General features: G+C 68.0%; 42 protein-coding genes and 1 pseudogene. 27 read left to right on the forward strand and 16 right to left on the reverse strand.

The annotated features are described in order from the left end of the window. Positions 1-1,171, forward strand: a 1,171-nt coding sequence (locus G3N92_RS04020; protein ID WP_206126160.1) for a PLP-dependent aminotransferase family protein, incomplete at its 5' end; no start/stop codon positions are given. 21 nt (positions 1,172-1,192) lie between these two features. Here G3N92_RS04020 and G3N92_RS04025 read toward each other — a convergent pair. The 3 genes from G3N92_RS04025 to G3N92_RS04035 form a co-directional block, all read right to left on the reverse strand. Continuing rightward, positions 1,193-1,477, reverse strand: a complete 285-nt coding sequence (locus G3N92_RS04025) for an addiction module antidote protein (protein WP_206126161.1) — start codon at positions 1,475-1,477, stop codon at positions 1,193-1,195. A gap of 3 nt (positions 1,478-1,480) precedes the next feature. Further along, entirely contained in the window at positions 1,481-1,777 is a 297-nt protein-coding gene (locus G3N92_RS04030; protein ID WP_206126162.1) for a type II toxin-antitoxin system RelE/ParE family toxin, read from the reverse strand. 72 nt (positions 1,778-1,849) lie between these two features. Further along, positions 1,850-2,686, reverse strand: coding sequence for a DMT family transporter (locus G3N92_RS04035; protein ID WP_206126163.1), 837 nt, complete (start codon positions 2,684-2,686; stop codon positions 1,850-1,852). 230 nt (positions 2,687-2,916) lie between these two features. On the opposite strand from G3N92_RS04035, the gene selD reads away from it, so the two are divergent. Beyond that, complete coding sequence (gene selD / locus G3N92_RS04040; protein ID WP_206126164.1) at positions 2,917-3,978, forward strand: selenide, water dikinase SelD; 1,062 nt, start codon at positions 2,917-2,919, stop codon at positions 3,976-3,978. Between the two features lie 33 nt (positions 3,979-4,011). Here selD and G3N92_RS04045 read toward each other — a convergent pair whose 3' ends face one another. Continuing rightward, a complete protein-coding gene (locus G3N92_RS04045) occupies positions 4,012-4,956 on the reverse strand; it encodes a GlxA family transcriptional regulator (protein WP_206126165.1) in 945 nt (314 codons plus the stop codon). A 133-nt stretch (positions 4,957-5,089) separates the two neighbouring features. On the opposite strand from G3N92_RS04045, the gene G3N92_RS04050 reads away from it, so the two are divergent. Beyond that, a complete protein-coding gene (locus G3N92_RS04050) occupies positions 5,090-5,887 on the forward strand; it encodes an SDR family oxidoreductase (RefSeq protein ID WP_206126166.1) in 798 nt (265 codons plus the stop codon). Between the two features lie 62 nt (positions 5,888-5,949). Here G3N92_RS04050 and G3N92_RS04055 read toward each other — a convergent pair whose 3' ends face one another. Together G3N92_RS04055 and G3N92_RS04060 are read right to left on the reverse strand one after the other, a co-directional pair. Then, positions 5,950-6,393 (reverse strand): DUF6130 family protein, encoded by a 444-nt coding sequence (locus G3N92_RS04055; protein ID WP_206126167.1) that lies wholly within the window; start codon positions 6,391-6,393, stop codon positions 5,950-5,952. Between the two features lie 110 nt (positions 6,394-6,503). Next, on the reverse strand, positions 6,504-6,824 hold the full coding sequence (locus G3N92_RS04060) for a pyrimidine/purine nucleoside phosphorylase (protein ID WP_206126168.1): 321 nt from the start codon (positions 6,822-6,824) through the stop codon (positions 6,504-6,506). Between the two features lie 354 nt (positions 6,825-7,178). Here G3N92_RS04060 and G3N92_RS04065 point away from each other — a divergent pair, with 354 nt between their 5' ends. After that, entirely contained in the window at positions 7,179-8,264 is a 1,086-nt protein-coding gene (locus tag G3N92_RS04065; protein ID WP_206126169.1) for a purine nucleoside permease, read from the forward strand. Between the two features lie 120 nt (positions 8,265-8,384). Here the strand turns inward: G3N92_RS04065 and G3N92_RS04070 are convergent, their stop codons facing one another. From G3N92_RS04070 to G3N92_RS04090, 5 genes are all read right to left on the reverse strand, one after another. Continuing rightward, positions 8,385-9,044 (reverse strand): HAD family hydrolase, encoded by a 660-nt coding sequence (locus G3N92_RS04070; protein WP_206126170.1) that lies wholly within the window; start codon positions 9,042-9,044, stop codon positions 8,385-8,387. 74 nt (positions 9,045-9,118) lie between these two features. Then, the gene (locus G3N92_RS04075; RefSeq protein ID WP_206126171.1) at positions 9,119-9,652 is read right to left on the reverse strand and encodes a GNAT family N-acetyltransferase; all 534 of its coding nucleotides are present in this window, start codon (positions 9,650-9,652) and stop codon (positions 9,119-9,121) included. 160 nt (positions 9,653-9,812) lie between these two features. Beyond that, on the reverse strand, positions 9,813-10,007 hold the full coding sequence (locus tag G3N92_RS04080) for a helix-turn-helix transcriptional regulator (RefSeq protein WP_206126172.1): 195 nt from the start codon (positions 10,005-10,007) through the stop codon (positions 9,813-9,815). Between the two features lie 8 nt (positions 10,008-10,015). Next, positions 10,016-10,369, reverse strand: coding sequence for a hypothetical protein (locus G3N92_RS04085; RefSeq protein WP_206126173.1), 354 nt, complete (start codon positions 10,367-10,369; stop codon positions 10,016-10,018). Between the two features lie 336 nt (positions 10,370-10,705). Then, positions 10,706-10,999 (reverse strand): DUF4148 domain-containing protein, encoded by a 294-nt coding sequence (locus G3N92_RS04090; RefSeq protein WP_206126174.1) that lies wholly within the window; start codon positions 10,997-10,999, stop codon positions 10,706-10,708. Between the two features lie 314 nt (positions 11,000-11,313). On the opposite strand from G3N92_RS04090, the gene G3N92_RS04095 reads away from it, so the two are divergent. From G3N92_RS04095 to G3N92_RS04165, 15 genes are all read left to right on the forward strand, one after another. Beyond that, complete coding sequence (locus tag G3N92_RS04095; RefSeq protein WP_206126175.1) at positions 11,314-11,550, forward strand: hypothetical protein; 237 nt, start codon at positions 11,314-11,316, stop codon at positions 11,548-11,550. A gap of 269 nt (positions 11,551-11,819) precedes the next feature. Then, complete coding sequence (locus G3N92_RS04100) at positions 11,820-13,385, forward strand: APC family permease (protein WP_206126176.1); 1,566 nt, start codon at positions 11,820-11,822, stop codon at positions 13,383-13,385. Between the two features lie 94 nt (positions 13,386-13,479). Then, positions 13,480-14,502, forward strand: coding sequence for an Ldh family oxidoreductase (locus G3N92_RS04105; RefSeq protein ID WP_206126177.1), 1,023 nt, complete (start codon positions 13,480-13,482; stop codon positions 14,500-14,502). Between the two features lie 205 nt (positions 14,503-14,707). Next, positions 14,708-16,408: an FAD-dependent oxidoreductase gene (locus tag G3N92_RS04110; RefSeq protein WP_206126178.1), complete on the forward strand. Its 1,701-nt coding sequence runs from the start codon at positions 14,708-14,710 to the stop codon at positions 16,406-16,408. 146 nt (positions 16,409-16,554) lie between these two features. Further along, the gene (locus G3N92_RS04115; protein ID WP_206126179.1) at positions 16,555-17,787 is read left to right on the forward strand and encodes an ABC transporter substrate-binding protein; all 1,233 of its coding nucleotides are present in this window, start codon (positions 16,555-16,557) and stop codon (positions 17,785-17,787) included. 17 nt (positions 17,788-17,804) lie between these two features. Next, positions 17,805-19,241, forward strand: coding sequence for an aldehyde dehydrogenase family protein (locus tag G3N92_RS04120; RefSeq protein WP_206126180.1), 1,437 nt, complete (start codon positions 17,805-17,807; stop codon positions 19,239-19,241). A 13-nt stretch (positions 19,242-19,254) separates the two neighbouring features. Next, on the forward strand, positions 19,255-21,033 hold the full coding sequence (locus tag G3N92_RS04125) for a thiamine pyrophosphate-binding protein (RefSeq protein ID WP_206126181.1): 1,779 nt from the start codon (positions 19,255-19,257) through the stop codon (positions 21,031-21,033). Positions 21,034-21,218: 185 nt separating this feature from the next. Further along, positions 21,219-22,088 (forward strand): branched-chain amino acid ABC transporter permease, encoded by an 870-nt coding sequence (locus tag G3N92_RS04130; RefSeq protein ID WP_206126182.1) that lies wholly within the window; start codon positions 21,219-21,221, stop codon positions 22,086-22,088. After that, on the forward strand, positions 22,085-24,700 hold the full coding sequence (locus G3N92_RS04135) for a branched-chain amino acid ABC transporter ATP-binding protein/permease (protein WP_206126183.1): 2,616 nt from the start codon (positions 22,085-22,087) through the stop codon (positions 24,698-24,700). The genes G3N92_RS04130 and G3N92_RS04135 overlap by 4 nt, the downstream gene beginning before the upstream one ends. Then, positions 24,697-25,548 carry a sugar phosphate isomerase/epimerase family protein gene (locus G3N92_RS04140; protein WP_206126184.1) on the forward strand — a complete coding sequence of 284 codons (852 nt, stop codon included), beginning with the start codon at positions 24,697-24,699 and terminating at the stop codon, positions 25,546-25,548. The genes G3N92_RS04135 and G3N92_RS04140 overlap by 4 nt, the downstream gene beginning before the upstream one ends. Next, on the forward strand, positions 25,545-26,462 hold the full coding sequence (locus G3N92_RS04145) for an NAD(P)-dependent oxidoreductase (protein ID WP_206126185.1): 918 nt from the start codon (positions 25,545-25,547) through the stop codon (positions 26,460-26,462). Before G3N92_RS04140 ends, G3N92_RS04145 begins: the two co-directional genes overlap by 4 nt. A gap of 1 nt (position 26,463) precedes the next feature. After that, on the forward strand, positions 26,464-26,886 hold the full coding sequence (locus G3N92_RS04150; protein ID WP_206126186.1) for a cupin domain-containing protein: 423 nt from the start codon (positions 26,464-26,466) through the stop codon (positions 26,884-26,886). Positions 26,887-26,907: 21 nt separating this feature from the next. Next, positions 26,908-27,870 carry an NAD(P)-dependent oxidoreductase gene (locus G3N92_RS04155; protein WP_206126187.1) on the forward strand — a complete coding sequence of 321 codons (963 nt, stop codon included), beginning with the start codon at positions 26,908-26,910 and terminating at the stop codon, positions 27,868-27,870. After that, positions 27,867-28,574 (forward strand): SDR family oxidoreductase, encoded by a 708-nt coding sequence (locus G3N92_RS04160; protein ID WP_206126188.1) that lies wholly within the window; start codon positions 27,867-27,869, stop codon positions 28,572-28,574. The genes G3N92_RS04155 and G3N92_RS04160 overlap by 4 nt, the downstream gene beginning before the upstream one ends. Positions 28,575-28,581: 7 nt before the next feature. Then, a complete protein-coding gene (locus tag G3N92_RS04165; protein ID WP_206126189.1) occupies positions 28,582-30,123 on the forward strand; it encodes an FAD-dependent oxidoreductase in 1,542 nt (513 codons plus the stop codon). 11 nt (positions 30,124-30,134) lie between these two features. Here the strand turns inward: G3N92_RS04165 and G3N92_RS04170 are convergent, their stop codons facing one another. After that, positions 30,135-31,145 carry a LysR substrate-binding domain-containing protein gene (locus G3N92_RS04170; protein ID WP_206126190.1) on the reverse strand — a complete coding sequence of 337 codons (1,011 nt, stop codon included), beginning with the start codon at positions 31,143-31,145 and terminating at the stop codon, positions 30,135-30,137. Between the two features lie 109 nt (positions 31,146-31,254). On the opposite strand from G3N92_RS04170, the gene G3N92_RS04175 reads away from it, so the two are divergent. Genes G3N92_RS04175 through tcuB form a run of 3 tightly spaced genes read left to right on the forward strand, consistent with a single transcriptional unit; the run spans position 31,255 to position 34,764 of the window. After that, positions 31,255-32,202: a LysR family transcriptional regulator gene (locus tag G3N92_RS04175; RefSeq protein ID WP_206126202.1), complete on the forward strand. Its 948-nt coding sequence runs from the start codon at positions 31,255-31,257 to the stop codon at positions 32,200-32,202. Further along, positions 32,199-33,602 (forward strand): FAD-dependent tricarballylate dehydrogenase TcuA, encoded by a 1,404-nt coding sequence (gene tcuA, locus G3N92_RS04180; RefSeq protein WP_206126191.1) that lies wholly within the window; start codon positions 32,199-32,201, stop codon positions 33,600-33,602. Before G3N92_RS04175 ends, tcuA begins: the two co-directional genes overlap by 4 nt. Beyond that, positions 33,589-34,764 carry a tricarballylate utilization 4Fe-4S protein TcuB gene (gene tcuB / locus G3N92_RS04185; protein WP_206126192.1) on the forward strand — a complete coding sequence of 392 codons (1,176 nt, stop codon included), beginning with the start codon at positions 33,589-33,591 and terminating at the stop codon, positions 34,762-34,764. Before tcuA ends, tcuB begins: the two co-directional genes overlap by 14 nt. A gap of 186 nt (positions 34,765-34,950) precedes the next feature. Here the strand turns inward: tcuB and G3N92_RS04190 are convergent, their stop codons facing one another. After that, positions 34,951-35,961, reverse strand: coding sequence for a LysR family transcriptional regulator (locus G3N92_RS04190; RefSeq protein WP_206126193.1), 1,011 nt, complete (start codon positions 35,959-35,961; stop codon positions 34,951-34,953). A gap of 182 nt (positions 35,962-36,143) precedes the next feature. Here G3N92_RS04190 and G3N92_RS04195 point away from each other — a divergent pair, with 182 nt between their 5' ends. From G3N92_RS04195 to G3N92_RS04210, 4 genes are read left to right on the forward strand one after another with little or no spacing between them, the layout of a single operon-like run. Next, entirely contained in the window at positions 36,144-36,995 is an 852-nt protein-coding gene (locus G3N92_RS04195) for an alpha/beta hydrolase (RefSeq protein WP_206126194.1), read from the forward strand. A 32-nt stretch (positions 36,996-37,027) separates the two neighbouring features. Then, positions 37,028-38,248 carry an efflux RND transporter periplasmic adaptor subunit gene (locus G3N92_RS04200; protein WP_206126195.1) on the forward strand — a complete coding sequence of 407 codons (1,221 nt, stop codon included), beginning with the start codon at positions 37,028-37,030 and terminating at the stop codon, positions 38,246-38,248. Positions 38,249-38,300: 52 nt separating this feature from the next. Further along, the gene (locus tag G3N92_RS04205; RefSeq protein WP_206126196.1) at positions 38,301-41,486 is read left to right on the forward strand and encodes an efflux RND transporter permease subunit; all 3,186 of its coding nucleotides are present in this window, start codon (positions 38,301-38,303) and stop codon (positions 41,484-41,486) included. Positions 41,487-41,496: 10 nt separating this feature from the next. Continuing rightward, on the forward strand, positions 41,497-43,029 hold the full coding sequence (locus G3N92_RS04210) for an efflux transporter outer membrane subunit (RefSeq protein WP_206126197.1): 1,533 nt from the start codon (positions 41,497-41,499) through the stop codon (positions 43,027-43,029). Between the two features lie 32 nt (positions 43,030-43,061). On the opposite strand, the gene G3N92_RS04215 is transcribed toward G3N92_RS04210, so the two are convergent. The 3 genes and pseudogenes from G3N92_RS04215 to G3N92_RS04225 form a co-directional block, all read right to left on the reverse strand. After that, a complete protein-coding gene (locus tag G3N92_RS04215; RefSeq protein WP_206126198.1) occupies positions 43,062-44,393 on the reverse strand; it encodes a type II toxin-antitoxin system HipA family toxin in 1,332 nt (443 codons plus the stop codon). Positions 44,394-44,462: 69 nt separating this feature from the next. Next, positions 44,463-44,669: pseudogene (locus tag G3N92_RS04220) on the reverse strand (helix-turn-helix transcriptional regulator); the annotation flags it as partial. 125 nt (positions 44,670-44,794) lie between these two features. Beyond that, complete coding sequence (locus tag G3N92_RS04225; RefSeq protein WP_206126200.1) at positions 44,795-45,727, reverse strand: spherulation-specific family 4 protein; 933 nt, start codon at positions 45,725-45,727, stop codon at positions 44,795-44,797. Positions 45,728-46,233: 506 nt separating this feature from the next. Between G3N92_RS04225 and G3N92_RS04230 the strand changes: the two genes are divergently transcribed. After that, positions 46,234-47,103 (forward strand): acyl-CoA dehydrogenase family protein (locus G3N92_RS04230; RefSeq protein WP_206126201.1); only part of this gene is annotated, 870 nt, incomplete at its 3' end.

The raw sequence follows: 47,103 nt of genomic DNA on the forward strand, positions 1-47,103 counted from the left end.
GCCGCTCGCGCGGGCGCTGTCGGCGCGCGGCGCGCGGCTGCTCGAAGGCGCGGGCGTGTCGAAGCGCCAGGGCGGCGCGTTCATGCCCGGGGTGCCCGATGTGTCGCGCTTTCCGTCGCGCGTCTGGACGCGGCTGCACAACAAATACTGGCGCCGCCTGCGCCCCGACCTGCTGACCTACGCGCCGGGCGGCGGGCTGGCCTCGATGCGCGAGGCGCTGGCCGACTATCTGCGCACCTCGCGCTCGGTGCGCTGCTCGCCCGAGCAGATCGTGATCACCACCGGCATCCACCAGTCGATCGACCTGGCCGTGCGGCTGCTGACCGATCCGGGCGACGTGATCTGGACCGAGGATCCGTGCTACTGGGGCGTGCGCAGCGTGCTGCATGTGTCGGGGCTGACCACGCGGCCGATTCCCGTCGACGACGAAGGCATCGCGCCGAGCGCCGACGATCTCGCCACGCCGCCGAAGCTGATGCTCGTCACGCCGTCGCACCAGTATCCGCTCGGCATGGTGATGAGCCTCGCGCGGCGGCGCATGCTGCTCGAATACGCGCGGCAGCAGGGCGCGTGGATCATCGAGGACGATTACGACAGCGAATTCCGCTACGGCAGCCGGCCGCTCGCGTCGCTGCAGGGGCTCGACACGAGCGGGCAGGTGATCTACGTGGGGAGCTTCGGCAAGACGCTGTTTCCGGGGCTGCGCGTCGGTTATCTGGTGGCGCCCGAGCCGCTGGCCGAGAGCTTCGCGACCGCCAGCGCCGAGCTGTATCGCGAGGGGCAACTGCTGCAGCAGGCCGTGCTCGCCGAGTTCATCGCCGAGGGGCATTTCGTCTCGCACATCCGCAAGATGCGCGCGCTGTACGGCCTGCGGCGGCAGACCTTGCTCGACGAGCTGGCGCGGCGCTACGGCAGCGCGCTGCCGGTGCTCGGCGGCGATGCCGGGCTGCATCTCGTGATGCAGTTGCCCGACGGTGCCGACGATCGCGCCGTGGCGCAGGCCGCGCTCGAACGCAACATCGTGGTGCGGGCGCTGTCGGGCTACTACGCGGATCGCTCGCGCGCCGCGCCGGGGCTGTTGCTCGGCTATGCGTGCGTGCCCGAGGACGAGATCGGCACGGCGTTCGGCACGCTGGCCGAGGCGATCGATGCGGTGGGGGCGGGCGGGTAGGGCAGCCCTGGAAGACGCGGATCACTCCACAACCGTGAACGTCATCCTCAGGCCCAACGAGCGAAGAATCTTTTGCACCGTTTCATAGCGAGGGTGGGCGCCGGGGCTCAGCGCTTTATGCAGCGTCACACGCCCGACGCCCGCCCCAGCCGCCACCTTTGTCATGCCCCGGGCGCGCGCGACAGCCGCTACCGCTGCGAGAAATACGGCGGGATCGGGGTCTTCCGCCGCCACGGCGAGAAATTCCGCAACGACCTCGTCGTTGTTCAGGTAGTCGGCCGCATCGAATTCGGCGTAATGGGCCATCGCTTACTCCTTCAGTTCGCGCGCCAGGCGAATTGCGCGTTTTATATCTTTGTCTTGTGTTGATTTGTCGCCGCCGCACAAGAGCACGTAGACGACGTTGCCGCGACGGACATAGTAGACGCGATAACCAGGCCCAAAGTCGATTTTCATTTCGCAGACGCCTTCTGCGAGCACACGATATTCGCCGAAATTGCCGAGCTGCGCGCTGATCAGGCGTGCGGCGATGCGTGCCTTGCCACGTTGATCACGCAGGCCTGAGAGCCAGTCGGCAAATTCGTTGGAACGCAGCAAGGTAATCATACCGTAGTGTACCCAATTGGGTACACTGCGACGCGGCACCTGCCTGGCACCAATCGTCGCACGGGGCTTGCTTCAAAGCCGGATCAACACCGCCCCCGCCACCACCATCCCGCACGCCACGATCCGCCGCGCCGTGGGCTGCTCGCGCATCGCGAACCAGCCGATGCCGATCGCGAAGATCGAGCTGGTTTCGCGCAGCGCCGAGACGGTCGCCACCGGCAGGTGCCGGTAGGCCAGCGTGACGATCGCATAGGCGGCCAGCGCGCAGGTGCCGGCGCCCACGCCGCGCCACAGCGTGGGCGATGGCGTGAGAAGCGGGCGCGGCCCGCCGCGCAGCGCGCACACCAGCACGAACTGCGGCACGTTCCACAGCAGGTAGACCCAGCAGATGTACGACAGCGAATTGCCCGCGAGCCGCACGCCGATGCCGTCCACCACCGAGTAGGCGGCGATGAACACGCCCGTCAGCACCGCGTACGGCACGCTCTCGCCTGACAGCCGCAGCCCACGCCGCAGCGCCAGCGACACGATGCCGAGCGACACCAGCGCGATGCCGGCCAGCGCGAACGCCGACGGCCGCTCGCCGAGCGCGACGAACGCGAACAGCGCAACCAGCAGCGGCGAGCTGCCGCGCGCGATCGGGTAGATCTGGCCGAATTCGCCGCTGCGGTAGGCGCGCAGCAACGCGAGGCAATAGCCCACTTCGAGCAGCGCCGACGCCGCGATATACGGCCACGCGCCCGGCGCCGGCGCGGGCAGCCACAGCGCGCCGGCCACCCCGGCCACGATATAGGGCACCGCCATCGTCCCCAGTTGGATCACGCGATCCTCGCTGACATGCAGGAACGCGTTCCAGACCGCATGCAGCAAGGCGGAAAACAGCACGAGGGCAACGAGCAGGTGATCCATGGACGGCTTCGGCGGGCTCGCGGCGCGAGCGGTGGCGGCAAGGGCGCGCCACATCCGCAAAAATGCGGGATGTGGCATTTATAGGCAAAATGCGGCAAGACGCCGATTATCTCAGCAGTGAGCCGGTTTCGCCAAGTGTCCGTTTCGTGACGCTCCGCATGCATGCCGCACGCGCAGCCCGCGTGGATTGCCGATAATGGGCGCTTCCTCACCCGACCGTCGCCATCGCCATGAACGAAACCCCGCAAACGAATGCGCCGCCGCGCCTGACGAGCCTGTCGCATGGCGGCGGCTGCGGCTGCAAGATCGCCCCCGGCGTGCTGGCCGAGCTGCTCAAGCGCAACGCGCCGCCCGCGCTGTTCCCCGATCTGCTGGTCGGCACCGAAACCGCCGACGACGCCGCCGTCTACCGGCTCAACGACGAGCAGGCGATCGTCGCCACCACCGATTTCTTCATGCCGATCGTCGACGATCCGTTCGACTTCGGCCGGATCGCCGCCACCAACGCGCTGTCGGACGTCTACGCGATGGGCGGCAAGCCGATCTTCGCGCTGGCGCTGGTCGGCATGCCGATCAACGTGCTGCCGCGCGAGACGATCGCCGCCGTGCTGAAGGGCGGCGAATCGGTGTGCGCCGAGGCCGGCATTCCGGTGGCGGGCGGGCATTCGATCGATTCGGTCGAGCCGATCTACGGGCTGGCGGCGATCGGCGTGGTGCATCCGTCGCGCGTGAAGCGCAACGCGGGCGCGCGCGCCGGCGACGTGCTGGTGCTCGGCAAGCCGCTCGGCGTGGGTGTGCTGTCGGCCGCGTTGAAGAAGGGGCAACTCGATGCGGCGGGCTACGCGGCGATGATCGCGGCCACCACCCAGCTGAACCGCCCCGGCGCGCAACTGGCCGCGCTGTCGGGCGTGCACGCGATCACCGACGTGACCGGCTTCGGCCTGCTTGGCCACGGGCTGGAGATGGCGCGCGGCGCGAGCCTGAGCGTGCGCGTGCGGTATGCGTCGCTGCCGTGGCTGGCCGGCGCGGTGGCGTTCGCCGAGGCCGGCGTGATCACCGGCGCGTCGGGCCGCAATTGGGCCGCGTACGGCGCGGACGTGCGGCTCGGCGAGCACCTCTCGCCGGCCGCGCAGGCGCTGCTGACCGATCCGCAAACCTCGGGCGGCCTGCTGGTGGCCTGCGCGCCCGATGCGGTGGACGACGTGCTGGCCTGCTTCCACGCCGACGGTTTCGCGCAGGCGGCCGTGATCGGCGAACTGGTGGACGGCCCGGCGCGGATCGAGGTGGCCTGAGGCTGGCGGCTCGCGCCGAGTTTGTAAAAAGCGTCAGGGCGCGCGGGCGTCGCGCCGGATCGCCTGGGGCGACACGCCGAAGCCGCGCACGAACGCTTCCCGCATGTGCCGGCGGTCGCGAAACCCGGTTTCCCGCGCGACCGCATCGAGCGTATGACGGCTGCGCTCGATCATGAGCCGGGCCGCTTCGAGCCGCAGCGCCTCCACCGCCTTCGCCGGCGACTTGCCGGTTTCCTGCGTGAACAGCCGATGAAACTGCCGGGGGCTCAGATGCGCCGCCTCGGCCAGTTCCTCCACCGACAGCGCGCGGTTCAGGTTCTGCCGCGCATAGTTCAGGGCGTTCTGGATCCGGTCGGTTTTCGGCGCGAGTTCGAGCATTTCCGCATGCTGCGTCTGGCCGCCCGAGCGGCGCTGCGGCATCACGAGCAAATGCGCGACCGAACGCGCGACGTCGATCCCGAGATCCTTCTCGACCATCGCGAGCGCGAGATCCAGCCCCGCCGTCATGCCGGCCGACGTCCAGATCCGGCCGTCGACGATGTAGATGCGATCGCTTTCGATCTGCACGTCCGGGAACTGCGCCTGCATCTGCTCGGCGATCGCCCAGTGCGTGGTGGCGCGCCGCCCCGACAGCAGGCCCGCCTCCGCCAGGACGAAGCCGCCCGTGCAGATGCCCGCGATGCGTTGCGCGCGCGGGCCGCGGCGGCGCAGCAGCGCCACCGTGGCGGCCGGCGTGGGCGCCGCGAACGGATCGGCGACGCCCGCCACCAGCCACGTATCGACCTTCGACGCGCCGCTCGCGGCGCGCGTGCCGATCGGAAAGCCGACCGACGACCGCACCTCCCCGCCTTCCGCCGAGAACAGCGCGAAGCGATAGAACGCCTCGCCGACCACGGCGTTCGCGTGCTCGAACACGGATTGGGTGGCCAGCGCCATCATCTGAAAGCCGTCGCTCAACAGAAAACCGATTCGATGCATCGACGACTCCAGGGCGGAAAAGGGCAGGAAAGGGTATGGCAGGAAAAATGACTATATACGTCATTTGAGACATGCGCCAACGCGCCCAGAATACGTTTCGGCAAGTCACCCGAACCTTTTCCTGGAGCACGTCATGACGCAATCTCATCTTGGTACCGCCCTGATCACCGGCGCGTCGTCCGGCATCGGCGCCGTGTATGCCGACCGTCTCGCGCGGCGCGGTTACGACCTCATCCTGGTGGCGCGCAATCGCGACCGCCTGAACGCACTGGCGAAGCGCATCACCGACGACACCCGCCGCAATGTAGAGGTGCTGGTGGCCGACCTCGGCGATCGCGCGGACGTGCAGCGCGTGGAAGCGACGCTGCGCGACGACGCCAGCATCACGCTGCTCGTGAACAACGCGGGGGTGGGCACGCACAGCCCGCTGCTGGAAAGCCGCGTCGAGGCGATGACCGCGATGATCGAGCTGAACGTGACCGCGCTGACGCGGCTAACGTACGCCGCCGCGCCGGCCTTCGTCTCACGCGGCAAGGGCGCGATCGTCAACATTTCGTCGATCGTCAGCATCGCGCCCGAGCTGCTGAACGGCGTGTACGGCGGCAGCAAGGCGTTCGTGCTGGCGTTCAGCCAGTCGCTGCATCACGAGCTGGCCGCGAAGGGCGTGCAGGTGCAGGCCGTGCTGCCCGGCGCCACCGCCACCGAGTTCTGGGAAATCGGCGGCCTGCCGCTCGAGCACCTGCCGAAGAACATCGTGATGACGGCGGACGAGATGGTCGACGCCGCGCTGGTGGGCTTCGATCGCCAGGAACTGGTCACGATCCCGTCGCTGCATCCCGTCGAGGCCTGGCAGGCGTACGACGCCGCCCGCCAGGCGATGGCGCCGCATCTGTCGAACAACGTGCCGGCGCCGCGTTACACGCAGGCCTGAGCGAGGCGCGTGCGATGCCGCCGAGGCGGTTTCGCACGCGCTGTCGCGTTGGCGGCAACCGCTCAAGGCACCACGAAGTGCACCGTCTTCGTTTCGATCGTGGCGTGCGACGCGTCGACCAGATCGACGCGCACGCGGTGCGGGCCGGGCGGCAGCGCGCCGAAGTAGATCGCGTCGTTCTGCGCATGGATCCAGCTCCACTTGCTGTCGTCGACGAACACGTGGAGATGGCCGATCCGCGGCGTCAGCGAGGTGGCTGCCTTGCCGTGGATGTCGGTGTACAGCGGCAGGATGCGCAGGTTGTCGACGCGAAACGCCAGGTACACGTAGCCGTCCTTCAGGACATCGGCGCGCGGTTTGTACAGCGTCAGGTGCGGTTGGGCGGGGGGCGGGACATCGGCGATGACGCCGGGCGGCGGGCTGGCCGGATCGGCGGCGCGGGCAGGGGAGGCGCCGATCAGGGCGGCAAGCAGCGCGGCGGCGAGATAGCGGGTGGGGATCATCATCCTGTTCGAGCAACGGAGTGGAAAAGCTTTCAGTTGCTTGACAGGATAATTTTTACTGCAGCCCCGCGGCATCGGTCATTCGACCGATGCGGCCGGGTCGAAACCGTCGCTTACAGGTAGCTGCAGACGTAGTCGAGCGTTTCGATCACTTCGATGTCGAAGCGCGACTTGCCGGGCACCGAGAACGAATCGCCTTCGGCGTACGTCTGCCATTCGTCGCTGCCTTCGAGGCGGATGCGGCACTTGCCGGCCTGCACTTCCATCAGTTCCGGCTCGGCCGTGCCGAAGTTCAGCGTGGCAGGCAGAATCACGCCGAGCGTCTTGCGGCTGCCATCCGGGAAGATGACCGTATGCGAGACGCACTTGCCGTCGAAGTAAACGTTCGCCTTCTTGACCACTCGAACCTGATCGAATTCTGCTGCCGATGCCATGCGTAGCACTCCAAAGTCTTGATTGGGCTGGATAAGGGGCCGCGGGCGGCGATGCCGCCGGGACGCGGGCCGGGAAGCGGGAATCTTACCGGAATCGCCGCGCGGGCCGCCCCGTAAATTTGGCGGCCCGCGCCCGGCCGCTAGAATCGCAGGTCTGGCGCAGGAAAACCGGCAGCGGCACGCCGGTTTTCGCAACCCGATCGCCAGGCAAACGGCGGCGCAGACCGCCTTCACCCTCGTCGTGCCTCCGCGTCACGACGAAACCGATGCGCGCGCCGCGCCGGAGGGCCGGCCAGGCTCGCGCATCCGCAGTGTCCGTAGCCGTTCTCATCACTCCATTTACAAGGAACGACGATGCTGACTCGCTCGATGCTTTCCGCGGCCGTGTTCTCGCTGGCCGCGTGCGCCACGGTGCCGTCCGTCGCGCAGGATTCCACCGAAGCTCAGACCCTGCAGGACGCGCAGGGCCACGACGATCACGGGCCCGGCGTACGCGCGCCGAAGGTCATGATCGTCACGATGTTCGGGCCGGAAGGGCAGGCCTGGACCGATCGCCTCGGCCCCTGGACCCAGGTGAAGGTGCCGGGCCTCTCGCCCGACTATCCGACGGTGCAGTGCAATCGCCAGGAGGTTTGCGTGGTGACCACCGGCATGGGTTACGCGAACGCGGCGGCCACCATCATGGCGCTGAGCTTCTCGCCGCAGTTCGACCTGCGCCGCACGTACTTCCTCGTGTCGGGCATCGCCGGCGTGGATCCGGCGCAGGGCACGGTGGGTTCGGCCGCGTGGTCGCATTATCTGGTCGACTTCAGCCTGCAGTGGGAACTCGACGCGCGCGAGATCCCGGCCGGCTGGCACACCGGCTATCTCGGCATCAACACCAAGAACCCGAACCAGAAGCCGCCGCTCGACTACAAGAGCGAGGTGTTCGAGCTGAACCCGAAGCTGACCGCCGCGGCCTACGCGCTGTCGCGCAACGTCGTGCTGGCCGACAACGCGCAGGCGCAGGCCGCGCGCGCGAAGTTCGACACCGCGCCGGCCAACCGGCCGCCGGCGGTGGTGCAATGCGATACCTCGTCGGGCAATACGTGGTTCTCGGGCACCAAGCTCGGCGAGCGCGCGCGCCAGTGGACCCGGATCCTGACCGACGGCAAGGGCACCTACTGCATGACGGCGCAGGAAGACAACGCCACCTATGAGGCGCTGACGCGCGCGGCGGCCACCCGGCGCGTCGATCTCTCGCGCGTGGCGGTGCTGCGCACCGGCTCCGATTTCGACCGGCCGTATCCGGGCCAGACGAGTGTCGACAACTTGCTGAACTACGCCGACCAGGGCGGCTTCGCGATCGCCACGGAGAACCTGTATCGCGCGGGCAATCCGCTCGTGCAGGACATCGTCGGGCATTGGAGCGAATGGCGCGACGGGGTGCCGTCGCGCTGACGCGTGGCGCGGCGGCGTGCGCAAGGCGGCCGCGCCGGGATCGTTCGGCGTGCAGGCAATCGCGACAAAGGGCTGGCGCGAAGCATCAACGCATCAACGCAACGAACAGGCAGGCACGGCCTACGCGATGCGAAACACCAGCTCCTTGTCGTCCATGACGGCGCTCACATTGCGCCAGTCGTTCAGAAACGGATGGCGGTCGAGCCGGCCCGCCATCAATCTCGAGGCGATTGCGACGACGCGCGCGCCCGCGTCGAGGCCGGCGGCGATGCCGGCGGGGGCATCCTCGAACACGATGCAGCGGTGCGCGTCGACGCCCAGCCGCTCGGCGGCCAAGAGATAGCCTTCGGGCGACGGCTTACCCTTGGCCACGTCATCCGCCGTCACCAGAATCGGCGGCGTCGGCAATCCGGCTGCCCGGATGCGATTGCTCGCCAGTATGCGGTCGGCCGACGTGACGATTGCCCACCGGTTCGGCGGCAAGGCGCTCAACAGCGCGCGAGCACCTGGGATCTCGACGACGCCCTCGGTGTCTTCCCGCTCCTGGTTGGTGACTGCCGCGATGTCGGCGTCGATGTCGAGGCCCGCCGGCGCCAGGGCGCGGAGCGCGTCGCGCGTGCGCCTGCCTTGCGATTCACGCAGGACGAAGTCGGGGTCGAGGCCGCGCCGCTCGGCCCAAGCGGAATACGCTCGAACGGTGGCGGCATGCGAATCCAACAGGGTGCCATCCATATCGAACAGCAATGCGCAAGCGCGGTACTCGGTATTCGAAAGCAGCATGGGTCGCGATAAAGGCGGATTCGGGAATCCATAGTAGACCGTGCAACTGCGTCATCGTGATGGCATCGAATCGGTCAGTCGATTGTCGAAGGCGTGCCGGTTGCGACGAACGCGTAAATATTCTGGTCGTGAAACACGCCGTTCAACGGCTCGGCGTGTTCGACGGTGTGCTCGAAACGGAAGCCGCAGCGGCGCGCGACGTTGTTGCTCGCCTCATTGAATACGGCGCACTGGATGACGAAGCGTCGGATCCGTCGTTGCCGATAGACGTCCACGAGCTTCCGTACCGATTGCGAGACGAGTCCCTGCCCCCGATACGACGGGGCGAGCCAGTATCCGAGGGTGGCTGTCGCGTTCGGCCAATCGATGGTGTTGAATGAAATCACGCCGCAGGGATGGCCGTTTTTAAGCGCCACGTAAGTCTTCGATTCGCCACGTTCGTGCGCGGCGAGGCGGGCGCTCAGGAAGTGGGCCGTGTCGAGTTCGCTGGTCACGAAGCGCGGCCACGGCATGTATTCGGCAAGCCATTCCCGGTTCGCGTCGATGATCGAATAGAGTGCGCTCGCATACCGTGTGCTCGGGATGGAAAGCACCAGGTCGTGCGTCACGTCGATCGCGTCGGTTTCTTGGGTGTCGTGCATCGGTCGTGTGCCGGAATCGCGTGAGAAATGCGCGGTGTCGAAGGGGCGCGGCGGCTCGATGAAGGCGTGCGCGGGCTCGGTGACGCTGTCCCGGCCAATGCCGGTGCCTTGACCGTGCCGCCGGCGCTCACGCCTCGTCGTCGAAAATATCTTCGATCCGCAGGCCGAAGGCGCGGGCGATCGCGAATGCCAGCGGCAAGCTCGGATCGTACCGCCCGTTCTCGATCGCATTGACGGTTTGTCGCGACACCCCGAGCGCCTCCGCGAGCCCGGATTGCGACATGCCGTGCGTCGAGCGCAGCTCCCGGATGCAGTTCTTCATGGCGGGCGCTACCGGTAACGGCGAGCGCACAGGATGCTGCTGACGATCCACAGCGCGCCCATCACCGGCCAAACGACGAACAGCGACAGCTTCGGGAAGCCGACGTTTTCAAGGAAGCCGTAGCTGAACGTGAGCAGCGCGGTGCCCGCGAACGCGATGGCGAGCGCTTCCAACTGAATTCTGCGAACCAGCTCGTCGACGTTGCGCAGGTTGCGCACGACCACCCAGCAAATGCCGAGGCCGGCGAGCATCGGGCTCAGCGCGACCAGAATTCGGGCGTAGCCGCTTTCCACGATGCCCGCTTGCAGGCAATACACCGAGAGCGCCAACAGGACGACGTACGCGAGAATGGCTGCCGTCATTTCCTTCCGATACGAGCCCACCTGTCACCTCCTGTATGTAAAGTTCGCTTTACAGGATAATGTGACGTTCGATTCGTGTAAAGCTTCCTTTACATCGATGCGCGGCGTCGCGACATGAAAAAGGCGGCCACGCCGAAAGCGGGCCGCCTTGTTCACTGCCGGGATGACCGGTCAGTTCTTGCCGTTCGAGCGCGGCTGCGCGCGGAACGGAATCCACACCGGCGCGGTGCGATCCCACTGATCGAGCTGGGACGGTTTCGGTTCGTTCGGATTCATGATTCGCTCTCCTTACGGTTGACGATGCCGGCGCGGCCGGCGTGCGGATGCCAGGCGGGTTTAACGGTTCGCGAGTTCGCTCGACGGGCCGCCCGATTCCGAGCTGCCCTGGCGTTGTTGCGCCAGTTCGATGCCTTGCGGGTACGACGTGCTCTTGCGCAGCAGCGCCAGCGAGCCGTCGCGTTGCGCCTGGGCCAGCTCGGCGCGCACCTGGGCGCGGGTCAGCGTGCTGGTGGTCTTGGCGGCGGGCAGGTCGCCGTAGCTGCCGGCGTGGCCGATGCCGCCATCGGCAAAAGCGGACACGGCGGTGGTGGACAGGACGAGTGCGGCGGCGGCGATGGTGAGGGTTTTCATGTTCAGCTCCTTTGAATCCTTGAATTCGGATGCGCAACGCATTCGGTTACGCGACGGAGTGAAATTTAGGTGCAGCCGCAGCATCAATAAATGGGATGGGCGCGAATTGAATTGTCGCCATGTTGGAACAATCGAATTCCGTACTGTCGATAGGGTCAGGATAAAGCCTTTGCTGGCAAGGGTTTTGGCGATTCGCGCACGGGCGTGCGAAACGGCCGTTTTCACATTGATGCGTCGAATGCAATAGTGTGATTCTGTGGCGTTCATGATCCGCGCTGGACATGCTGCGGTGCGGAAAAATGAGGGGCGGGACGATGCAAGCCGGCTCGGCGGCGCACCGGCCGAGCCGGCGGCTGGCATTCGGTGCGCATGACGCGCTGCAACGATTCCACGCCGAATGCGTTGCCGGCTATGCCGATGGGCCGGTTTTCACGATTGGATCCTGTGCCGATTTCATCATCGTCGCCGTGCATTGGTCACAAGCCGGGCTGCCGGATCGCGACGGATACTTGTCGCCGACGATCCATTTCTTACCCATCGAGGCGACATGACCGAGCATTTCGGCCGGTAACCCCGGCGCCCCTCGCGGCGCGGCCCGACAGGCCGCCCGCCGCGTTCCACTTCCCGCAGCCGGATCGCTGCGACCGCGGGCCGTCCGGCCCCGGTGATTCCTGCCCCGCGCCGTGTTCGGCGTCATCGGTTCCGTGCGCCTTGCGGCGCGCGGGGTGGGCGTTCGTCCCTGCGTTCCGGTTGCGCGTATCGCCGTTCGGCGGCGCGCCCCGCGCGCGGCCGAACGCTCACATGGCAGGAGACACGATTCATGGCACCACAAGGAAAATTCCACCGGCGGCTCTCGCTGACCGACCTGACGTTCATCGGCCTCGGCGCGATCTTCGGCTCGGGCTGGCTGTTCGCGGCGAGCCACGTCGCCACCATCGCCGGCCCGGCCGGCATCTTCTCGTGGGTGCTCGGCGGCTTCGCGGTGCTGCTGCTCGGCATCGTCTATTGCGAACTGGGCGCGGCGCTGCCGCGCGCGGGCGGCGTGGTGCGCTACCCGGTGTTCTCGCACGGCCCGCTGCTCGGTTACCTGATGGGGCTGATCACGCTGATCGCGTTCTCGAGCCTGATCGCGATCGAGGTGGTGGCCGCGCGCCAGTACGCCGCCGCGTGGTTCCCGGGCCTGACAGTGGCCGGCTCGAACGCGCCCACCGCGATCGGCTGGCTGCTGCAGTTCGCGCTGCTGTGCCTGTTCTTCCGGCTCAACTATTCGAGCGTGAAGACCTTCGCCACCGCGAACAACATCATCAGCCTGTTCAAGTTCATCGTGCCGCTGTCGGTGATCGTCGTGCTGTTCGTGTTCTTCCGGCCGCACAACCTCAGCGTGGCCGGCTTCGCGCCGTTCGGCATGTCGGGCGTGGAGATGGCGGTGTCGGCGGGCGGCGTGATCTTCGCGTACCTCGGGCTCACGCCGATCATCTCGGTGGCCAGCGAGGTGCGCGATCCGCAGCGCACGATCCCGATCGCGCTGATCCTCTCGGTGCTGCTCTCGACGCTGATCTACGTGCTGCTGCAACTGGCGTTTCTCGGCGGGATTCCCACCGACATGCTCGCGCACGGCTGGGGCGGCATCGATCGCGCGTTCTCGCTGCCGTACCGCGACATCGCGGCGGTGCTCGGCGTGGGCTGGCTGGCCTACATGGTGGTGGCCGACGCGATGATCTCGCCGAGCGGTTGCGGCAACATCTACATGAACGCCACGCCGCGCGTGATCTACGGCTGGGCCAAGACGGGCACGTTCTTCCGCGTGTTCACGCGCATCGACGAAGCCACCGGCATTCCGCGCGCGGGGCTGTGGCTGACGCTCGCGCTGTCGGTGTTCTGGACGCTGCCGTTCCCGTCGTGGGACGTGCTGATCAACGTGGTGTCGGCCGCGCTGGTGCTGAGCTACTGCGTCGCGCCGGTGTCGGTGGCCGCGCTGCGCCGCTCCGCGCCCGACATGCCGCGGCCGTTCCGCGCGGGCGGGTTCGCGGTGCTCGGGCCGCTGTCGTTCATCGTCGCGGCGCTGATCGTCTACTGGTCGGGCTGGGGCACCGTGTCGTGGCTGCTGGGTTTGCAGATCGTGCTGTTCGTCGTCTATCTGGCCTGCGGGCGCTTCGTGCCGAAGGATCAGCTGAGCCTGGCCGAGCAGGTGCGCTCGTCGGCCTGGCTGATCGCGTTCTATGCGCTGATGATCGGCGCGTCGTACCTGGGCAGCTTCGGCGGGATCGGCGTGCTGAAGCATCCGGCCGATACCGTCGTGGTGGCCGCGATCGCGCTTGTGATCTACTACTGGGGCGCGGCCACCGGCGTGCCGGCCGCGAAGCTGCGGCTCGACGACGACGAGTGAGCCGCGCGATCTTCCCGGCGCGCCGGCCCGCAACGCGGGCAGGCCGCCGATCCGGACGCATTCGCATGGGCCGTCGAAGGCCCGGAGGAAACCGATGAGTATTGCAGAGGATGTGACGCTGTCGCTGGACGAGGTGGACGCGCTCGCGCGCCGCGTGTTGATCGCCAACGGCGTGAGCGAGGACAACGCGCGTTCGCTGGCCGGCGTGATCGTGCAGGGGCAGCGCGACGAATGCCATTCGCATGGCGTCTACCGGCTGATTACCTGCGTGCGGACGCTGCGCAACGGCAAGGTCGATCCGCGCGCCGTGCCGACGCTGCGCACGCTCGCGGGCAGCGTGATCGAGGCCGATGCGCACGGCGGCTATTCGCTTCCGGCGTTCGACCTGGGCCTGCCGGCGCTGGTCGAGGCCGCGCGCCGGCAGGGGCTGGCGGCGCTGACGATCCGTCATTGCTACCACTTCTCGGCGCTGTGGCCCGAGGTCGAGGCGATCGCCGCGCACGGCCTGGTCGGGCTCGCGATGTGCCCGAGCCACGCCTGGGTGGCGCCGGCCGGCGGCACGCGGCCGGTGTTCGGCACCAATCCGATCGCGTTCGCGTGGCCGCGCCCGGACGGGCGGCTGCCCTACGTGTTCGACTTCGCGACCAGCGCGATCGCGCGCGGCGACATCGAACTGCACGCGCGCCAGGACAAGCCGATTCCCGACGACTGGGCGATCGACGAGCACGGCCGGCCCACCACCGATCCGCACGCGGCGATGCGCGGCGCGATGCGCACGTTCGGCGGCCACAAGGGCTCGGCGCTGGCCACGATGGTGGAGTTGATGGCGGGGGCGTTGATGGGCGACCTGACCAGCGCCGAATCGCTCGACTACGACGGCGGCGCGGGTGCGGCGCCGTATCACGGCGAATTGCTGCTGGCCTTCGATCCGGCGGTGTTCGCGGGCGAGGGGCTCGACGCGGGCCGCGCGAGCGGCGAACGCCTGCTGGGCGAAATCGAGGCGCAGGGCGCGCGATTGCCGTCGCAACGACGCTTCGAGGCGCGGGCGCGCAGCGCGGCGCACGGCGTGCGGGTGCCGCGAGCCCTGTACGACGATATTCTCAAGCTGCTCGATTGAGCGTGCACGGCAGCGCGGAAGGGGCGGCCTCGGCCGCCCCTTTTTGCTGGGCGCCGCACGCGACGGCGTCTGCACCAAGGCGGTGCGATTGCGCCGCTCGCCCTTGTCGCAGCGGGCCGAGCCGGTCGTCCATATGAAAAAAAGATAGCGCCAATCGCGAAACGCTATTTCGTGCCGCACGGGCGGCGCCGATACACTCGTCGGCATGACTGATCAACATTACGACCTCGTCGTGGTCGGCGCCGGCGCGGCCGGGCTTGCGGCGGCATCGACGGCCGCTTCGTTCGGACTCCGTGTGTTGCTGGCGGAAGGCGCCGGAAGAATCGGCGGCACGACGGCCATTTCGGGCGGCATGGTCTGGATCCCGGCCAACGCGAAGATGCGCGAGGCGGGATTCGACGACAGCCAGGCGGCGGCGCAGCGCTATCTCGACGCGACGGTGCCCGGCGCGGCCGACGACGCCCGCCTGCGCGCGTTTCTTCGCCACGGCGATGCCGCCATTCGCCATCTCGAAGCGCATACGCTGCTGAAGCTTCGGCCGGTCAAACGCTATCCGGATTACTACCCCGATCTGCCCGGCGCGACGGCGGGCGGCCGGGTGCTCGAACCGGTCGCGTTCGACGGGCGCGAACTGGGCGCCGATTTCGCCTTGCTGCGCGACCCCTTGCCGGAGTTCATGCTGTTCGGCGGGATGATGATCAGCCGCGAGGACATCCCCAAGCTGCGCCGCATGAGCCGTTCCCCCGCCGCCGCGTGGGCCGTGGCGAAACTCGTGTGCCGGTATGCGATGCAGCGCCTCACCCGGCATCGGGGCACCACGCTCGTGCTCGGCAATGCGCTGGCGGCGCGGCTGTTCGCGTCGGCGCGCAGGGCCGGCGTGGACATCGCGCTGAACGCGAGCGTGGAGGGCGTGGTCGTCGCCGATGGCCGTGCGACGGGCGTGCGCCTGCTCGAGCAGGGCGCGAGCCGGACCGTGCACGCGCGCTCGGTGATCCTCGCCACCGGCGGCATCTCGCACGACGCCGCGCTGCGCGCGTCGTTCGTGCCGCAAGCGGCCGGCGATCGTTCGGCCACGGCGAAGCCGAACGCGCCGCGCGGCGGGGTGCGCATGGCCCGCGACGCGGGCGCCTTGCTCTCGCCGCCCTGCCGAAGCGTGGACGACGCGCTCGCGTTCTGGGTGCCGGTGTCGAGCTGGCAGCGTGCCGACGGCTCGATCGCGCATTTCCCGCATACGGTCACCGATCGCGCCAAACCGGGCCTGATCGCCGTGAATGCGCACGGCAAGCGGTTCGTCAACGAGGCGGTGTCGTACCACGAGTTCGTGCGCGCGCAACTGCGTCAGGCCGATGCCGCGATTCCCGCCTGGCTGATCTGCGACAAGCGCTTCCTCTGGAAATACGGCCTCGGCCGTGTACGTCCGTTCGCCTGGAGCACGCGGCGCGACGTCGCGAGCGGCTATCTCAAACGCGGGGCGACGCTCGATGCGCTCGCCGACGGCATCGGCGTGCCGCGCGAGGCGTTGCGGGCCACCGTCGGCCGCTTCAATGCCGATGCCCGCGAAGGCAAGGACACCGAATTTTCGCGCGGCGGCGATATCTACCAGCGTCATCTGGGCGACGGCGATCACGGGCCCAACCCGTGCGTCGCGCCGATCGAGCAGGGCCCGTTCTACGCCGTCGCCGTCCATCCCGCCGATCTCGGCATGGCGGCCGGCATCGCGACCGACGAGAACGCCCGCGTGCTGCGCGAGGACGGCAGCGCGATCGACGGCCTCTACGCCTGCGGCAACGACATGCATTCGGTGATGAACGGCGCCTACCCCGGGCCGGGCATCACGCTGGGCCCGGCACTCGTGTTCGGCGTGCTGGCGGCGCATCACGCGGCCGGCCATAAGCTCGGCATATAGCCGCTCTCGGAAAACAGTAGTTTGACGCGAGGGGGGGCGGCCCTACACTGATTTCGTTGCCCGAAGCATGCATCGACAGGCTGCTCGCGCAATCGCAGACCAAAAAACGGGAGCGCGTAGCGACGCTCACCTATCAGGAGACAGACATGGCTTTTCGCATTCCTCTCGGGCAGGCAGGGTATCGCACGCTCCTCGCATTCGCGGCAGGCTTGAGCTTCAGCGCGGCGGCACTCGCACAGGGCAACGATCCGGTGCATATCGGTCTCATTTATGCGAAGCAGGGGCCGGGCGCCTCGATCGGCCAGTTCCTGCAACGCGGCAGCGAGATCGCACTCGAAGAGGCCGGCAACAAGGTGCTGGGCCGTCCCATCGAAGTGACCTGGCTCGACGAGCCGAATCCGCAGGTCGCGCAACAGAACATGCAGAAGCTCGTCGACGAGAACAAGGTGGTGGCGGTGGTCGGCGGCAACTACAGCTCGTCCGCGCTCGCGATGATGAGCGTCGCCAACCGCGCGAAGATTCCGCTCATTCTGCCCGGCGCGGCCGCGAGCGAAATCACCGGCAAGGATTGCAGCCGCTACACGTTCCGCACGCAGGCCACCGTGCCCGTGCAGATCGCCGGCGTGATGCCCTATCTCTCCCAGATCGGCAAGAAGGTGTATTTCCTGACGCCGTCATACGCATTCGGACAGGACATCCTGCGCGCCGCGCGCGGCCGGCTGAAGGAAAACGGCATGACCGAAGTGGGCGTCGACGAAGTGCCGGTCAATACCGCCGATTACAGCTCGTACATCCTCAAGATCCGCCAGGCGAAGCCGGATGCGGTGCTGGGCGGCCTGGTCGGCGGCGATTTCTCGAACTTCCTCAAGCAGTGGAACGAGATGGGGATGAAGGACAAGATCCCGTATGTCGCGGTCGCGGTGACGGATACCGATTTCTGGGATGTCGGCCCGCAGGCGTCGGCGGGCATCTACGTGAAGCCCTGGTACTACAGGAATCCGAAGAATCCGGCGGCGGAGCAGAAATTCGCGGCCGACTTCGAGAAGAAATACGGGCGTCCGCCGTCGGACAAGGCCTGGTCGGGCTGGATCGCGATGCGTGCGCTGCTCGAATCGATCAATGCGGCGAAGTCGACGGATTCGAAGGCGATCGTCACCGCGCTCGAAAAATGGAAGAACACGGACAGCCCGCTGCCGTACTACTTCCGCTCGTGGGATCACCAACTGGTGCGGCCGTCGGTCGTCGTCAAGGTGAAGTCGAGCATCACCGACAAGTACGATTACTTCGACGTGGTGAAGGAAACCTCCTCGACGCCCGCCGACACCGAGAAAGCCTTCGGCGACAAGCAGCAGATCGGCTGCAACATGCCGCCGCTGTAAGCAAGGAGCCTCTTCCCATGACCGAATCAGACCGCGCGCTGCCCGATGTCCGATTGCTGATCGACGGCCGCTGGGCCGACGGCGGCGACCGCATGGCCGTGCTGGACAAGTACCGGCTCGCGCCGTCGGCAACCCTGCACACGGCCTCGCACGAGCAGGTGCGCGACGCCGTGAAGGCCGCGCAGCGCGCCTACCTCGCCGCGTCGCTGACGCCGCATGAGCGCGGCGCCGTGCTCGAGCGGGCCGCCGCGCTGCTCGAACGCGAGACGCCGCAACTCGTCGTCGCCCTGCAGACCGAGGGCGGCTTCACGCAGACGGATGCGCAGGGCGAGATCAAGCGCTGCCTGCAAACCTTCCGGCTGTCGGCGGAGGAGGCGCGGCGGCTGGCCGGCGAGATGATTCCGCTCGACGGCGCGCCGCAGCAGAAGGGGCGCCTGGGCTTCACGCTGCGCGTGCCGCTGGGCGTGGTGTGCGCGATCACGCCGTTCAATGCGCCGCTCAACACGGTCGCGCACAAGGTCGCGCCGGCCATCGCGGCCGGCAACGCCGTCGTGCTCAAGCCGTCGACGCACACGCCGACGCCCGCCAACATCATGGCCGCGTGCCTGATCGAGGCGGGGCTGCCGGCGGGGCTGATCAGCGTGGTGCATGGCGGCGCGGACGTGGCGAACTGGCTGATCGACGAGCCCGACGTGCGCTTCTTCGCCTTCACGGGCAGCACCGAAGTGGGCCGCTCGATCCAGCAGCGCGCGGGCTTGCGGCGCACGCAGATGGAGCTCGGCAGCATCGCGTTCACGATCGTCGACGACGACGCCAATCTCGATTCGGCGTTGCCGAAGATCGTCGGCGCCGGGTTCCGCAAGGCCGGGCAGGTCTGCACCTCGATCCAGATGCTGCTCGTGCATCGCACGCGCATGGCGGAGGTCGAGACGCGGCTCGCGCGGCAGGTGGGCGAACTGCGCTTCGGCGATCCGCGCGATCCGGCCACGCTGGTCGGGCCGGTGATCAGCGCGGCGTCGGCGGAGCGCATCGAACGCTGGATCGACGAGGCCGTGTCGCGCGGTGCGCGCCGGCTCGCGGGCGGCGCGCGCGACGGCGCGGTGATTCCGCCCACGCTGCTCGCGGATGTCGATGCGAGCGCGCAGGTGAGCTGTTGCGAGGTGTTCGGGCCGGTGATGTCGCTGGTGCCGTTCGACACGCTGGACGAGGCCATCGATCGCGTCAACGCCACGCCGTTCGGGCTGGCGACGGGCCTGTTCACCAACCGCCTGGATCGCGCGCTCGAGGCGGCGCGGCGGCTGCACGTGGGCGGCGTGCACATCAACGAAACATCGAGTTCTCGCGTGGATCTGATGCCGTACGGCGGCAGCAAGGATTCCGGCTTCGGCCGCGAGGGTCCGCATTACGCGGTGCGCGAAATGAGCGAAGAACGCCTGATTACGCTGAGTACATAAAGGGGACGATGCAATGCCGATGATGAAGGGCGGTCAGCTGATCGCCGAGACGCTGGTGAAGGAGAAGGTGCCGTACGTGTTCGGAATTTGCGGGCACGGCAACGTCGGCATTCTCGACGCCCTCTACGACGTGCGCGACAAGCTGCAACTGGTGTCGCCGCGCCACGAGCAGTGCGCGGGCCACATGGCCGACGCGTACTACCGCGTGAAGCACCGGCCGGTCGCGACGCTCACGTCCACCGGCCCCGGCTCCGCGAACATGGTGATGTCGCTCGCGACCGCGCTGTCGGATTCGTCGGCGTTCATGGCGATCACCGCGAACGTGCCGACCTCGCAGCACAATCGCGGGCCGTTCCAGGAACTGTACAAGCACAACCAGGCCGATTTCGCGCAGGTGATGCGTCCGGTCGTGAAGCGCGCGTTCCAGCCGACGCGCGTGGACATGCTGCCGCTCGCGATGCGTCAGGCCATGGACACGATGGTCACGGGCCGTCCCGGCCCGGTGAATCTCGACATTCCCTACAACGTGTTCCAGGAAGAGGCCGATGTCGAGCTGCCGCCCGCCTCGCTGCTCGATCGTCCGGTGCGGCCCGGCGCGAGCGACGTCGATCTCGCCGCGGTGGTCGAACTGCTGGCGGCGGCCCGCAAGCCGGTGCTGTTCATCGGCCACGGCGCCACGCTGGCCGAGGCCGGCCCGGAGATCACCGAGTTGCAGCAGCGGCTGCGCATCCCGGTCATCACCTCGCCGAACGGCATGGGCGCGGTGCCCGCCGACGATGTGCTCACGCTCGGCTTCATCGGCCGCAACGGCGCGTTTCCGGCCAACGAGGCCGGCCGGCACGCGGATCTCGTGCTGACCATCGGCACGCGCTTCGACGATCGCTCGTCGTCGACCTGGCATCCGGGCTATTCGTGGAATTTCCCGAAGACGAAGCTCGTGCACGTGGATATCGATCCGCAGGAGCTCGGCCGCAACTACGCGACGGACGTCGGCATCGTGGCCGACGCGAAGGTCTTCACGCGGCAATTGCTCAACGCGCTGGCCGCGCGCCGCGACATCGACGCCGCGCGCTACGCCGCGTGGTCGGACGAGGTGCAGGGCTGGGTGCGCCAGTGGGAGACCTTCGTGCAGCCGCATTTCGGCGATTCGACGAGCCCGCTGCGGCCCGAATTCGTGGTCGGCACCTTGCAGAAGACGCTGCCCGACGATCTGATCCTGTCGCTCGATTCCGGCGTGCACCACAACTGGTTCATGCAGTTCTGGAAGCCGAAGCGCCCGCAAAGCATGCTCAACAGCTGGGGCTATTCGTCGATGGGCTTCGGCGTGTGCGGCATTCTCGGCGCGCAGCTGGCCGCGCCGGATCGCCCCTGCGTGGCCGTGGTCGGCGATGGCGGCTTCACCATGACGCCCTACGTGCTGTGCACGGCCGTCGAATACAACCTGCCGTGCGTCTGGGTCATCTGGAACAACTTCGCGTGGGGCGCGATCCGCGATCTGCAATACGGCCTGTTCGACGGCCGCGAGATCGGCACCGCGTTCTACAAGGGGCAAACCGGCGAGCGCTACAACCCGGATTTCGCCGCCTGGGCGCGCGCGTGCGGCGCGGACGGCACGACCGTGACGCGGCCGCAGGATCTCGGCGGCGCGATCGAACAGGCGATCGCGAACCGGCGCCCGTGCGTGATCGACGTGCACGTGGACGCCGAGGTGCGGCCGCCGTCGACCGGCACCTGGCAATTGCCGCCGATTCCGTACAAGGAGCCGATCTACGGCAAGCCGTTCCTCGCATGACGCACGAATAAAAGAGAGCCTGCGCCAACAGGCTCCGCAGCGCCGCGCGGGCACCTGACCAGGCGCGCGGCGCCGGTCCTCATACAGGAGACACATCATGACTTTCCGCCATCCGGGCGGGCGGGCAGGGCGTCGCTCGCTTGCCGTTCGCCACGCGTTCCACGCTTTTTCGGGCTGAGGACATCATGTTCGAATCGCTCGTTTCCCAATCCGCCAACGGCCTCGTGCTGGGCTTCGTCTACGTGCTGATCGCCGTGGGCCTGTCCATCACGTTCGGGCTGCTCGGCGTGATCAATTTCGCGCACGGCGCGTTCTTCGCACTCGGCGCCTACGTCGCCTATCAGCTGTTCCAGATGTTCGGCTGGCCCGCGGTGGTGCTCGCGCCGATCGTCGTCGGCGTGATCGGGATGGGGGTCGAGGTGGTCATCATCCGGCGGCTGTACGGGAAGGAGCCGCTGTCGAGCCTGATCGTCACGTTCGCGCTCGCCCTGCTGATCGAAGCCGTGATCCGCTTCTTCTGGGGCGCCGACGGCAAGCCGTTCAATCCCCCCGAATTCCTGTCGGGCATCGTCGAGGCCGGGCCGCTGCTGATCACCAAGTACCGCGTCGCGGTGCTGCTGGTGACGGTGGGCACGCTCGTCGCGCTGGCCGCGTTTCTCGCCTTCACGCCATACGGCCGGATCCTGCGCGCGGGCAGCCGCGATCCGGAGATGGTCGAGCTGCTCGGCATCAACCTGCCGCGCGTGCTGACCGGCGTGTTCGGCCTCGGCTGCGCGCTCGCCGCGATCGCCGGCGTGCTGGCCGCGCCGCTGTGGGCCGTCTCGCCGTCGATGTCGGCCAACGCGATCATGCCGGCCTTCGTGGTGGTCGCCATCGGCGGGCTCGGGTCGTTCCTGGGCGCGGTGGTGGCGGGGCTGGCGGTGGGCGTGGTCACCTCGGTCACGATCCAGTTTCAACCCGATGCGGCCGCCGCATCCATGTATGCGCTGATGTTCCTCGTGATGCTGCTGCGTCCGCGCGGGCTGTTCGGCGAAAAATGGGAGCGCTTCGAATGAGCCTGCGTACACAGACTGTTGCCGCGGACGGCGACGCGCCGGCGGCGCGCGGTATCGGGCTGCGCCCGATGCGCCATCCGATCGCCGTGATGGCGATCGTGCTGATCGCGATCTCGGGCGTCTCGCTGGCGCTCGGCATGCCGATCGACCGCATCACGCAGATCGCCATCTACACGCTGTATGCGATGGGGACCAACTTCCTGATCGGCTATCTCGGGCTGGTGCCGTTCGGCGCGTCGTTCTTCTTCGGCTGCTCGAGCTATGCGCTCGCGATCGGCTTCGGCGCCTACGGCGGCAACGAGATCGGCGGCGTGCTGGTGGCCGGCGCGTTTTCGGTCGTGCTGGCGCTCGTGGTGGGCGCGCTGATCCTGCGCCGCAAGGGGCTGTACTTCTCGCTGCTGACGCTGGCCTGCTCGCAGATCGCTTTCGAGATCGCCTACAAGTGGACGACCGTCACCGGCGGCGAAAACGGCCTGCAGAACATCGCGCGTCCGCTGTTCCGCTCGGCGCTGTCGTTCCACGTCTTCACGGTGGTGGTGGTGGTGGCGCTCTCGTGGCTGCTCTGGCGCGTCGCGCACGCGCCGTTCGGCCGCCTGATGCAGGCGCTGCGCGACAACGAGCAGCGCGTGACGAGCCTCGGCTACAACGTGTATTCCACGCGCCTGATCGCGCTGGTCATGGCCGGCGGCACGATCGGCGTGGCGGGCGGCCTGATGGCGCTGCTGCTGCAAGGGGTGTACGCGAACAACCTCAACTGGTCGCATGCGGGCGATCCGGTGCTGATGGCCGTGCTCGGCGGCGTGCACCAGTTTCTCGGGCCGCTGTGGGGCGCGATCGCCTTCATCGTGCTCGAGGACCGCCTGAGCGCGATCACGGAGAACTGGTGGCTGTTCTTCGCGCCGGTCATCATCCTGATGGCGCTGCTGTCGCCGGAAGGCATCCAGGGCTTCCTGCGCCGCTTCGGCAAGCGCTCGCCGTGGACGCTCACGCGCGACACCATTCCGGCGCGGCCCGCGCGCATCGCGCCGTATCGCCCGGCCGACGCCGGCGGCGATCCCGACCGCGCCGTGCTGTCGGTCGAAGGGCTGTCGAAGCGCTTCGGCTCGATCGTCACGCAGGACGGTATCTCGCTCGAGGTGAAGCGCAACCAGCTGCACAGCTTCATCGGGCCGAACGGGGCCGGCAAGACGACGTTCTTCAACATCCTCACCGGCTTCATCCTGCCCGACGGCGGCCGGATCGTGTTCGAGGGCGCGGACATCACGCAGATGCGTCCGCACCGCCGCGCGCGGCTCGGGCTGGCCCGCTCGTTCCAGATCCTCAGCGTGTTTCCGAACCTGTCGGCCTTCGAGAACGTGCGGATCGCGGTGCAGGCCTCGCGCGGGCAATATCGCGGCTTCTGGCGCGACGCCTATGCGAACGACGCCGACAACGCGCGCGTCTGGTCGCTGCTCGACGCGGTGGGGCTGGCCGATCGCGCGGCGGATCTGTGCGCGAATCTTTCGCACGGCGAAAAGCGCCTGCTCGAGATCGCGATGACGCTCGCCACCAGCGCGAAGCTGCTGCTGCTCGATGAGCCGCTCGCCGGCCTCGCGGAGTCGGACCGCAAGGTCGTCGCCGCGCTGATCCGCCGGCTGGCGGCCTCGCATGCGGTGCTGCTGATCGAGCACGACATCGATCGCGTGCTGGCGATGTCGGATCGCATCACCGTGCTGCATCAGGGCCGCCTGATCGCGGACGGCGCGCCCGCCGACGTCGCGCGCAATCCGCAGGTGATCAGCGCCTACCTCGGCGACGCGAGCGCCCACGCGCCGCAGCCGGTCGCGGGTGCCGCAGCCGGCGCCGCCAACGATGCGCCGCCGCGCGCGAAGCCGGCCGGCAAACCGCTGCTGCAACTGGAAGCCGTCAGCTCGGGCTACGGCGGCGGCATCGTGCTGGACGGCATCGACGTGACGGTGAACACGGGCGAAGTGGTTGCGCTGCTGGGCCGCAACGGCGTCGGCAAGACGACGCTACTGCGCACCATCACCGGCACGGTGCGCGCCAGTGCGGGCCGCGTGATGTTCGACGGCGCGGAGATCGGCGCGATGCGCCCGGATCTCATCAACCGCGCGGGCATTTCGCTCGTGCCGGAAGGCCGCCGGCTGTTCCCGAACCTCACTGTCCAGGAAAACCTCAAGCTCGCCGCGCGCTCGGGCGGCGCGCCGCTCGAGGAAATCTGCGAGCTGTTTCCGAAGCTGCGCATCCTGATGCGTTCGCGCGCCGCGAACCTGTCGGGCGGCGAGCGCCAGATGGTCGCCATCGCCCGCGCGCTGATGGTGCCGAGCAGCCTGATCCTGCTCGACGAGCCGTTCGAGGGGCTCGCACCGGCCGTCGTGCAGGAGGTGCGCGAGGCGGTGCGCAAGATCACGTCGCGGGCGAGCCTGGTGATCGTCGAGCATCACGCCGAATCGGTGCTGAGCATGGCCGATCGCGCCTACGTGCTGGTCAACGGCCGCGTCGCCTTCGGCGGCGACGCCCGGGTGCTCGAGGCCGACACCGCGCTGCAGGAGCGCCTGCTCGGCGTGAGCGCCGGCGATACCGACGAACTGCTTGCGAAGAGGACGGCATGACGGCGCGCCTGCTCAACCCCATCGGCGTGAACACCTACAGCTATCTGTGGACGACGCCCGCGCTCGACTGCGTGACGCGGCTCGCGGCGCTCGGCTACCGCGAATTCGAGCTGCTGGTGTCGCCGCCGCATCTGCTGCTCGACGAATTCACGGCGAGCGAGCGCCGGCGGTTCGCGGCGCAGGTGGCGCGCGACGGCATCGCGATCCGCTCGCTGAACGTGCCGAGCCTCGACCACAACCTCGCCAGTTCGATGCGGCGCATGCGCGAGTACTCGGTGCGGCTGTTCGTCGATGCGATCGATCTCGCCGCCGACCTGAACGCGACCTACCTCGTCGTCGTGCCGGGCCGCATGAGCCCGCTGTTCGCGCCGACGCAGGCGCTGCGCGAAACCTGGATGCGCGAGAGCCTCGATCCGCTGGTGGCGCATGCGGACAAGCGCGGCGTGAAGCTGGTGCTCGAGAACGTGCCGTTCGCCGCGTTCCCGGACGCGGCCACGATGGGCGCGTTCGTGCGCAGCTACGCCACGCCGACGCTGTCCGTCTGCTACGACGCGGCGAACGCCCATTTCATCGGCGAATCGCCGGCTCACGGATTGCGCGCGCTGGGCGACCTGGTCAGCCTCGTGCATCTGTCCGACACCACCCGGACGCATTGGAAGCACGACGAGATCGGCCTGGGCGATGTGCCGTTCGCCGAGATCCGCGCCGCGCTCGACGACATTCACTACAAGGGAACCTGCATGCTGGAAATCATTTCACCGGAGCCGGAAGGCGCAATCGCGCGCAGCCATCGCGCGATCGAAGGGCTCGGCTTCGCCGCGCCAGGCCAGCAGGGAGCGCAGGCATGAGCCGCGTTCTCGTGACCGGCGCGGGGGGGCTGCTGGGCCGCTTCGTGGTCGACGAACTGCTGAAGCACGGCCATCGCGTGCGCGGCTTCGACCGCCGCGCGGGCGCGGCGGACATCGAATGGATCGTCGCGGACGTGACCGACGCCGATGCCGTGCGCGGCGCGGTGGCCGGCGTGGATGCGGTGCTGCACATCGCGGCGGTGCCGAACATCTGGTCGGGCGACGGGGCCACGATCATGCGCGTGAACGTGCAGGGCACCTACAACCTGTTCGACGCCGCCGAAGCCGAAGGCATCCGGCGCGTGGTGTTCTGCTCGAGCGATTCGGTCGCCGGCTACACGGTGCGCGAAGGCCGGATGCTGCCGCCGCGCTACGCGCCGCTCGATCTCGCGCATCCGCTGCTGGCGACCGATCCGTATGCGATCAGCAAGGTGCTCGGCGAGGACATCGCGCAGGCCTATGCCCTGCGCGGCATGTCGGTGCTCGCGCTGCGCACGGTGTTCGTCGCGTATCCGGAAATGGAGGGCGAAATCGTGGCCCGCGCGAAGGATCCCGCGAACTACACGGCGCCCGTGGCCGGCGGCCCCTCGACGGCCGGCGGCGGGCCCCTCCATCACCACATCGATGCCCGCGATCTCGCCCGCGCGTTCCGCCTCGCGCTCGAATTGCCGATGCAGCCCGGCGAATTCGATCGCTTCTATCTGGCGTCGGGCGTGACGCTGTCGCCCGAGCCGACCGTCGAGCGCCTCAAGCGCCTGCACGGCGACGCGGTGGAAATTCGCGATCCCGATTATTACCGGAGCAATCCGTACGCCCCGCTCTACGACCTGACGCACGCGAAGGAACGCCTGGGCTTCGTGCCCGAATTCGACCTGCGCCATCTGCTTGCCGGCTTGCCCGGCTTCGAGAACTGACATGCCCACGATCATTCCCAACGAAACGCACTACCGGAACGCGGCGAAAGAGAAGCAGGCCGTGACGCGCAATCTCGCCGAGCTTCGCTGGATTCAATATCCGGGGCACTTCGAGCAGGCGCTGTCGAAAGCGATCGTCACGCCGGAAACCACCGGCAGCCGCTTCTTCGATCACCGCATTTCCTGCTACGAGCCGGGCGCGTACGTGCAGAACCACGTGCACAAGGTGCAGGAGCAGATCTACCACGTGCTGTCCGGCGAGGGCGTGTTGACCGTCGACGGCGAACGCCGTCTCGTGCGCGCCAACGACGTCACCTACATTCCGCCCGGCGTCGAGCACGAGTTTCATTGCACGGGCACCGACACGCTGGTGTTTCTCGTCATCACCAGCCCGCCGACGGACGAAGAACCGCAGCCGCTCTGACATCGACAAGGAACCCGAACGATGAAGAAGATTCTGGTCACCGGCGCGAGCGGATGGCTCGGCGCCGAAATCGTGACGACGCTGCTGGCGCGCGGCGATGCCGTGGTCGCGACCGACATCGGTGTGGGGCCGGCGTTGCAGGCGCTGGCCTCGCGCCACAAGGAACAGCTCGTCACCGCCACCGCCGATCTGTGCGAATGGCCGGAGGTGCTGCGCTTGTTCACCGCGCACCAGCCCGACGCGGTGATTCACGCGGCGGCGATCGTCGGCGTGATCCAGTGCGCCGACATTCCGCTGAAGGCCAACCGCGTGAATGTGGAAGGCTCGATCAACCTGTTCGAGGCGATGCGCCTGTCCGGCGTGAAGCGCGTCGTGCATGTCAGCACGGAAGAGACGTACGGCGATTTCCTGTCGCCGCTGATCGACGAGGAGCATCCGCAGAAGCCGGTCAGCGTCTATGGCGCGACCAAGCTCGCAGTCGAGCATTTCGGCCGCATGTATTCGCGCGATCACGGCCTCGAATGCATCAACGTGCGCACCTGCTGGGTGTACGGGCCGCATCTGCCGCGGCTGCGCGTGCCGCGCACGTTCGTCGAAGCCGCGCTGCGCGGCGAGGCGCTGCATGCCGAGGACGGCGCGGAGCTGGCCGTCGATCAGGTGTATATCGCCGACACGGTGGCCGGCATCCTGCTGGCGCTCGACAAGCAAACGCATCGTTACGAGAGCTACAACGTGGCGACCGGCGTGGCGCCGACCATCGCGGACGTGGCGCAGGCCGTCAACAACGCGATTCCGGGTGCGCGGATCACCGTAGGCAGCCGCGGGCCGTACCGGCATGGCGGCGTCGTGCTGAGCGCGACGAAGGGCGCACTCGATATCTCGCGTGCGCGCACCGAACTCGGCTATGAGCCGCAATACGACCTGCAGCGCGGCATCGAGGCGACCATCGAAGCCACGCGCAAGGTAATGGGAGAACAACGATGAAACCTCTGGCACTCGTTTTTGGCGGCTCGCGCGGGATCGGCGCGGCCTGTGTCGACGCACTTGTCGAGAGCGGCTCGGATGTGGCCTTCACGTACACGCGCGAAGCCCCCTCGGACGCGAACGCGAATGCGCGCGGCTACGCGGTCGATATCCGCGACGCCGCGGCCGTCGATGCCGTGTTCGCCCGCGTGAAGGAAGATTTCGGCCGCGGCGTGACCGCCGTGGTGGCCAATGCCGGCATCAACGTGCCGCCCGCGCCGCTCGCGCAGTTCCCGGACGACGCGTTCCGCAAGCTCGTCGAGGTGAACATCGTCGGCGCGTTCAACGTGCTGCGCGCGGCGGCGCGCGAGGTCGCCGACGACGGCGCGATCGTCGCGCTGACGACCTCGCTCGTGCGTCATGCGGTGCCCGGCGTCGGCCCATACAGCGCGACGAAGGCCGCCGTCGAATGCCTCGTGCGCTCGATGGCGAAGGAGCTCGCCGCGCGGCGCGTGCGCGTGAACGCGGTCGCGCCCGGCCCCATCGACACGGACCTGTTCCGCGCCGGCAAGACCGACGAGGCGAAAGCGCGCTCGGCGGCGATGAGCCCGCTGAACCGCATCGGCTCGCCGGCCGAGGTGGCCGAGGTGGTCGCGTTCCTGCTGTCGGGCAAGGCGTCGTGGGTCGACGGGCAGATCGTGCAGACCAACGGCGGCATGGTCTGAGGCCGGCATGCTGACCCGTCATCGCCATACGCCTCCCGCCGCGGAAACCGTCGACGTGCTCGTGGTCGGCGGCGGCGGGGCCGGACTCGCGGCGGCCATCGAGGCCGCCGAGGCCGGGGCGCGCGTCGTGCTGCTCGAGAAGAACGACGCGCCGGGCGGATCGACGTCCTGGTCGATCGGCTCGGTGAGCGCGTCGCAGACGCCGCATCAGCGCGCGCACGGCATCGACGACACGCCGCTCGCGCACTGGGAAGACATGCCGGGCTTCGCCGGCGATCTCGCGCCGCGCGACAACGCCGCGCTGCGCCGGGTGCTCTGCGATGCGATGCCCGACACGTTCCAGTGGCTGCTCGACAGCGGCGTGCGCTTCATGGGGCCGATGCCGGAGCCGCCGCATCGCGTGCCGCGCATGCACAACGTGCTGCCGAATTCGCGCTCGTTCATCTATCACCTGACGCGCCGCGCGAAGCGCGCCGGCGTGGATCTCCGCGTGCACGCCCGGGTGACCGAGCTCGTGTTCGAGGACGACGCCGTGCGCGGCGTGATGGTCGAGCAGCACGCCGCGACGCGCCGGATCGATGCGCGCGGCGGCGTGATTCTCGCAGCCGGCGATTTCACCAACAGCCCGGCGTTGAAGGCGCGCTTCATGGGCGCGCAGGAAGCCAAGGTCGCCGCGGTCAACGCCACCGCCACGGGCGACGGCCAGCGCATGGCCGAGCCGCTCGGCGCGCGCATCGTCAACGGCGATCTGGCGCTCGGCCCGGAAATCCGCTTCATCGCGCCGGCGAAGGAGAACTTCGTTCGGCGCCTGCCGCCATGGCGTTCGCTCGCCGCCGTCATGCAGTGGTCGATGCAGCACGTGCCCGACGCGATCCTGCGCCCGTTCCTGATGAAGTTCCTGACCACCGCGCTCGCACCGTCGCTGGCGCTGTTCGAGGACGGCGCGATTCTCGTCAACGCGCGCGGCGAACGCTTCGGCGCGGAAACCGATCGGCCCGCGTTCCGCCTGCCCGATCAGCCGGACGGCATCGGCTACATCGTGATCGATGCGCGCATCGCCGAGCGTTACACGGCGTGGCCGCATTTCATCTCGACCGCGCCGGGCGTGGCCTATGCGTATCTCGACGATTACCGGCGCAATCGGCCCGATGTCTATCGCGAGGCGGAGACGGTCGACGGTCTGGCCGCCGCGACCGGCATGGACGCGCGGCGGCTGGCCGAGAGCATCGCGCATCTCGGCGGCCCGGGTGGTGCGTCACGGGCGCCGTTCGTGGCGCTCGGCCCGGTGCGCGCGGTGTTCGTGCATGCGGAAGGCGGCTTGATGGTCGATACGGAACATCGCGTGACGGATGCCGCCAACGCGCCGATCCCGGGCCTGCTGGCGGCCGGCTCGACGGGGCAGGGCGGCTTGCTGCTGAAGGGCCATGGCCATCATCTCGCGTGGGCGTTCGCCTCGGGGCGCCGCGCGGGACGGCTGGCGGCGCGCAGCGCGCGCGACGGCGCTGGCGCTGGCGTGGCGGCGCCCGAGCCTGCGAAGGCCGGCGCATGAAACGGCAATCGTCAGGCTTCGTCGCGATGCGGCGGCACGGCGTCGAACTCGGGTTCGAGGTCGCCCAGTTCGGGCACTTCGCCCGGCGCGATCAGGCGCACGCCCTGCCACGCCTCGCTGTCGATCAGCGTGCGCGCGACGTGTTTCAGCTCGTCGCGCACGATGGCTGCCGCATGCGAGAGCTTTTCGGGCGCCAGCGCGTAAAGGTAGTTGCGCCGCAGCATCTGCGCGTCCGAAATGCGCACGCAGCGCCAACGCTCGGGCGCGTTCTCGAGCGCATGGACGGCGGCCATCGGCTTGATCGTCGCGCCGATGCCGTCGGCCACGCAATGCATCAGCAGCGGCAGCGAATCGATTTCCGCGACCGGATCGACGGTCAGGTTCACGCGATCGAATTCCAGCACGATGCGGCGACGCAAGCCGTGCCCGGGGCTCGGCAGGATCAGCGGCAGCTTCGCCAGTTCGGCCAGCGAGATGTCGCGTCGATCCGCGGGATGCAGCGTGCTGTCGCGCGGCACGATCATGAACAGCTCTTCCTCGAGCAGGGCCTCGACGGTCAGATCGAGGGCGGCCGTGGTGCTGAAGAGAATGGCGAGATCGAGTTCGCCGAGGCGCGTCATGTGTTCGAGATGGCCGGACAGCGCCTCGACCACGTTGAGCATGATGCCGGGGTATTTCGCGTTCAGGTGCTTGATGAGCGGCAGGCCGATCGCGCAGACGGTGGTGGGCGCCATGCCGAGGTTCACGCGCCCGCTGACGTTGGAATGCTCGCGCCGCGCGACGGAAACCGCCTGATCGAGCTGGCGCAGGATGAAGCGCGCGTGGTGATACAGCGCCTCGCCGTTGTCGGTCGGCGTCACGCCACGCGACGAGCGCACCAGCAGCGGCTTGCCGACTTCGTCCTCGAGCCGCGTCATTTGCTGACTGAGCGCGGGCTGCGCGATGAACAGTTGCCGGGAGGCTTTCGACAAGCTGCCGCTCTCGACGATCTGCACGAAGTACTTCAACTGACGCATGTCCATGTATGACCCCAAGGCGGCGCGCACGCGCACCGCATGTCTCCTTTATTGGACGTAACCCATGTCGACTGCAAGCGAGGCTTTTGCAAGTGAGGATGAGGCGGCGTTGCCGATCGAGCTGCGGCAACTGCGCTATTTCGTCCGGGCGGTGGAACTAGGCAGTATAAGGCGGGCGGCCGCGGAATTGGGAATCGCGGCGAGTGCGTTCGCGCACGATCTGGATCGCCTCGAAGCGCAGCTCGCCACGCAACTCGTTCGCCGTACCCGCAACGGGCTGATTCCGACCGATGCCGGTTTCGCGTTCCTGCGCCACGCGCAATTGACGTTGCAGCACGCGATGGATGCCGTGGAAGCCGCGCGCCGCCAGCGTCTGGTCGGACACGTGAGCGTCGGGCTGCCGCCGAGCACGGCGGCGATTCTCGGCGTGCCGTTTCTGGCCGCGATGCGCGAGCGGCACCCGGACCTGCGCGTGCATCTGGTCGAGGCGCTGTCCGGCCATCTGGCGGCCATGCTCGACGCGCGCCAGCTCGATCTCGCGCTCGTCGCGCGCGGCGGCGCGACGCGGCGCTGGCGGCTCTCGCCGCTGATCGACGAACGCGTCTATCTGATCGGACGCGAGGACATGCCCGGCTTTCCGCAACAGGACGTCGTGAGCCTGGCCGATCTCGGGCCGTTGCCGCTCGTGATGCCGAGCGGTTCGCACGGCCTGCGTTCGCTGCTCGATCTCGCGTTCGCACGCGTGGGCGTGCAGCCGACCATCGCCTACGAAATCGACGGGCTCGCGTTGCTGATGGATGCCGTCTGCGCGGGGCTCGGCGCGACGCTGCAGCCCGGTTGCGTCGCCAGCCGCGAGCCGGGCCGCAGCCTGCGCGCGTGCCTGATCGCGGATTCCGATGCGCGCCGCCAGACCATGATCGCGAGCCAGGGCATCGACGAGCTGTCGCCGGCGGCGCTGGCCGCGCGCGTCGTGATCCACGATGTCGCGCGCGAACTCACGCAGGCCGGGCGCTGGCTCGGCACGACGTACCACGAACTCAATACGGAATACGAAGAAACATGATCGATGTGCTCGTGATCGGCGGCGGCAACGCCGCGCTGTGCGCCGCCCTGATGGCGCTGGAGGCAGGCGCGAGCGTCCTGATCCTCGAAGCCGCGCCGCGCGAATGGCGCGGCGGCAATTCAATGCACACGCGCAATCTGCGCTGCATGCACGATGCGCCGCAGGACGTCCTCGTCGAAGCCTATCCGGAGGAGGAGTTCTGGCAGGATCTGCTGAAGGTGACCGGCGGCGCGACCAACGAAGTGCTCGCGCGGCTGGTGATTCGCGCCTCGTCCACCTGCCGTCCGTGGATGCGCAAGCATGGCGTGCGGTTTCAGCCGTCGCTGTCGGGCGCGCTGCATACGGCGCGCACCAACGCGTTCTTCATGGGCGGCGGCAAGGCGCTCGTCAACGCCTATTACCGCAGTGCCGAGGCGCTCGGCGCACGCGTGCGCTACGACGCGCCGGTCGACCGCCTCGAATTGCGCGACGGCCGCTTCGTCGCGGCCCAGGTGGGCGGCGAACGGATCGAGGCGCGGTCGTGCGTGCTCGCGGCGGGCGGCTTCGAGTCGAATCGCGAATGGCTGCGCGAAGCGTGGGGGCAAAACGCGGCGGGCGAATGGACGGCCGACAACTTTCTGATCCGCGGCACGCGCTTCAATCGGGGCACGTTGCTGCGCTTCATGATCGACGCCGGCGCCGACACGATCGGCGATCCGACCCAGGCCCACATGGTCGCGATCGATGCGCGCGCACCGTTGTACGACGGCGGCATCTGCACGCGGATCGATTGCGTGTCGCTCGGCGTGGTCGTGAATCGCGACGCGCGGCGCTTCTACGACGAAGGCGAGGATTTCTGGCCGAAGCGCTATGCGATCTGGGGGCGTCTCGTCGCGCAGCAGCCGCAACAGGTGGCGTATTCGATCATCGACGCCAAGGCCGTGGGCCGCTTCATGCCGCCGGTGTTTCCGGGCACCCGGGCGAACACGTTGCCGGAGCTGGCGCGCGCGCTGAAGCTCGACGAAGCCCGTTTCATGGAGACGCTGAACGCCTACAACGCGGCCTGCCGCGTCGGCAGCTTCAATCACACGACGCTGGACGATTGCATCACCGAAGGGCTGACGCCGCCGAAAACACACTGGGCGCGCCCGATCGATACCGCGCCGTTCTACGGCTACGCGTTGCGCCCCGGCGTGACGTTCACCTATCTCGGCCTGAAGGTCGACGACACCGCGGCCGTTCGCTTCAACGACGAGCCGAGCCCGAACCTGTTCGTCGCGGGGGAAATGATGGCGGGCAACGTGCTGGGCAAGGGCTATACGGCGGGTGTCGGCATGAGCATCGGCACCGCGTTCGGGCGGATCGCGGGCGAGCGCGCGGCGCTGGCCGCATTGAAGGAGCGTGAACATGCAGCAGCTTGAGGCTTTGACGCGGGAAGCGAGCGCGCTGGCACGCGGCGAATCGCGTGTCATCCCGATCCATAGTTTGTCCGATTCGGAAGGCGAGGTGGCGCGCGTGCTGCAGATCTGCAATGCGTGCCGCTACTGCGAGGGCTTTTGCGCCGTGTTTCCGGCGATGACGCGGCGCATCGAATTCGGCAAGGCCGACATCCACTACCTGGCGAATCTGTGCCACAACTGCGGCGCGTGCCTGCATGCGTGCCAATATGCGCCGCCGCACGAATTCGCGGTGAACGTGCCGCGCGCGATGGCCAAGGTGCGTCTGATGACCTACACGGATTACGCATGGCCGCCGGCATTCGGTGCGCTGTACCGGCGTAATGGCCTGACCTTGTGTCTCGCGCTCGTGCTCGGGCTGTCGCTGTTCCTGATGCTCGGCGTCGCCGCGAACGGCTCGCTGTGGGGCGCGGTGCCGGGCGGGTTTTACGGCATCTTCCCGCACAACCTGCTGGCCGGCATCTTCGGCCCGGTGTTCCTGTTCGCGATGCTCGCGCTGGGCATCGGCGTGCGGCGGTTCTGGCGCGAGGAGGCGCCAGGCCCGGCGTCGAAGGCGGCGGTCGGCGAGTCCGTGCACAACGTGCTGAAGCTGAAATACCTCGACGGCGGCCACGGCGAGGGATGCAACAACGCGGACGATGCGTTCACGCATGCGCGGCGGCGTTTCCATCATCTGACGTTCTACGGCTTCCTGTCGTGCTTTGCCTCGACCTCGACGGCCACGCTCTATCACTACGCGTTCGGCTGGCATGCGCCTTACGACTTCACGAGCTTGCCGAAACTGTTCGGCATTGCCGGGGGCGTGATGCTGGCGTTCGGCACGGCGGGCCTGTTCGCGCTCAATCTGCGTCGCCATGCGCTGCAGCAGGACCCCGATCAGAAGCCGATGGATCGCGGCTTCATCGCACTGCTGTTCCTGACGGCAACCAGCGGGCTCGCGCTGATGCTGGCGCGCGGCGGCAGCGCCTTGCCGGTGACGCTGTGCGTCCATCTCGGCTGCGTGATCGCCTTGTTCGCCACTTTGCCTTACGGGAAGTTCGCGCATGGAATCTTCCGGTCGGCTGCGTTGCTGAAGTGGTCGATCGAGCGCCGGCAGCCGAGCAAGTTGCAGTTGGGGGATGACTGAGCGGAGCCGGCCGCTTCGGGGTCGGACGGCAATGCTGAGTATTGCTGAGGATGCGGCGACGCCGCGCGACGGCCGTCAATCGTATGACGATATTCCCGGGCTGCCCGACCGGCAGGGCACATCGATGCAAAAGGGGCGGCCGAGGCCGCCCCTTTTTTCACGCGTTCCGGTTGGCGTGCGCGCGGCTTACGCGGCCCACTCGCTGACCATCGGCGTGTCGATCGCCGGCGCGCGTTCCGCTTCCTCGAACGTGCGCTTGCTGCACACGGTGTCGAGCGGCGGGCGGCCCGAGCCGTTCAGCAGCGGGCAGCGGTCGAAGACTTCGGCCACCCAATCGACGAACACGCGCACCTTCGGCGACAGATGCCGGCTGTGCGGATACACCACCGAAATCGGCATCGGCAGCGGCTTGTAGCCGGTCAGCACTTCCTTCAACTGGCCCGAGCGCAACTGCGGCAGCACCATGAACAGCGGCGGCTGGATCAGCCCGAAGCCTTCGATGCCGCAGGTGACGTAGGCGTCCGCGTCGTTGACCGACACCACGCCTTCCATCTTGACCTCGACCTCCTTGCCGTCGATCAGGAACGCCCAATCGATGTTGCGGCCGGTGCGGCTCGAAAAATAATTGACGGCGCGGTGATCGGCCAGATCGTCGATCGAACGCGGCTCGCCGTAGCGCGACAGATACGCCTTCGAGGCCACCGTTACGCCTTCGAACAGGCCGACGCGGCGCGCCACCAGCGAGGAATCCTGCAGGGCGCCCACCCGGATCACGCAATCGACGCCTTCCTGCAGCAGGTCGACGGGGCGATCCGACAGGCCGAGCTGCAGATCGATGTCGGGATAGCGCTCGCGGAATTCGTTCAGCGAAGGGATCACCACGAGCCGCCCGAGCGAGCCGGGCATGTCGACGCGCAGCTTGCCGTGCGGCTTGCGGTTGTTGATCTGGAAGCTCGCCTCGGTTTCCTCGACCTCGGCCAGGATGCGGATGCAGCGCTCGTAGTACGCCGCGCCATCCGGCGTCAGCGACAGGCGGCGCGTGGTCCGGTGCATCAGGCGCACGCCGAGGAATGCTTCGAGGTTCTGAATGATCGTCGTGACGGACGCGCGCGGCAGGCTCAAGGTTTCCGCTGCCTTCGTGAAGCTGTTCGTGTCGACGACGCGTGTGAAGACCTGCATCGCTTGAAGACGGTCCATCGCTTTACCTCCGGGATTGTTCGGCCCCGATCGGCCTGTTCGACGCCGCTTATGAGCACGTCTGTCCGCCGATTGTTCAAAGCCCCTGAATTGTGTTGCCGGATTATAGGCATTTATCCTGATGTCTGCCGGACCCAGAATGCGCTCCATCTTGCAAATGGACGCGCTTTGGCGCCTGACTCATGGATGCATCCGGTTTTCGCAATCTGCTGAATTCCGCTCCGGCCGCGCCGGAGCGGGCTGGCACGTCGCTCGCGGTATCCGATGTCGAAATCGAGGGCCACGCCCAGGACATCGTGCTGCGGCTGTATCGCCGGCCCGACAAGACCGGATTGCCAGTAGTGCTTTATTTCCACGGCGGCGGTTTCGTTCGCGGCTCGCTGGCCGATGCGGACTTCGCCGCGCGCTTTCTCGCCGAGCGGCTGCCCGCGCTCGTGGTGTCCGTCGATTATTCGCTGGCGCCGAAACATCCGTTTCCGGCCGCGCCGGAAGATGCCTATCGTGCGGCCCGCTGGGTCGAGGCCCGGGCGCGCGCGTTCGGCGGCAATCCGCGCCGGATCGCGGTGGCCGGCCACGACGCGGGCGGCCAGCTCGCCAATTGTCTGGCGTTTATCGCCCGCGATCGCGGCGACGTGAACATCGTGGCTCAGGCCCTGTTTGGGCCGATGCTCGATCCAAGCATGACGCGCATGGGCGACGAGCGCCAGCTCGCCTCCGACATCACCGCCAAGGAGTGCGCGGCCAGCTATCGCGCCTACCTGCCGCAACCGGCGCAGCGCATGCACCCGTATGCCGCGCCGCTCGAATCGGCGCGGCTCGCGAAGCTGCCGGCCACGCTGATCGCCACCGCGCAGAACGACGTGCTGCATGTGGAGGCCGAGCGCTACGCGGCCCGCCTGATCGAGGCCGGCGTGCTGGTGCAGGTGATTCGTTATCCCGACGTTACGCACGCGGAGCTGGGCGGCTATGCGCCCGCGCTGCAGGAGGCCGTGCGCTTCCTGACCTGCCGCTTCCAGGCTCACGCCAACGATTGATTCATCCAATTCCAACGCAACCGGAGATCTTCATGTCCATCCTACGTACTCCTCGCTCCCGCATCGCGGTTGCCGCGTTGGCCGTCGTCGTCGCGATCGGCGGCGGCGCGTTCGGCGTGATCCACGCAAGCGCGAGCGCCCCGCAGAACGCCGCGCCGCCGCTGCAGGAAGTCGACGTCGCCAACGTGCTGGCGAAGACGATCACCGACTGGCAGACCTACTCGGGCCGCCTCGAGGCGATCGACCGCGTCGAGGTGCGGCCGCTCGTGTCGGGCACCATCGTGTCGGTCAACTTCAAGGACGGCGCGCTGGTCAAGAAGGGCGACACGCTGTTCGTGATCGATCCGCGCCCGTATCAGGCCGAGGTCGACCGCACCGCCGCGCAACTGGCCGCCGCGCAGGCGCGCGACGGTTATGCGCAAACCGATTGGCAGCGCGCCCAGCGCCTGATCGGCGACAACGCGATCGCCAAGCGCGACTACGACGAGAAGCAGAACGCCGCGCGCGAATCGGCCGCCAACGTGAAGGCCGCCGCCGCCGCGCTCGAGGCCGCCAAGATCAACCTCGGCTACACGCGCATCGTCGCGCCGTTCTCGGGCCGAGCCTCGCGCGCCGAGATCACGCTCGGCAACGTCGTGTCGGCCGGCGCATCGGCCGCGCCGCTGACCACCGTGGTGTCGGTGTCGCCGATCTACGCCTCGTTCGACGCCGACGAGCAAACCTACCTGCGCTATATCGGCAGCCAGCGCGACGGCCGCCGCGTGCCGGTGGATCTGGGCCTGGCCAACGAAACCGGCTATTCGCGCACCGGCGTGATCGATTCGGTCGACAACCGGCTCGATACCTCGTCGGGCACGATCCGCGTGCGCGCGCGCTTCGACAACGCCGACGGCACGCTGGTGCCGGGCCTGTACGCGCGGATCAAGGTCGACGGCAGCGCGCCGCACCCGGCCCTGCTGGTGGACGACGCCGCGATCAACACCGATCAGGCGAAGAAGTTCGTGTTCGTGCTCGACAAGCAGGATCGCGTGACCTACCGCGAAGTGCAGATCGGCGCGCAGCACGGCAACCAGCGCGTGATCGTCGGCGGCCTGCAGGCGAGCGACCGGGTGGTGGTCAACGGCACGCAGCGCGTGCGTCCGGGCGAGCAGGTGAAGGTGCACATGGTGCCGATGACGGGCGGCGGCGACGGCGATTCGGCCACGCCGGTGGCGGACGCCACGAAGCCCGCGAGCGGCCGCGCGCAGTCGTGACGGGGGCTGCCAGCCCCGTCGCCACTCGCACAAAACCAGACAGAGCTTTCCCATGAACATATCCAAATTTTTCATCGATCGTCCGATATTTGCAGGAGTCCTATCGGTACTGATCCTGCTCGGCGGCGTGATCGCGATGTTCAAGCTGCCGATTTCCGAATATCCGGAAGTCGTGCCGCCTTCGGTGATCGTCAAGGCGCAGTTCCCGGGCGCCAACCCGAAGGTGATCGCGGAAACGGTCGCCTCGCCGATCGAGGAGCAGATCGACGGTGTGGAAGACATGCTGTACATGCAGTCGCAGGCCAACAGCGACGGCAACCTCACGATCACCGTGACGTTCAAGCTCGGCACCGATCCGGACAAGGCCACGCAGCTCGTGCAGAACCGCGTGAACCAGGCGCTGCCGCGCCTGCCGGAAGACGTGCAGCGGCTCGGCATCACGACGGTCAAGAGCTCGCCCACGCTGACCATGGTGGTGCACCTGATCTCGCCCGACAACCGCTACGACATGACCTATCTGCGCAACTATGCGCTGATCAACGTGAAGGATCGCCTGTCGCGGATCCAGGGCGTGGGCCAGGTCCAGCTGTGGGGTTCGGGCGACTACGCGATGCGCGTCTGGCTCGATCCGCAGAAGGTGGCGGAGCGCGGGCTGACCGCCGACGACGTGGTGCGTGCGATCCGCGAGCAGAACGTGCAGGTGGCGGCCGGCACGATCGGCGCGTCGCCGTCGATTCCGGGCACGCCGCTGCAGTTGTCCGTCAATGCGCGCGGCCGCCTGCAGAACGAGAGCGAGTTCGGCGACATCGTCGTCAAGACGGCGCCCGACGGCGCGGTCACGCACCTGCGCGATCTCGCGCGGATTCAGCTCGACGCCTCGGAATACGGCCTGCGCTCGCTGCTCGACAACCAGCCTGCCGTGGCGATGGCGATCAACCAGTCGCCGGGCGCGAACTCGCTGCAGATTTCCGACCAGGTCCGCTCGACCATGCAGGAGCTGTCGCAGGATTTCCCGGCCGGCGTGCAGTACAAGATCGTCTATGACCCGACGCAGTTCGTGCGTTCGTCGATCAAGGCCGTGGTGCACACGCTGCTCGAGGCGATCGCGCTGGTGGTGCTGGTGGTGATCGTGTTCCTGCAGACCTGGCGCGCGTCGATCATTCCGCTGATCGCCGTGCCGGTGTCGATCATCGGCACCTTCTCGCTGCTGCTGATGTTCGGCTATTCGATCAACGCGCTGTCGCTGTTCGGGATGGTGCTCGCGATCGGGATCGTGGTGGACGATGCGATCGTGGTGGTGGAGAACGTCGAGCGCAACATCGAGAGCGGGCTGTCCGCGCGCATGGCCACCTACAAGGCCATGCAGGAAGTGAGCGGGCCGATCATCGCGATCGCGCTGACGCTGGTGGCCGTGTTCGTGCCGCTCGCGTTCATGACGGGCCTGACCGGCCAGTTCTACAAGCAGTTCGCGATGACCATCGCGATCTCCACGGTGATCTCGGCGTTCAACTCGCTGACGCTGTCGCCGGCATTGTCGGCCCTCCTCTTGAAGGGGCACGACGAGAAGCCGGACTGGCTGACGCGCGTGATGAACCGCGTGCTGGGCGGCTTCTTCCGCCGCTTCAACTCGGTGTTCCATCGCGGCGCGGAGAACTACGGCCGCGGCGTGCGCGGCGTGCTGTCGCGAAAGACGCTGATGCTCGGCGTCTATCTGGTGCTGGTCGGTGCGACGGTGCTGATGGGCAAGATCGTGCCGGGCGGCTTCGTGCCCGCGCAGGACAAGGAATACCTGATCGCATTCGCGCAGTTGCCGAACGGCGCCTCGCTCGACCGCACCGAGAAGGTGATTCGCCAGATGGGCTCGATCGCGCTCAAGCAGCCGGGCGTGGAGAGCGCGGTGGCGTTCCCGGGCCTGTCGGTCAACGGCTTCACGAACAGCTCCAGCGCGGGCATCGTGTTCGTCACGCTCAAGCCGTTCGACGAGCGTCACGGCAAGGCGTTGTCGGCCGGCGCGATCGCCGGTGCGCTGAACCAGCAGTACGCGGGCATCAAGGATTCGTTCGTCGCCGTGTTCCCGCCGCCGCCGGTGCTGGGCCTCGGTACGCTGGGCGGCTTCAAGATGCAGATCGAGGATCGCGGCGCGGTGGGTTACGCGAAGCTGGCCGACGCGACGCAGGATTTCATCAAGCGCGCGCAGCAGGCGCCCGAGCTTGGCCCGCTGTTCACGAGCTATCAGATCAACGTGCCGCAGCTCAACGTCGATCTCGACCGCGTGAAGGCCAAGCAGCTCGGCGTGAACGTGACCGACGTGTTCGACACGATGCAGATCTATCTCGGTTCGCTCTACGTGAACGACTTCAACCGCTTCGGACGCGTGTATCAGGTGCGCGTGCAGGCCGATGCGCCGTTCCGTCAGCGTGCCAGCGATATCGGTTTGCTGAAGACGCGCAACGCGGCGGGCGAGATGGTGCCGCTGTCGTCGCTGGTCACGGTGTCGCCGACCTTCGGGCCGGAAATGGTGGTGCGCTACAACGGCTACACGGCGGCCGACGTGAACGGCGGCCCGGCGCCGGGCTTCTCGTCGGGGCAGGCACAGGCGGCGGTCGAGCGGATCGCGGCGCAAACCCTGCCGCGCGGCGTGAAGTTCGAATGGACCGACCTGACCTATCAGCAGATCCTCGCCGGCAACGCCGGGCTGGTGATCTTCCCGATCAGCGTGCTGCTGGTGTTCCTGGTGCTCGCGGCGCTGTACGAAAGCCTGGCGCTGCCGCTCGCGGTGATCCTGATCGTGCCGATGAGCATTCTGTCGGCGCTGACGGGCGTGTGGCTGACGCAGGGCGACAACAACATCTTCACGCAGATCGGCCTGATGGTGCTGGTGGGGCTGTCGGCGAAGAACGCGATCCTGATCGTCGAGTTCGCCCGCGAGCTCGAGCATGACGGACGCACGCCGCTGCAGGCCGCGATCGAAGCATGCCGGCTGCGGCTGCGCCCGATCCTGATGACGTCGATCGCGTTCATCATGGGGGTGGTGCCGCTCGTGCTGTCGACCGGCGCCGGCGCGGAAATGCGTCATGCGATGGGGATCGCCGTATTCTTCGGGATGCTCGGCGTGACCCTGTTCGGCCTGATGCTGACGCCGGTGTTCTATGTGGTGCTGCGTACGCTGGCCGGTGGCAAGATCCACGTCGCGCAGAAGGATACGCCGCGGTACGACCCGTCGACCGCGGATGCTTGAGGACCAGACGATGAAAAACGATACAACCATCCTGCGTCTCGCGAAGCTGGCCGGCATCAGCACGCTGATGTCCGCGCTGCTCGCCGCGTGCGCGGTGGGCCCCGACTACAAGCGGCCCGACGTCGCCACGCCGGCCGCCTTCAAGGAGGCGCCCACGCTCGCCGCCGGCGAGCAGGCCGGCACCTGGAAGCCGGCCGAGCCGGCCGACGCCGCGCATCGCGGCGAATGGTGGACGGTGTTCGGCGACAGCACGCTCGACGCGCTCGAAAAGCAGGCGCTCGACGCGAACCAGAACCTGAAGGCCGCCGCGGCCCGCGTGCAGGAAGCGCGAGCGTCCACCCGCGCCGCGCGCTCGGCGTGGTTCCCGTCGCTCGACGCGGGCTTCGGCCCGACGCGCGAAGGCGTGTCGTCGGCCTCGCAGTTCCAGCCGCAAGGCTCAGGGCCGACCAACGCCACGCTGTGGCGCGCGCAGGGCAGCGTCTCGTACGAGGCGGATCTGTTCGGCCGCGTGAGCCGCAACGTGGAGGCGTCGCGCGCCGACACCGCGCAGAGCGAGGCGCTGTTCCGCTCGGTGCAACTGGCGCTGCAGGCCGACGTCGCGCAGAACTACTTCGAATTGCGTCAGCTCGATTCGGATCAGAACCTGTACCGGCGCACCGTCGATCTGCGCCAGGAATCGCTGAAGCTCGCGCAGCGCCGCTTCGACGAGGGCGACATCAACGAGCTCGACGTGTCGCGTGCGAAGAACGAACTGGCCTCGGCGCAGGCCGATGCGGTGGGCGTCGCGCGCCGCCGCGCGGCGTCCGAGCATGCGCTCGCGATCCTGCTCGGCAAGCCGCCGGCCGATTTTTCGTTCAGCGAAACGCCGATCGTGCCGGTGACCGTCAGGATTCCTGCCGGCCTGCCGTCGGCGCTGCTCGAGCGGCGGCCCGACGTGTCGGCGGCCGAGCGCGCAATGGCCGCGGCCAATGCGCGGGTGGGGCTGGCGAAGTCGGCGTACTTCCCGAAGCTCGACATCACCGGCTCGTTCGGCTATGAGGCGGCCACGCTCGGCAGCCTGTTCATGTGGTCGAGCCGCACGTTCCTGCTCGGGCCGTTCGCCGGCACGGCGCTGTCGCTGCCGATCTTCGACGGCGGCCGCCGCGCCGCGGGCGTGCAGCAGGCGCGCGCGCAGTACGACGAGCAGGTCGCGAACTATCGCCAGCAGGTGCTGGTGGCGTTCCGCGAGGTGGAGGACAACCTGTCCGATCTGCGTCTGCTCGACGACCAGATCCGCGCGCAGGGCGAGGCCGTCAGCGCGTCGCAGCGCGCGGCGAAGCTGTCGCGCACGCAGTATCAGGAAGGGCAGGTGGCCTACCTGGACGTGATCGACAGCGAGCGCTCGGTGCTGCAATCGCAACTGCAGGCGAACCAGTTGACCGGTGCGCAGGCGGTGTCGACGGTGAACCTGATCCGCGCGCTGGGTGGCGGATGGGGCGCACCGGCTGCCGCGGCGAGCGCGGCCGATGCGGCATCCGCCACGCAGGCGGTGGCGCAGCGGTGATGCGCGTGGCGGGTTGAAACGGGAACGGGCCTTCAGAGGCCCGTTTTCAGTTTACGGGCCTGGGTTTGCAGGCCGTCGAGGATGGCGTCGGCCAGATCGGCCGGGAAATCGGCGGGCAACAGCGCCGCCGCTTCGTCGATCACGTTGGGCGTGGCCGCCACGAGTCGTTCGACGATCGCGCGAACCTCCGCTTCGGGAAGGCCGCTGCGGCGGCCCTGTGCGAACCAGTGGCGCGGCTGGATGTCGCTCCACGCGTAGTGCCGGTTCGCGCCGCGCACGGCCATCGCCATCTTCACGCGCTGCGGCGCGATCTGGCCGGCGCGGCGGCCGATGACCGGATGAAACGACAGGATGTCGTAGAGCGGCGTGGCGCGATAGCGCGCGTCGGGCAGATGCGCGATGCTGAAGTTCTTGCCGTGGCCGTCGGCGGCGGCGAGCATCCAGAAGAGGATTTGCGCCGTGAAGAAATGCCGGCGGTCGCGCGGGGCGTCCACCGCGCCGGAGAGAATATCCATGGCCGCATCGATGCCGGGGCCGCCGTCGGCTTCGTATTTGGCGAGCCCGGAGATGCCGGTGGCCTGGCACAGGTCTTCCTGCGGCAGGCGCACGATCCAGGTGCCGTCCGCCGACAGCCGCCGGTCGAAGCGCTCGACCACCAGCGCTTTTTGATCTTCGAAGCGGCCGATGCCGCACGGCGCGACAGGCAGGCCGTAGGCGGCGACGATCAGCGCGCAGAGCCATTCGTTCTCGACCGAGGTGCGCATATCGGCGCCGAGACCGCCGACCAGCCCGAGCGGCAGCTTCAGGATATGGGAGGTGGGTGTGCTGCCTTCGGGGCGCAGCCAGGTGTCGCCATGCCAGAGCAGCGCGGTTTTTTCCTGCGCGCCGGCGATCGACAGGCGCAGGTCCGGCGCGGCGGCCTGGCCGGCAGCCGGTGCGAGCGGCAGCGCGCGCAGCCATTGGGCGATCTCGCGCTCGCCGAGCGGTGTGCCGGAGATGCGCTGGAGATCGTCCGGCGCCTCGCCGGGCGGCAGCAGTTGCAGCGCGCCCACGCAGTCGCGTCCGACCGCTTCGAGCAGCCCGAACGGCGAGGCGTCGCGCGCGGCATGGCGTTGCGCGATACGGCGGCGGATCGCGTCGCTGTCGGGCAGCAGGTTGTCGAAGTAATGCGTGACGGTCGCGCCGTGATAAGGCGTATTGCCTGGGCGCAGCGGCAGCGACAGCGAAAGCGGGCGGCGTTGCGGATCGGCGAGCCAGCTATCGGCGTAGGCCAGCCGGTCGACGCCTTGCACGCGTTCCCAATAGCCGACCTCGATGCCGTTCATCCAGAGCGCGAGGCGCATGGGCGGGCGCGAGCGGGGCATGGCGGCTTACCAGTTTTCGCGCGACGCGGTGCTGTCGGCGGCTTGGCCGCCCGGCGCGTGCGTATCGTTCAGCGTCAGTTCGATACCGAGGATGCGCATCACGCGGAACAGCCGATCGAGGCTGGCGGTGGTGGGATCGGCCTCGAAGCGGGCGTAGGTTTGCTGCGTCACGCCGAGCCGTTCGGCCAGCTCGGCCTGCGTGAGGCCCGCGGATTTCCGGAAGCCTTGCAGCAGCGGCCGAAGCTGGCCGAGGGTCTTGACCGGGTAGTTCACGATGGGAGCGCGCGACGCGCACGAAGTGGCGGACGCCCGGATTTTACAGCTTATAGGCTGTTTTTTGCAAATACAGCCTATAAGCTGTTTTTGGTGAATACAGCCTGTAGGCTGTCAATCGCGATCGCTCAACGACGCCGGCGCGACGTGGTCGAGGCGCTCGTCTGCGCCGCCTGCGTCTTGGCTTGCGTCGCCGCCGGCGGATTGATCGCCGCCACCCCCGACACTTCCTGATCCCAGTAGGTCGGCAGCCCGTTGTACGGATTCGGCAGCTTCAGCGACGTCACATACACGCCGCTCGCCCCGTTCGTCACAGCGAACTGCAGGTCGCTGCTCATCTGCGCGGAGGTGGCGTTGTAGACGATATGAATGAACCGGCTCGCCGAATAGTTCGCCTGCCACGACGCCGCGCTGTACTTCGCGTAATTCGCCTGCTTGTCCTCGTACACGACGAAGCGGTCCGCCACCGGCAGGCTCGCGTAGATTTCCGGAATATTCGAGCCCGGGTTGTTGACCACCTGGTAGTTCGGCGAGAGGCCCTTGATGTAGTTGTAGAGCGATTGGTAGTACTGCACGTGCGCGGCGGTGCTGTCGTTCGCCATCTCGTCGATGAAGAAGCCGTCCACAGTGTAGAACGCGAGGTAGGTGTTGATGTCCTTGGTGACGTCGGACAGCGAGCGGCTGCCGTAGGACGTATGGACGTACGCGATCACCTTGCCGCCGGCCGCGCGCACCTTGGCGATGGCGTTCGTATAAGCCGGATCGGCGGCGGTGCCGGGGCCGCTGTTCGGGTTGACGATGGCGGTGAGCGGCACCGTGGCGGCGTTGGTGGCGAGCGTGTTCCAGGCGGTCGAGCCCGAGCCGGACGGATAGAAGTAGGCCGGCACGACCAGGTCGGCCGCCTTGGCGACGCCGCCCGTCACGCACAGCGAGGCCAGCAGCGCGCAGGCCGCCGAGGCGAAGCGCCGGAACCGGCCGGGCGCGCGGCGGGTGCGCGCATGCTGCCGGCGATCGATCAGGAGTGCAGGGCAAATCTCGACGCCGTGGTGCTGAATGCTCATGGTCTACCTCTAAAGGATCCCGCCAGCGCGGGCCTGGCCCGTCGTGCCGGGTAATGGGGTACGTTGCCCCGGGAACTGCCGCCGTTTTGTCTTGCGTACTGCTTCGTATTGCTACCTGTATGCCGATGCGATGCCAGTGCCTTGCCGATCCGTTTTTTTCCTGATGAACCGGATTTCCCCGTCCGGTCATTCATCAATAGCAGCTTTCAATATCGTCTGCAAATTGCGTATTACGCGAGGATTGCAGCGTGATCCCGCCCCCGCCCATATCGTATTTGCCGATTTCCATTTCCGGATCGCTTGTTGGACTGGGCTCGGCGCGCGCGGCTATCATCGGCGCCAAGCCCCCCGCCATCGTGCACGCAAACGTGTGCGAAGGCGATACCCGTGTTTACGACAGCAGGTCGGCAATATCGAGGGTGGCGCGCGCGCATTTCGCACGCCATGCGCGCGACGCCGCGCGCGCCCGATTCGTCTGACCTGAAACGATGGAGTGCAGAGATTCGATGAGCGATTCCCGATCGCCGGCCGCAGCCGATGGGCAGGCCAACGCAGACGCCGGGGCCGATGCGCCGCGGACCTTCGGAGAACTGATCGTCGCGTTGCGCGCGAGCGCCGCCGAGCGCGACCGGCGCGGCGGCCACGCGGCTCGCGAGAAGGCCTGGATGGCCGGCCTCGGCCTGCAGACGCTGGCCGTGCCGCGCGCGTTCGGCGGCCAGGAGGCCGACTGGCCGATCCTCTATCAGACGATTCGCGCGATCGCGCGCGTCGACAGCGCGCTCGCGCATCTGGTGGGTTTTCAGGTGCTGCAGATCGTCAGCGTCGACGTGTGGGGCAACGACGCCCAGCGCGAGCGCTACCTGCGCGGCACGGTCGAGCAGGGCTGGTGGTGGGGCAACGCCGTCAATCCGCTCGACACGCGGCTGGCCGCGCATCGGGACGGCGCGGGCGGCTACCGGCTCGACGGCATCAAGGGCTTCTGCTCGGGCACGCGCGGCTCGTCGCGGATGACGGTGTCGGCGCACGATCCCGAAACCGGCAAGCCGGTGTTCGCGGTGGTGCCCACCGCGCGCGAAGGCATCACCGTGCACGAGGATTGGGATCCGATCGGCCAGCGCCAGACCGACAGCGGCAGCGTGTCGTTCAGCGGCGTGACGGTGACGGCCGACGAAGTGCTGCATCGCTCCGAAGCGCCGCCGAGCCCGCGCGCCACGCTGCGCACGCTGGTGTCGCAACTGGTGCTGACCAACCTGTTCGTCGGGCTGGCCGAGGGGGCGCTGGCCGAGGCGCGCGATTACGTGGCGACGCGCGGGCGGCCGTGGATCCATGCCGGCGTGGAGCGGGCGCAGGACGATCCGTACACGCTGCAGCGCTTC

It is taken from the genome of Burkholderia sp. Ac-20379, from assembly GCF_017104645.1.
Lineage (GTDB): Bacteria > Pseudomonadota > Gammaproteobacteria > Burkholderiales > Burkholderiaceae > Burkholderia.

Coding starts and splice junctions, on each gene's coding strand:
- G3N92_RS04095 (WP_206126175.1), top strand. CDS start 11,314: ATGCAAGCCGGCTCGGCGGCGCACCGGCCGAGCCGGCGGCTGGCATTC.
- G3N92_RS04125 (WP_206126181.1), top strand. CDS start 19,255: ATGCCGATGATGAAGGGCGGTCAGCTGATCGCCGAGACGCTGGTGAAG.
- tcuB (WP_206126192.1), top strand. CDS start 33,589: ATGCAGCAGCTTGAGGCTTTGACGCGGGAAGCGAGCGCGCTGGCACGC.
- G3N92_RS04155 (WP_206126187.1), top strand. CDS start 26,908: ATGAAGAAGATTCTGGTCACCGGCGCGAGCGGATGGCTCGGCGCCGAA.
- G3N92_RS04190 (WP_206126193.1), bottom strand. CDS start 35,961: ATGGACCGTCTTCAAGCGATGCAGGTCTTCACACGCGTCGTCGACACG.
- selD (WP_206126164.1), top strand. CDS start 2,917: ATGAACGAAACCCCGCAAACGAATGCGCCGCCGCGCCTGACGAGCCTG.
- G3N92_RS04025 (WP_206126161.1), bottom strand. CDS start 1,477: ATGGCCCATTACGCCGAATTCGATGCGGCCGACTACCTGAACAACGAC.
- G3N92_RS04100 (WP_206126176.1), top strand. CDS start 11,820: ATGGCACCACAAGGAAAATTCCACCGGCGGCTCTCGCTGACCGACCTG.
- G3N92_RS04130 (WP_206126182.1), top strand. CDS start 21,219: ATGTTCGAATCGCTCGTTTCCCAATCCGCCAACGGCCTCGTGCTGGGC.
- G3N92_RS04090 (WP_206126174.1), bottom strand. CDS start 10,999: ATGAAAACCCTCACCATCGCCGCCGCCGCACTCGTCCTGTCCACCACC.
- G3N92_RS04150 (WP_206126186.1), top strand. CDS start 26,464: ATGCCCACGATCATTCCCAACGAAACGCACTACCGGAACGCGGCGAAA.
- G3N92_RS04200 (WP_206126195.1), top strand. CDS start 37,028: ATGTCCATCCTACGTACTCCTCGCTCCCGCATCGCGGTTGCCGCGTTG.
- G3N92_RS04205 (WP_206126196.1), top strand. CDS start 38,301: ATGAACATATCCAAATTTTTCATCGATCGTCCGATATTTGCAGGAGTC.
- G3N92_RS04080 (WP_206126172.1), bottom strand. CDS start 10,007: ATGAAGAACTGCATCCGGGAGCTGCGCTCGACGCACGGCATGTCGCAA.
- G3N92_RS04135 (WP_206126183.1), top strand. CDS start 22,085: ATGAGCCTGCGTACACAGACTGTTGCCGCGGACGGCGACGCGCCGGCG.
- G3N92_RS04115 (WP_206126179.1), top strand. CDS start 16,555: ATGGCTTTTCGCATTCCTCTCGGGCAGGCAGGGTATCGCACGCTCCTC.
- G3N92_RS04165 (WP_206126189.1), top strand. CDS start 28,582: ATGCTGACCCGTCATCGCCATACGCCTCCCGCCGCGGAAACCGTCGAC.
- G3N92_RS04050 (WP_206126166.1), top strand. CDS start 5,090: ATGACGCAATCTCATCTTGGTACCGCCCTGATCACCGGCGCGTCGTCC.
- G3N92_RS04060 (WP_206126168.1), bottom strand. CDS start 6,824: ATGGCATCGGCAGCAGAATTCGATCAGGTTCGAGTGGTCAAGAAGGCG.
- G3N92_RS04120 (WP_206126180.1), top strand. CDS start 17,805: ATGACCGAATCAGACCGCGCGCTGCCCGATGTCCGATTGCTGATCGAC.
- G3N92_RS04140 (WP_206126184.1), top strand. CDS start 24,697: ATGACGGCGCGCCTGCTCAACCCCATCGGCGTGAACACCTACAGCTAT.
- G3N92_RS04030 (WP_206126162.1), bottom strand. CDS start 1,777: ATGATTACCTTGCTGCGTTCCAACGAATTTGCCGACTGGCTCTCAGGC.
- G3N92_RS04160 (WP_206126188.1), top strand. CDS start 27,867: ATGAAACCTCTGGCACTCGTTTTTGGCGGCTCGCGCGGGATCGGCGCG.
- tcuA (WP_206126191.1), top strand. CDS start 32,199: ATGATCGATGTGCTCGTGATCGGCGGCGGCAACGCCGCGCTGTGCGCC.
- G3N92_RS04195 (WP_206126194.1), top strand. CDS start 36,144: ATGGATGCATCCGGTTTTCGCAATCTGCTGAATTCCGCTCCGGCCGCG.
- G3N92_RS04145 (WP_206126185.1), top strand. CDS start 25,545: ATGAGCCGCGTTCTCGTGACCGGCGCGGGGGGGCTGCTGGGCCGCTTC.
- G3N92_RS04225 (WP_206126200.1), bottom strand. CDS start 45,727: ATGAGCATTCAGCACCACGGCGTCGAGATTTGCCCTGCACTCCTGATC.
- G3N92_RS04105 (WP_206126177.1), top strand. CDS start 13,480: ATGAGTATTGCAGAGGATGTGACGCTGTCGCTGGACGAGGTGGACGCG.
- G3N92_RS04055 (WP_206126167.1), bottom strand. CDS start 6,393: ATGATGATCCCCACCCGCTATCTCGCCGCCGCGCTGCTTGCCGCCCTG.
- G3N92_RS04035 (WP_206126163.1), bottom strand. CDS start 2,686: ATGGATCACCTGCTCGTTGCCCTCGTGCTGTTTTCCGCCTTGCTGCAT.
- G3N92_RS04065 (WP_206126169.1), top strand. CDS start 7,179: ATGCTGACTCGCTCGATGCTTTCCGCGGCCGTGTTCTCGCTGGCCGCG.
- G3N92_RS04170 (WP_206126190.1), bottom strand. CDS start 31,145: ATGGACATGCGTCAGTTGAAGTACTTCGTGCAGATCGTCGAGAGCGGC.
- G3N92_RS04210 (WP_206126197.1), top strand. CDS start 41,497: ATGAAAAACGATACAACCATCCTGCGTCTCGCGAAGCTGGCCGGCATC.
- G3N92_RS04110 (WP_206126178.1), top strand. CDS start 14,708: ATGACTGATCAACATTACGACCTCGTCGTGGTCGGCGCCGGCGCGGCC.
- G3N92_RS04215 (WP_206126198.1), bottom strand. CDS start 44,393: ATGCCCCGCTCGCGCCCGCCCATGCGCCTCGCGCTCTGGATGAACGGC.
- G3N92_RS04070 (WP_206126170.1), bottom strand. CDS start 9,044: ATGCTGCTTTCGAATACCGAGTACCGCGCTTGCGCATTGCTGTTCGAT.
- G3N92_RS04045 (WP_206126165.1), bottom strand. CDS start 4,956: ATGCATCGAATCGGTTTTCTGTTGAGCGACGGCTTTCAGATGATGGCG.
- G3N92_RS04085 (WP_206126173.1), bottom strand. CDS start 10,369: ATGACGGCAGCCATTCTCGCGTACGTCGTCCTGTTGGCGCTCTCGGTG.